General features: G+C 51.7%; 39 protein-coding genes and 3 pseudogenes. 19 read left to right on the top strand and 23 right to left on the bottom strand.

The features are described from left to right. Window positions 1–31: 31 nt before the first annotated feature. Entirely contained in the window at window positions 32–1,612 is a 1,581-nt protein-coding gene (locus DK510_RS22560) for a lipopolysaccharide biosynthesis protein (RefSeq protein WP_160116599.1), read from the bottom strand. 432 nt (window positions 1,613–2,044) lie between these two features. Between DK510_RS22560 and DK510_RS22555 the strand changes: the two genes are divergently transcribed. The 9 genes from DK510_RS22555 (at window position 2,045) to DK510_RS22515 (ending at window position 12,926) form a co-directional block, all read left to right on the top strand. Continuing rightward, on the top strand, window positions 2,045–2,959 hold the full coding sequence (locus DK510_RS22555; RefSeq protein WP_109314035.1) for a glycosyltransferase family 2 protein: 915 nt from the start codon (window positions 2,045–2,047) through the stop codon (window positions 2,957–2,959). Between the two features lie 18 nt (window positions 2,960–2,977). Further along, on the top strand, window positions 2,978–3,859 hold the full coding sequence (locus tag DK510_RS22550; RefSeq protein ID WP_160116598.1) for a glycosyltransferase family 2 protein: 882 nt from the start codon (window positions 2,978–2,980) through the stop codon (window positions 3,857–3,859). A 314-nt stretch (window positions 3,860–4,173) separates the two neighbouring features. Then, window positions 4,174–6,432: an Ig-like domain-containing protein gene (locus DK510_RS22545; protein ID WP_109314033.1), complete on the top strand. Its 2,259-nt coding sequence runs from the start codon at window positions 4,174–4,176 to the stop codon at window positions 6,430–6,432. A gap of 249 nt (window positions 6,433–6,681) precedes the next feature. After that, the gene (locus DK510_RS22540; RefSeq protein WP_109314032.1) at window positions 6,682–7,728 is read left to right on the top strand and encodes an NAD(P)-dependent oxidoreductase; all 1,047 of its coding nucleotides are present in this window, start codon (window positions 6,682–6,684) and stop codon (window positions 7,726–7,728) included. Window positions 7,729–7,731: 3 nt separating this feature from the next. Next, complete coding sequence (locus DK510_RS22535; RefSeq protein ID WP_160116597.1) at window positions 7,732–8,982, top strand: class I SAM-dependent methyltransferase; 1,251 nt, start codon at window positions 7,732–7,734, stop codon at window positions 8,980–8,982. After that, window positions 8,979–10,169 (top strand): class I SAM-dependent methyltransferase, encoded by a 1,191-nt coding sequence (locus tag DK510_RS22530; RefSeq protein WP_109314030.1) that lies wholly within the window; start codon window positions 8,979–8,981, stop codon window positions 10,167–10,169. The genes DK510_RS22535 and DK510_RS22530 overlap by 4 nt, the downstream gene beginning before the upstream one ends. Before the next feature lie 35 nt (window positions 10,170–10,204). Next, window positions 10,205–11,476 carry a class I SAM-dependent methyltransferase gene (locus tag DK510_RS22525; protein ID WP_109314029.1) on the top strand — a complete coding sequence of 424 codons (1,272 nt, stop codon included), beginning with the start codon at window positions 10,205–10,207 and terminating at the stop codon, window positions 11,474–11,476. Window positions 11,477–11,497: 21 nt separating this feature from the next. Continuing rightward, entirely contained in the window at window positions 11,498–12,277 is a 780-nt protein-coding gene (locus DK510_RS22520) for a sugar phosphate nucleotidyltransferase (RefSeq protein ID WP_109314028.1), read from the top strand. A 4-nt stretch (window positions 12,278–12,281) separates the two neighbouring features. Further along, the gene (locus DK510_RS22515) at window positions 12,282–12,926 is read left to right on the top strand and encodes a PIG-L deacetylase family protein (RefSeq protein ID WP_109314027.1); all 645 of its coding nucleotides are present in this window, start codon (window positions 12,282–12,284) and stop codon (window positions 12,924–12,926) included. Window positions 12,927–13,101: 175 nt separating this feature from the next. Here the strand turns inward: DK510_RS22515 and DK510_RS22510 are convergent, their stop codons facing one another. The 5 genes and pseudogenes from DK510_RS22510 to DK510_RS22490 all read right to left on the bottom strand — a co-directional run. Then, complete coding sequence (locus DK510_RS22510; RefSeq protein ID WP_109314026.1) at window positions 13,102–13,818, bottom strand: hypothetical protein; 717 nt, start codon at window positions 13,816–13,818, stop codon at window positions 13,102–13,104. A gap of 314 nt (window positions 13,819–14,132) precedes the next feature. Further along, on the bottom strand, window positions 14,133–16,532 hold the full coding sequence (locus DK510_RS22505; protein ID WP_109314025.1) for a LamG domain-containing protein: 2,400 nt from the start codon (window positions 16,530–16,532) through the stop codon (window positions 14,133–14,135). A 683-nt stretch (window positions 16,533–17,215) separates the two neighbouring features. Further along, window positions 17,216–18,229 (bottom strand): glycosyltransferase family 2 protein, encoded by a 1,014-nt coding sequence (locus DK510_RS22500; RefSeq protein ID WP_234999214.1) that lies wholly within the window; start codon window positions 18,227–18,229, stop codon window positions 17,216–17,218. Further along, on the bottom strand, window positions 18,226–19,602 hold the full coding sequence (locus tag DK510_RS22495; RefSeq protein WP_109314023.1) for an O-antigen ligase: 1,377 nt from the start codon (window positions 19,600–19,602) through the stop codon (window positions 18,226–18,228). Before DK510_RS22495 ends, DK510_RS22500 begins: the two co-directional genes overlap by 4 nt. A gap of 327 nt (window positions 19,603–19,929) precedes the next feature. Further along, window positions 19,930–20,355 (bottom strand): annotated as a pseudogene (locus DK510_RS22490) (IS5 family transposase); the annotation flags it as partial. A 449-nt stretch (window positions 20,356–20,804) separates the two neighbouring features. Here DK510_RS22490 and DK510_RS22485 point away from each other — a divergent pair. Next, window positions 20,805–22,049, top strand: a complete 1,245-nt coding sequence (locus tag DK510_RS22485) for a Coenzyme F420 hydrogenase/dehydrogenase, beta subunit C-terminal domain (RefSeq protein WP_109314022.1) — start codon at window positions 20,805–20,807, stop codon at window positions 22,047–22,049. A 216-nt stretch (window positions 22,050–22,265) separates the two neighbouring features. Here DK510_RS22485 and DK510_RS22480 read toward each other — a convergent pair whose 3' ends face one another. Both DK510_RS22480 and DK510_RS22475 read right to left on the bottom strand, forming a co-directional pair. Continuing rightward, window positions 22,266–23,318, bottom strand: coding sequence for a ParB N-terminal domain-containing protein (locus DK510_RS22480; protein WP_109314021.1), 1,053 nt, complete (start codon window positions 23,316–23,318; stop codon window positions 22,266–22,268). Window positions 23,319–23,363: 45 nt separating this feature from the next. After that, the gene (locus DK510_RS22475; protein ID WP_200833276.1) at window positions 23,364–24,752 is read right to left on the bottom strand and encodes an AAA family ATPase; all 1,389 of its coding nucleotides are present in this window, start codon (window positions 24,750–24,752) and stop codon (window positions 23,364–23,366) included. 419 nt (window positions 24,753–25,171) lie between these two features. On the opposite strand from DK510_RS22475, the gene DK510_RS22470 reads away from it, so the two are divergent. Further along, on the top strand, window positions 25,172–26,191 hold the full coding sequence (locus DK510_RS22470; protein WP_109314019.1) for a replication initiator protein A: 1,020 nt from the start codon (window positions 25,172–25,174) through the stop codon (window positions 26,189–26,191). A gap of 327 nt (window positions 26,192–26,518) precedes the next feature. On the opposite strand, the gene DK510_RS22465 is transcribed toward DK510_RS22470, so the two are convergent. Beyond that, window positions 26,519–27,574, bottom strand: a complete 1,056-nt coding sequence (locus tag DK510_RS22465) for a tyrosine-type recombinase/integrase (protein ID WP_109314041.1) — start codon at window positions 27,572–27,574, stop codon at window positions 26,519–26,521. A gap of 646 nt (window positions 27,575–28,220) precedes the next feature. Here DK510_RS22465 and DK510_RS22460 point away from each other — a divergent pair. The 6 genes from DK510_RS22460 (at window position 28,221) to DK510_RS22435 (ending at window position 34,706) form a co-directional block, all read left to right on the top strand. Then, entirely contained in the window at window positions 28,221–29,339 is a 1,119-nt protein-coding gene (locus DK510_RS22460; protein ID WP_160116596.1) for a glycosyltransferase family 4 protein, read from the top strand. 29 nt (window positions 29,340–29,368) lie between these two features. Next, on the top strand, window positions 29,369–30,838 hold the full coding sequence (locus tag DK510_RS22455) for a lipopolysaccharide biosynthesis protein (RefSeq protein WP_160116595.1): 1,470 nt from the start codon (window positions 29,369–29,371) through the stop codon (window positions 30,836–30,838). A 44-nt stretch (window positions 30,839–30,882) separates the two neighbouring features. Then, window positions 30,883–31,845 (top strand): phosphoribosyltransferase, encoded by a 963-nt coding sequence (locus DK510_RS22450; protein WP_160116594.1) that lies wholly within the window; start codon window positions 30,883–30,885, stop codon window positions 31,843–31,845. Between the two features lie 19 nt (window positions 31,846–31,864). Beyond that, window positions 31,865–32,479, top strand: a complete 615-nt coding sequence (locus DK510_RS22445) for a serine O-acetyltransferase (protein ID WP_109314015.1) — start codon at window positions 31,865–31,867, stop codon at window positions 32,477–32,479. 62 nt (window positions 32,480–32,541) lie between these two features. Next, a complete protein-coding gene (locus tag DK510_RS22440; protein WP_160116593.1) occupies window positions 32,542–34,467 on the top strand; it encodes an HAD family hydrolase in 1,926 nt (641 codons plus the stop codon). Next, entirely contained in the window at window positions 34,467–34,706 is a 240-nt protein-coding gene (locus tag DK510_RS22435) for an acyl carrier protein (RefSeq protein WP_109314013.1), read from the top strand. Before DK510_RS22440 ends, DK510_RS22435 begins: the two co-directional genes overlap by 1 nt. Window positions 34,707–34,850: 144 nt before the next feature. Here DK510_RS22435 and DK510_RS22430 read toward each other — a convergent pair whose 3' ends face one another. The 6 genes from DK510_RS22430 to DK510_RS22405 form a co-directional block, all read right to left on the bottom strand. Further along, the gene (locus tag DK510_RS22430) at window positions 34,851–36,188 is read right to left on the bottom strand and encodes a nucleotide sugar dehydrogenase (RefSeq protein ID WP_234999213.1); all 1,338 of its coding nucleotides are present in this window, start codon (window positions 36,186–36,188) and stop codon (window positions 34,851–34,853) included. Window positions 36,189–36,602: 414 nt separating this feature from the next. After that, window positions 36,603–38,375: an asparagine synthetase B family protein gene (locus DK510_RS22425; RefSeq protein WP_109314011.1), complete on the bottom strand. Its 1,773-nt coding sequence runs from the start codon at window positions 38,373–38,375 to the stop codon at window positions 36,603–36,605. Window positions 38,376–38,392: 17 nt separating this feature from the next. Then, the gene (locus tag DK510_RS22420; protein ID WP_109314010.1) at window positions 38,393–39,691 is read right to left on the bottom strand and encodes a polysaccharide pyruvyl transferase family protein; all 1,299 of its coding nucleotides are present in this window, start codon (window positions 39,689–39,691) and stop codon (window positions 38,393–38,395) included. A gap of 15 nt (window positions 39,692–39,706) precedes the next feature. Continuing rightward, entirely contained in the window at window positions 39,707–41,251 is a 1,545-nt protein-coding gene (locus DK510_RS22415; RefSeq protein ID WP_109314009.1) for a hypothetical protein, read from the bottom strand. Window positions 41,252–41,518: 267 nt separating this feature from the next. Further along, window positions 41,519–42,679, bottom strand: coding sequence for a glycosyltransferase (locus DK510_RS22410; RefSeq protein ID WP_109314008.1), 1,161 nt, complete (start codon window positions 42,677–42,679; stop codon window positions 41,519–41,521). Between the two features lie 1,118 nt (window positions 42,680–43,797). Next, entirely contained in the window at window positions 43,798–44,496 is a 699-nt protein-coding gene (locus tag DK510_RS22405; RefSeq protein ID WP_109314007.1) for a VPLPA-CTERM sorting domain-containing protein, read from the bottom strand. An 886-nt stretch (window positions 44,497–45,382) separates the two neighbouring features. On the opposite strand from DK510_RS22405, the gene DK510_RS22395 reads away from it, so the two are divergent. Next, window positions 45,383–46,576 (top strand): glycosyltransferase family 4 protein, encoded by a 1,194-nt coding sequence (locus tag DK510_RS22395; protein ID WP_234999211.1) that lies wholly within the window; start codon window positions 45,383–45,385, stop codon window positions 46,574–46,576. A gap of 18 nt (window positions 46,577–46,594) precedes the next feature. Here DK510_RS22395 and xrtD read toward each other — a convergent pair whose 3' ends face one another. Both xrtD and DK510_RS22385 read right to left on the bottom strand, forming a co-directional pair. Continuing rightward, entirely contained in the window at window positions 46,595–48,193 is a 1,599-nt protein-coding gene (gene xrtD / locus DK510_RS22390; RefSeq protein WP_109314004.1) for a VPLPA-CTERM-specific exosortase XrtD, read from the bottom strand. Window positions 48,194–48,305: 112 nt separating this feature from the next. After that, window positions 48,306–49,763 carry a hypothetical protein gene (locus DK510_RS22385; protein ID WP_160116592.1) on the bottom strand — a complete coding sequence of 486 codons (1,458 nt, stop codon included), beginning with the start codon at window positions 49,761–49,763 and terminating at the stop codon, window positions 48,306–48,308. A gap of 206 nt (window positions 49,764–49,969) precedes the next feature. Between DK510_RS22385 and DK510_RS22380 the strand changes: the two genes are divergently transcribed. Continuing rightward, a complete protein-coding gene (locus tag DK510_RS22380) occupies window positions 49,970–50,875 on the top strand; it encodes a glycosyltransferase family 2 protein (RefSeq protein ID WP_109314002.1) in 906 nt (301 codons plus the stop codon). 174 nt (window positions 50,876–51,049) lie between these two features. Here DK510_RS22380 and DK510_RS22375 read toward each other — a convergent pair. The 6 genes and pseudogenes from DK510_RS22375 to DK510_RS22345 all read right to left on the bottom strand — a co-directional run. Continuing rightward, window positions 51,050–51,514, bottom strand: a pseudogene (locus DK510_RS22375) (IS5 family transposase); the annotation flags it as partial. A gap of 119 nt (window positions 51,515–51,633) precedes the next feature. Beyond that, window positions 51,634–52,224 (bottom strand): polysaccharide biosynthesis/export family protein, encoded by a 591-nt coding sequence (locus tag DK510_RS22370; protein ID WP_109314001.1) that lies wholly within the window; start codon window positions 52,222–52,224, stop codon window positions 51,634–51,636. Window positions 52,225–52,341: 117 nt separating this feature from the next. Next, entirely contained in the window at window positions 52,342–54,774 is a 2,433-nt protein-coding gene (locus tag DK510_RS22365; RefSeq protein ID WP_109314000.1) for a tetratricopeptide repeat protein, read from the bottom strand. 71 nt (window positions 54,775–54,845) lie between these two features. Further along, window positions 54,846–55,520 carry a sugar transferase gene (locus tag DK510_RS22360; RefSeq protein WP_109313999.1) on the bottom strand — a complete coding sequence of 225 codons (675 nt, stop codon included), beginning with the start codon at window positions 55,518–55,520 and terminating at the stop codon, window positions 54,846–54,848. A 290-nt stretch (window positions 55,521–55,810) separates the two neighbouring features. Then, complete coding sequence (locus DK510_RS22355) at window positions 55,811–56,707, bottom strand: glycosyltransferase family 2 protein (RefSeq protein WP_200833275.1); 897 nt, start codon at window positions 56,705–56,707, stop codon at window positions 55,811–55,813. Between the two features lie 857 nt (window positions 56,708–57,564). Continuing rightward, window positions 57,565–57,671, bottom strand: a pseudogene (locus DK510_RS22345) (IS5/IS1182 family transposase); the annotation flags it as partial.

Below are 57,671 nucleotides of genomic sequence, written 5' to 3'. Positions count from 1 at the left end.
CAACAGAACAGCGAACCTTGGAATAGGTCTTTCATCCTGTAGCCCCAAAACGGGCAAATACCCTTTTTAGATCCTGCCGTTCATGGGGGGTGAGACAGAATCCGAACATCACAATGAGATAAACGAAGCCGCCTGTGAAGGAATAGATAAGTAAAACTGCCCAACTGTCTGGACGGTCATAGAATTTGAGCAGTCCCCAAATCACAGCCCCAAAGGCAGATGGTAGGCACCCAGGAAACAGAACCTCGTTAAAAAAATGCCGAAAACGCCTATTCGTCATTTTCAAGCAAAGCGGCCAATAATACCCAACCTGCATCGCCACCACCACTACAGCCAGAGATGCAGCAGCTCCAACCGCCCCCAGATCGCCGTACCACGCCAGATTCAGTATTATCAGGAACATCACCATCTTTGACAAAAACGCAGGTAAGAAAAAGGGCCGGACCTGTGCGGTTGCCATCGCGGTAGTGGACAAAAGCGTAACAGCCTTCGTGAACGGGAAAGTAGCCATGAAAAGCATGATTATGACTGCCGTCGCAGAATACTCCGCGTTACCTAGGTAGATACCTACAAAATCATCTGCATAGATGGTCAGAGGCACAGCAATCGCCAAAGTCACCCAAAGCGCATATCGTCCGCCGCGGAAAACCGTGCGAGCCATCCGAGCCCTATCGTCAAGCGCATGCATTGCTGTCAGCACCGGGGTCAAGGGCGCTGTACCCGTATTGACCGTACCATCAAGCTGCCGAAAAAAAGTTGCGCCGATATGATAGCTGGTTACGTCAACCGCGGTACCATACAGGTTCAAAAGGATCGTAGCCGCATTGGTGTAGAAGATATTCCCCAGCTTCCCAAGGGCCGTCCACATTCCAAACGAAATCAAGTCCCGAGCTTGCCGGCCGTCGAACATGCCGAGCCGGTAACGAATTTGCGGCACGATTGCCATCGACCGGGAAACTGCAACAATCATGTGAAGCGTTTCCGAGACAACAGTGGCAACTACAACCCAGATCACTTGGGGGCCAACCCCCACCAGCAGGACAACCAAAAGGATAATTCTGAAAAAATCCCGGACCACCCCGAGAAGATTCAGTTCAACAAACCGCTGACGCACCACATATCCAGCCCGAAATGGCACTGCCAGCATCTTCAACGCAAAGTTTATTACCAACAAAGCCATCATGATCCTAGCATCACTGGTCATTTCAGGTGCAATGTTCAGTATCTTGTCGATGTTGGCTGCAAAAAGAAGGCCGACTGCCAGAAAGAGTGCGGCGGTCGCTGCCATGAGCGGAAAGATCGATGAAACTATCCTGGTTACTTGCTCAAACTCGCCCTTGGCATAAGCTTCGACCATATAGCGGCCGATCCCGCCGGAGAAGAAGGAAAAAAACAGCGGTGCCACGACCATAATTGAAGTGACAATAGGTAGCACAGCGAATTCTTCAGCAGGAATACGTTTAAGAAGATATTGATATGCCCAAAGCAGAACCGTCACATTAAAAATTCTTGCAAGAATAGAACTTGCCGAATTGACGATTACAAGACGCTTTGAGACAATGACATTCTTATGCCGGCTGTTTCCGGATCCGAACCCACTAAGATCTGGCACCGAATTTCCCCTCCGTCTGTCCAGCTCGAATCAACGATATCGACCGTCCAGAAAGTGCTAGCTTGTTTCCGGTTTCAGTTGCATATGTTTCACTTATCATTGACACCGTTTCCACGACATCAGGCAACAAAAAAACCCCTTCTGAAAAAAAATGAACAACTTGGACACAATCGAAATCAACACAAAAATAGTAATAATATTGATATATTATTACCTTATCAGCGAGCACACCAAAAGATAACGCCCCTACATTATTGCAGTTTCACAACTACCTTCCATAATAACTCTTGCGGGTACAATATATACTGCGCCAAGTGGTTCTCGTGAATTGGTTGTCAATGAAATGGTGAGTTTTGTTTTTTTGATGCATGATGGATACACCGGCATGTGCTGTGTTTTTTACGAGCATAAATACCCACCAGGATAAGCGCGATGAACGTCCCGATCAGCATCGGCCTTCCGGTCTACAACGGCGCGATATATCTCGACGATGCGCTACGTTCAATCCGATCCCAAACTTTCACCGATTTTGAGGTTGTGATTTGCGATAATGCTTCAACCGATGCAACCGCCGAGATTTGTCTGAATCACGCAGCACAGGATGCGCGCATTCGCTTTTATCGCCAGCCCAAAAATATTGGCGCTGCCGGAAACTACAACGACACCTTCTACAGAGCCGGTGGAAAATACTTCAAATGGGCGGCCCATGATGACATGATTGAGCCTACCTTTCTGGAACGTTGCTTCGAACGCTTAGAAGACGATCTACATGCCGGGGTTGCCTTTGCTCGTATGCGTGAAATTACTGCAGGCGGACGGCCACTGCGTGATTACAGGCAGAAGTTGGACTGGGAGGGTGCAAACGCGGAGCAAAGGATCAAAAGCCTGCTCTGCAGCGCACCGGACCGCACCTATATCCATCGCTGTGTGCCCATTACCGGCCTTATGCGAGCAGACATGCTGCGTAAGACACGCCTGATCGGTCGCTTCAATCACTCCGACAAGGTGGCGTTGCTCGAGATGGCACTATTGGGTGATTTCGTCGAAGTGCCCGAATATCTCTTCCTGCGTCGGATGCATGAACAAACATCACTGGCTGCAAATCGCTCTCCGCAGGAACTTGCAACTTGGTTCGACCCATCCAGGCGCACGCGTTTTGTTCTACCGCGCAGCCGTCTATTCATAGAATATGGACGCGCAATCTTGCGCGCCGACATTCCTCTGCATACACGGGCAGCATGTCTTGCGCCACTTCTGCGCCTCCTACATCGTGATTGGCGTATATTCGGCGGCGAGATAAAGCGCGCGATTTTCGCGAATGCACACCCTTCTGGAACGGTTTCCTGATAGATGATTAAGCCTAAAGTGAGCATCATTATCCCAACATTTCGCGACACCGCTGGCCTTCGGAGCACCCTCGATGCTCTGAGCCAACAAAGCTATCCGAAAGAACTTACAGAAATCCTATGCATAGACAACACACCGGATTTCGAGCTGTGCGATCAAGCCGCCAGCCTATTCCCTGCACGGTTGTTGCACGAACCTCGCCCGGGATCTTATGCTGCCCGAAATCGGGGGCTGGCAGAGGCAACCGGTGAGGTTTTTGCCTTTACCGACGCTGCCTGCGTACCCGAACCTAACTGGATTACATCTGGTATTGCAGAGCTTGAACGGCACCCAACCGGGGCACTTGTTGCCGGGAAAATTCAAGTTTTCGCAGAAGACCCGAAAAAACCCACCGCCGTAGAGATACTGCAAATTCACACTGCATTCCCCCAAGAGACTTACGCGACCCGCAACCATTTTGGCGCAACTGCCAACGTTTTTGTGTCTCGGGGCGTTATCGAGAAGGCTGGCCCTTTTTTGGGCACCCTTTTATCGGGCGGCGACCATGAATTCGGAAGAAGAGTCCATGCCTCAGGCTTTCCGGTCGTCTATGGAGAAACTGTTGTCATTCGGCACCCCGCACGGCGGCACTTGAAGGCAGCTCTGTCCAAGTCGCGCCGCGTTGTCAAAGGGGTCTACGTTATGGAAAAGAGGGGCCGCTTACCGCATGGGCACTTTAGACGCGGGCTTTACAGGGATTTACGCCCCCCTGTCCTGACCTGTTGGGCCCTGTTGACCTCACCACTTCCAGGAGGCATCACCAGGCGGCTTCGCGCGGCAGGTGCAATGGTGTTTTTACGCTACTACCGTGCAGCCTATAGGCTGAAAATCATGGCAGGTTCGAAACAAAATAAGCGTTAAAAACAGACCAGCACCAGAGCGCATCTGAATATTGGCAAGCACAAAAAAATCGGCTTGTTTAAGCGAGACGTATGCAGGTGCGGGCTAATTTTTTACTTTATGGTTGAAATTGTTATCTTACTTGATCTCGCGATGATTGCACCATGCTGTCATCATCAACTCTAAAAGAAGAAGCATTGCGCGAAGAGTGAAATAGAAACTCGTTTTATGCTATACTTAAACTGAACATGCGAGTGTGATCTAATTTTGGTGACGGTCAGTTTTTAGATATGATAAATTTGATATATTAAAGTTATTTCCTGGGTGGTGGGAAGATGAGTATTTCAGACAGTTTTGCGTCTAGTGTTTTGAGCCCGGTTTGGACGGTGAGCGGTCCGGCGGGGATTTCCCATGCTCTGGGTCAGAATGCGTCGGATGCCTATCTGGAACTGGTGACGCCAGATGGGGATCACAATGTCTGGGACACCAATAAAGGTGCCCGGGCGATGCAGAACCAGGCGGATGAAGATTTCGCCCTCGAGACCCGGTTCCTGAGCACGCCGGCTGACCAGTATCAGATGCAGGGTTTGCTGGTTGAACAGGACGCGGATAACTGGTTGCGCTTTGATACCTACTCTGATGGCAACAATCTGCGGGCCTTCGCGGCGATCACGGTTGACGGCGACTCCTCTCCGGCCTTCAACGTGGTGATCCCAGGCGGCAACGCCCCTTATCTGCGGGTGACCCGGGCCGGGGATCAGTGGACATTCGAGTATTCCCCGAACGGATCCGACTGGACGGTTGCGGGCAGCTTCAGCCATGCGCTGGCGGTGACTTCGGCGGGGGTGTTTGCGGGCAATACCGGTTCTGCGACAGGCTTCACGGCACAGGTAGATTATTTTGAGACTTCGGGGGACCCGATAGCGAATGAGGATGGCGATCTCGATCCGCCGAACGTGGCCCCTGATGCGGTGGATGATGGGTTGGCCACCACGCAGGACGTGGCACTGGCGATCAATGTGGCTTCCGACCTTCTGACCAATGACAGCGATGACGACGGCGATCCGCTGAACCTGACGGGGTTCACCCAGTCGACCAATGGCACGGTGAGCGACAACGGCGACGGCACGCTGACCTATACCCCAAATGCCGGGTTCACCGGGAATGACAGCTTCACCTACACCATCACCGACGGCACCGAGGCAGACACCGCAACAGTCAGTCTTGAAGTACGCAATCAGATTGATGTCTGGTATGGGGACACGCAAACCTTTGGTGCACCAGGCGCGTCGCAGCAGTGGGTAAACATCTTGGGCAATGCCTATGCTGCAGGGCTGGTGTCGTTGAGTTATTCCCTGAATGGAGGTCCGGAACAAACACTTTCTATCGGGCCTGATACTCGTCGGCTTGAAGAAGACGGGGATTTCAACATCGACCTCGACTTTGCTGTTCTGGATGGATCTGCCGTTGATGATGTTGTGACTATAAAGGCAACTTATTCAAACGGAGACATCCATACCCGAGACGTCACAATCGACTATGAGAACGGCACAACCTGGGCCAATGATTACGTGGTAAACTGGTCGAGTGTCACAAATCTCCAGAATGTGACCCAAGTGGTCGACGGGGACTGGACAATCACCGCAGACGGTGTTCGAACCACGCAACCTGGATATGACCGGATTCTGACATTTGGTGATCAGTCCTGGGACAACTATGAGGTTAACCTATCTCTGACAATCAACGACATTAACAACGGGACGACTAGAGATGGCGCAGGTCTTGGATTTGGGATGCTCTGGGGCGGGCATACAAATGATCCCATTTCGGGCTGGCAGCCACTTACCGGATACAACCCAATTGTTTCGCCGTTCTACAACACAAAAACAGATGATTTCATTCTACACGACCATCCCGACTGGAGCTCACCGCATCTCGACACATCGCCTTTCAACTTTACCGAAGGCGCAACATACAACGTGACTGTCCGGGTGGAGCAGACCGACCTGCTCAACAGGACCTATCGCTTCAAGATCTGGGAAGAGGGCAACAGCGAGCCTGTGGAATGGCTTATGGAAGGCACCGATGTGATGTCGGAGCCCCTGAATGGTTCCTTCGCGTTGATTGCTCACCACTGGGACATCACCTACCACGATCTGACATTTGCCGAGATTGAAGGCGATGACATCATTATGGGAACCGACGGCGCGGACCTGCTGGTTGGGGTGGATCCCAGTGTGGCACTGCCGGGTCTGGGAGAACGCGATGTGCTGGTCGGCAACGAAGACGCGGATGTCTTTATCTTCGGTGATTCTAATGGCAGCTACTATGATGACGGCAACGGAAGCACCGATGGTGTCAACGATTTCGGGTATGCTTGGGACTTTGTTTCCGGAACTGATCAAATTCAACTGGCGGGAACATCAGCAGATTACGCGCTGACGGAGGACACCGTTGGCCTGCCTGAAGGGACTGCTATCTGGCTTTTGGGGTCCGATGGGGACGAGGATGAATTGATCGGTGTGATCAATGATGTATACGGGCTGTCGCTGACCAGTGACGATTTTTTCTTCCAGGGCGATTTGCTGGCTTGAGGTGCAGGCACAACGATTTGAGCGGTTTTTGTAAAAGAGTTGAATTCTGGTTGCGCCCTTGTATTCAGATTGTACGATTTTGATTAGATTTCGCCCTTGCTTCGCTTTCAGTTGCGTGCCGAAACCCACAAAAATTGCAAAGCGACAACCTTTGCTGGGGCGGGTGTTTTTTGATGAAAGCCGCTGAGTTCGACGGCACCGTGTATATGTTGTCGTCTGGATCAGAGGCTGTTTTAGGAGGTTGGCGAGTTGCGCATTCTGGTTACCGGGCATAACGGGTATATTGGCGGGGTTCTGACCCCCTTTCTGCAGGAGCGCGGGCACCATGTAACCGGGCTCGACAGCTACTATTTCGAACATTGCGACATGTCCGGGATGCCCGAGCCGGACGCCGTAATCCGCAAGGATATCCGCGATGTGGGGCCTGCTGACATGAAAGGTTTCGACGCGGTGATCCATCTTGCCGGTTTGTCGAACGATCCGATGGGCAACCTCAATCCGCAATGCACTTATGACATCAATGCGGACGCAACATTGACCCTTGGCCGCGCGGCAAAGGCGGCCGGGGTGGAACGGTTTGCATTCTCGTCGTCCTGCTCGATCTATGGGGCTGCCAGCCCCGAGGATGTGCTGGATGAAAGCGCCGAATTCAATCCGGTTACCCCTTACGGTGAATCCAAGGTCCGTAGTGAAGCGATTCTGTCCGATCTGGCGGATGACAATTTCTCGCCGGTCTTTCTGCGCAATGCCACGGCCTATGGCGGCTCACCAAAGCTGCGGGCGGATCTGATGGTCAACAGCCTGGTCGGATATGCCTTCTTGCAGGGTGAGGTTCTGATCAAAAGCGATGGCACACCCTGGCGACCATTGGTTCATATCGAAGATATCAGCCGGGCCTTCCTTGCCACGCTGGAGGCCCCGCGCGACCTGATCCACAACACTGCCTGGAATGTTGGCCGCTCCAGTGAGAACTATCAGGTGCGCGCCGTTGCAGAGCATGTGGAGCAGCTGGTCCCGGGCAGCCGCATCGCTTACGAGCCGGGCGGCGGACCCGACAAGCGCTGCTACCGGGTGGATTTCTCGAAGATCGAAACCGGGTTGCCGGGCTATGATCCGCAATGGACAGTGCCTATGGGCATTGAGGAACTACACAAGGCTTATGTGGATAACGGGCTTGAGCTGGCGGATTTCGAAGGCTCGCGCTTTATCCGCCTGAAGACCCTTCAGGATCACATGGCCAGCGGTGCGCTTGATGGGGAGCTATTCTGGACGGAACGCCGCGCTGCTGCGGGGTGATCCGTGACACCTGCAAATATCACCAGGGACGGTGAATCGTCGGCTAAAAGCGCACCGGGCACAATCTGCCCGTCCTGTGGCCAGTCCAGGAATACACTGTCGCTCTATGATCTCGCCGGCATTCCGGCACAAAGCACATTGCTTTTGCCGGACCGCGCCACCGCGCTTGGCTTTCCAACCGGAGACATGGCGCTGTGCTGGTGCCCCGAATGTGGGCTGGCCTTCAACGCCCGGTTTGATCTGGCACGGGTCGATTACGGCACCGGATATGAGGACGCGCAGGGCGGTTCACCCACGTTCAATGCATTCGTTTCCGATCTGGCACAGGACTGGATCGACCGGTTCGACCTCAAGGGTGGGCATCTGATTGAAATTGGGTGCGGCAAGGGCGATTTCCTGCGTCTGATCTGCGCCCAAGGCAGCTGCAGTGGCACCGGTTATGACCCGGCCTACGTGCCGGGCCGCAGCGCGGAACACGACGGGCTGACTTTCCATGCCAAGGATTTCACCAAGGCCCATGTACCAGTGGAGGCGGATTTCATGATCTGTCGGCACACGCTGGAACATATTGGCGACGTGGCGGATTTCCTGGCCCTGATGCGGCAAGCCGCCGGGGATGGTGCCCGTCTGCGCTTTGGCGTTGAGGTGCCGGACCTGCGACGCATCCTGATCGAAGGCGCGTTCTGGGACATCTATTATGAACATGCCAGCTATTTCACCGCCGGGTCTCTGGCGCGGGCCTTCCGGCAAGCAGGGTTCGATGTGCTCGATCTGCGCCGGGTTTATGGTGAGCAATACCTGATCATCGAAGTTGCGGTGTCGGATCAGCCCTCACCGCTACCTGAACCGGCCGACGATCTGGGCGAGACCACAAAGCTGGTCGCAGAATTCCGCGATACCGCACGGGCCCGCATCGACGGGTGGCGACAACGCTTTGCCGCCTGGCGTGACGCGGGACAGCGCGTGGCGCTTTGGGGGTCCGGCTCGAAGGCGGTGGGGTTTCTGACCACCGTCGGCGATCCCGGGATCGTCTCATGCGTCGTCGACATCAATCCTGCTCGACAGGGCCATTACATGCCCGGCTGCGCCGCGCCCATCGTGGCACCCGAAGCCCTCACCGCAGAGCGCCCGGACGTCGTGATCGTGATGAACAGTATCTATCGCGACGAAATCGCCGCCCAGATTGCCAGCATGCAACTGTCCCCAGAAATCCTGACAACTGATACCACCCCGGAAATGGAGCCAACGCAATGACCGCCACACCTTCTGTGCCTGCCTGTCCGGTTTGTGGCGGCAACCATGCTAGGCTTTTCTTTTCACTGTCCGATCAGCCGGTGCTGATCGGCGTGCTATGGCCGGATGCGGCCAGCGCCCGCGCCTGCCGCCGGGGGGATATCGATCTGGCCTTCTGCCCCAATTGCGGATTTATCTGGAATGTGTCCTTCGATCTGGACCGGATCGAATACGATCAGCAATACGACAACTCGCTGCATTTCTCGCCAACCTTTCAGAACTATTCGCAGAAACTGGTCGACCGGCTGGTGGACACCTATGGGCTGCATCAGCGCACCGTGGTCGATATCGGCTGTGGCAAAGGCGACTTTCTGGCCATGCTCTGCGAGGCCGGCGGCAATACCGGGTACGGCTTTGATCCATCCTACGAGGGCGAGCGGGTCAGCACATCGGCCGCTGACCGCATCACCTGGTCGAATGACTATTATGGCGAAGAACATGCCCGCCTGCAGGCCGATCTTCTGGCCTCGCGCTTTGTCTATGAACACATCCCGGCTCCGAATGATTTCCTGCGGATGATCCGGCGCTCGATCACCGATCCGGACCGTACAGTGATCTATTTCGAAGTGCCGGACACTGATCTGATCATCCGGCAGGGTTCGGTCTGGGATGTGATTTACGAGCATTGTTCCTATTTTAGTGTCGAATCCCTGACCCGGTCCTTTGCGGCCTGCGGCTTTGACGTGCTGCGCGTGGAAGAGACCTTTGAGAAGCAGTTTCTGACAATCGAAGCACGGGCCGCGGGAACGGATACCGGCAATCCGGGCAACGACACCGGCAATCTCGGGCAGCTGACAGCCGATGTCGCGGCATTTGGCGAAACGCAGAACACCAAGATGTCCGACTGGCGCGACCGGCTGGCGCAATGGCGCGCCGAGGGCCGCCAGGCTGTGGCCTGGGGTGCCGGTGCCAAGGCGGTTGGTTTCCTCAACATGCTGAAGGATCGCGACACGATCACCCGTGTGGTCGACATCAACCCCCATAAACAGGGCAAACATCTGGCCGGAACCGGCCAGCAGATCATTTCGCCACAGGCACTGACGGAAGATCCACCCGATGTTGTCGTGTTGATGAATCCTATCTACCGTAACGAGATAGCGGCACAATTGGCAGAGCTTGGGCTTACGCCTGAATTGATCAATTCCTGATACGAAACGCATTGAAGCAACAAGAGAGGCCCCGCATGTCAGCTCCTACCGGATCCTTCCCCTGTCGGTTTTGCGGCACATACCTCAAGCATACGCTGGTCGATCTCGGCATGTCGCCATTGTGCGAAAGCTATGTCGCCGAAGAAAACTACTCGAAGATGGAGCCGTTCTATCCGCTCCATGCCTTCGTTTGCCACGAATGCCATCTGGCACAGCTGGACGAGTTCGTCCCGGCCGAGGAGATATTCACCGAGTATGCCTATTTCTCGTCCTATGCAGACAGCTGGGTGGAACATGCGCGCCGCTATTGCCATGACATGAAAGACCGTTTCGAACTGGGCTCTGACAGTCAGGTGGTCGAGGTGGCCAGCAATGACGGCTATCTGCTGCAGCATTTCGTAGCGCTCGGCATCCCCTGCTATGGGGTGGAGCCCGCAGAAAACGTGGCCCAGGTTGCCATCGACAAGGGTGTCCCAACCGAGGTCGCGTTCTTTGGCGTCGAGACGGCCCAAAAACTGGCCGCGCAGGGGCGGCAGGCGGATCTGATCCTGGGTAAGAACGTATTGGCGCAGGTGCCCGATCTGAACGATTTCGTGGCCGGGCTGAAGATCATGATGAAGCCTGGTGCGGTAATGACGATCGAATTTCCGCATCTTCTGGCCACCATGGAAGGCAACCAGTTTGATCAGGTCTATCACGAGCATTACTGCTATTTCTCGCTGATTGCGGCAGAGCGGGTCTTTGCTCATCACGGCATCCGGCTGTTCGATATCGAAGAGGTATCCACCCATGGCGGGTCACTGCGCATCATCGGCCGCCACGAGGAAGACGACACCAAACCGGTGACGGATCGTCTGGTGGCTTTCCGCAACCGGGAACTGGCCGCAGGGCTGGACCGGATGGAGACCTATGCCTCTTTCGACGAACAGGTTCGTGAGACCAAACGCAAGGCGCTGGAATACCTGATCGCTGCGGCGCGCGCGGGGAAACAGATCGCCGCCTATGGTGCGCCCGGCAAAGGCAACACCTTCCTGAACTATTGCGGGATCAAGACCGATCTCATCAGCTATACGGTGGATCGCAATCCTTACAAACAGGGCCGTTATCTGCCCGGCTCACGGATTCCAATTCACCACCCGGATCGGATTGCCGAGACAAAACCAGATGTGATTGTAATCCTGCCCTGGAACTTCCGTGACGAAATTGCCGAGCAGCTGGCCTATACCGCCGAATGGGGTGCTGAGCTGGTGGTTTTTGTCCCCGAAGCCACGGTGCTGGCACCACAGGAAGCTCGGGCGCGGGCCTGAACAAAAGAAAAAGGATCAGCCATGAAAGTCGTTTTGTTCTGTGGGGGTCAGGGAACCCGGCTGCGGGATTATTCCGATCAGATCCCCAAACCGCTGGTGCCGGTGGGCGGGCGTCCGATCCTGTGGCACATCATGAAGTATTATGCGTCTTACGGGCACAAGGATTTCATTATCTGCCTTGGCTACAAGGGCGAGACGATCAAACAGTTCTTCCTGGACTATGACGAGCGGGTGAATAACGACTTCGTCTTCGAAAACGGCGGCGCCAAGATCGACGTGCTGCAAAGCGATATTCAGGACTGGCGCATCACTTTCGTCGATACCGGTCAGAACACCAATATCGGTGGCCGCCTCCTGCGCGTGCGCGAGCATCTGGAAGGCGAAGAGATGTTTTTGGCCAACTATGCCGATACGCTGACCGATCTTGATCTCGATGCGATGATCCAAGGCTTTTCCGCCACCGATGCGGTCGCAGGCTTCTGCTGTGTAAAGCCTCCTTATTCCTTCCACCTGGTGTCTTTCGGTGGGGACAGCCGAGTGGCGCAGATCTCGGATATCAAAGATTCTGGCATGTGGATGAACGGCGGCTATTTTGCCCTGCGGCCCGAGATTTTCGACAATCTGCACGAGGGCGAAGAACTGGTGATTGAGGGGTTCGAACGTCTGGTTCAGAAAAAGCGCCTTTACGCGCATCAGCACGAAAGCTTCTGGACCTGCATGGACACGTTCAAGGAAAAGCAGGCGCTGGATGATCGTGTAGCCGCGGGGAATACGCCCTGGCAGGTCTGGAAGGACGACTGAGACAATGCGTGAATTAGGTCTTGGGAAACTCGGCACGGTACTCTGTCTCGGCGCTCATAGCGACGATATCGAAATTGGTGCGGGCGCAACTATTTTGCGGCTTATTCGCGATAATCCGGATGCCCATATCGTCTGGGTGGTCTGTGCAGCCTCGGGTATCCGCGGCGAAGAGGCCCGGGCCAGCGCCGAACGCTTTCTGGAGGGCGCGGGATCGTCAGAGGTCGTGTTGAAGGATTTCCGCGACGGCCATTTCCCGCATCAATGGGCGGAGGTGAAGGCGTTTCTGGAAACGCTGAAAGTGCACGATCCCGACCTGATCCTGACCCAATACAAGCAGGATTTGCATCAGGATCACCGCATACTATCAGAGCTGACCTGGAACACGTTCCGCGATCATACGATCCTGGAATACGAGATTCCGAAATGGGATGGAGGGATGGGTGCGCCCAACGTTTTCGTCCCCGCCTCTAAAGCGGATACCGACGCCAAGATCGCATTGCTGATGGAATGCTTCGCATCGCAGGCGGGCAAGCACTGGTTCGATGACCTGACCTTTCGCGGCCTGATGCGGTTGCGCGGTCTGGAATGCAACGCCCCGGACGCGCTGGCCGAAGCGTTCTATGCCCGAAAGCTGCGATTGGGTTATTAGGGTCGATCAAATCCAGCCGGGATTTCTCAGCTACCCTCGGATTGTTGCCCGGCCCCTGCAACCAGCTACAATTGGTGCAGAGGTCAGACCCTTCCATTGCCAGTCCCTTAAGTCAGATCACATCGAGACTAGTTCAAATAAATGCCTTCATGGAGCTGCAAGAGGGTTGCCAAGCTCAAGTGGAGAGCCCTCTCTCGCCCTCCCGTTTGCGCGTGCTAAGGTTCCCTATATGCAGCAACATCGAGTCAATGACGATCAGGACACCGATCATCTCCAGGCCCTCTTCCAAAGCTGCCAACTTTGCATATGCAAAGTTGTCCGGGCCATGTTTCATTACATACGCGGACGAGATGATCTCGATGCCCATAGCGCCAGTCAGGAATACAATAGCTGCGATGAATAGCCTTACGCGCAGATCAATTGGCAATTTCCACCAAAAATAGCTCATTAGAATACAAAGCAGTGTTACGACGATTGCCATCACGCGAACCCAGCCGGGCACGACATGATCACCAAATTTGCCTTTCATGCCGATCAAAGCCCCGGATCTTTCATGTAGCTGAAAGAATTCATCACCGGCCATATAGAGCAATATGCAAGCAAACAGAACCCAGCCTATTGCGGCAGTACTTTGATTTCTCTCTAAAAATGCTGAATACAGCATAAGAAGACCGCAAGCCGCCAATAGCCCTGTGCTGAATATCGCACCGACTTTGCGCTCTGTATTCAAATCGAACCAAAAAGTAACGTCGGCGCTAAACCTCCCAATCTCCAGGCGTGTAATTGTTCCAGCGACGTGTTCCCGGTATTGCAGCGCAATATGGAACACGATCAAGAACATCACTGCGCCAATCAAAATGATCATTATTCGTTTGTGCAGTTCACCTCGCATATAATACACCCTAGCTTTGTTGGTGGTCACATGTTTTGACCAAGGTCCTCCATGTAGTTGAGGACTTAATTTGTTGTATTTAATAATATTTACCGTTCTTGTGCTAGTTTTGGTTTTCTGCACATCGGAGAAACCCGAGTGATGGCCATGACGCAATCAAAGCGTACGGCATTCATGCGGCTATACCTCTGCGCAAGAGCACTAGGCCACGGCCGAGGTAATCTAACTCACCCCTCCACGTGCTGGATCAACAAACCGCCAGAGATATACTCTGACGGTTTGTTGAACTTTAAAGAAGGTATGGTAATCTTGCGTCACATCAGCAAATCGAAAGTTTCAATCGGCATGGACTGATCCCAGATAGTCACATCCGACATCGTTCCGTTGAAGGCTTTTGTAACTTCGCCTCCACCATTACTGCTGGCCCACCCAAGGCCGCCAAGCTGTAGGTTTTGCTGGTTTCCGCTTAACTCGAAGTCAAAATCTTCGGTTGCCACCAGTTCACCATTCACAGCGAGACCAATCTCACCATTACCGAACCACGTCCGAACGTCGTAGTCCTTATCGGCATCAAAGTTTTGATAGGCGAGATATGCGTCCTCACCGGTTTCCGCATCCTGGAAACGAAGGATCAGCTCCGCACCTTTAAGGTAAATTGAAAGGTGATCGCCACCGTCATAGCCACTGGCATCCTTGGAAAGCAGGCCTTGTGTACTCCACAGATCGTCAGCATTAACCGTGAAAGCAATCGTGCCTTCTTCCAATTCCAAAGCCTGATCATGGTCCAGATTGGCGATACTATTCTTCTTTCCAGTGAATTCGATCTCGCCCACCTCAAAGACAGTCTTAGCACCGGTATCAGCCGGGGTTACTGCCTCTTCGAGTTCAGCTACCGGTGCTTCGGGTTCAGCTACCGGTGCTTCGGGTTCAGCTACCGGTGCTTCGGGTTCAGTTGCCGGCTCTTCAGGTTCGGTTACTGGCTCTTCCAGCCGCACCTCGGAGCCCTTCATAAGCTGCTGCATCTGAACCGGCGTCCATTTACCTTCAACGATAGCAACATTTGAAATTTCACCGTCGAACACGGTGTTGTAACCAGCTTCACCTGTTTCACTACCCCAGCCGAGGGCACCAATTTGCAGATATTCCACATTTTCTGCCAGATTCATTGAGAAATCCGCAGAATGTACCTGCTGACCATCCAACCAAACTGCAACCTCATTGTCACCGAATGCAATCTGAAGATCATAATCCTGATTAGCTTTAATCCCTTTGATCCGGGCTATCTCGTCTCCCGAACCATCCTGGAAACGCACGACCAGAGTGCCATTCTCGATATAAGCAGCCAGGTGATTGCCACCACCGGCGTAATAGCTGGCATCCTTAGAAAGCAACCCTTTCCTACCCGATACGGAATCTGCATTGAAGCTGAGTGCGATGGTGCCAGTTTCTAGCGACAGTTCGCTGTCATGGGCGACCTCTATCACGTCCGAGCTTCCGCTGATACTCTGCGTTTTCAGCATGCTGAATGCAGCGCCATCAAGCTGGTCGGCATTGGTCTGGTCTGAATCGTCTGGCTCGGTCAGTTCTGGATTGGAAGGTAGCGGCTCGGCCGGCGAATCCTCCGGAGGGATCGGCTGAGGGCTTGAAGGCTCTGTTACATCGGATGAGCCATCAAGCAATTCCGAGAGTCTTTCATTCGCCCCATATTGTTCAGAAGCACTTCCTTCGACAGGACGCAGATCCTCAAGCGTCATGCCAAGTTTGATATCACCCTTAAAAAACTGAGCGTAATCATCCGTATCAGACTGGAAGTTGGAACCAACTTCCTGCTTGTAGCTGGCAAAGAAGTTTCCGTAGCTTATATCCCCTCCCCCTACTTTCGAGGCCTTGTGAACAGTATCTGGGATGTTCACTACCGTATTATTTATGGTGGTGATATTAGTGCCGTATGTACCAACCTTAATGGCGTTCAACATACCGGTGGAGATAATGTTCTGCTCGATCAAAATATTATCGTAAGTCGTATCGGCGAGGAAAATACCCTGAACATTTGCATGGCTCTCGGCAAGAAAAACGTTCCCGCGGATGACGCCGTCCGACGATCCGCTAGCAGGCGATGAGCCTTGGAACTGCATGAAATCCAAGTGAGCACCAGGCTGAGGGTGGAAAGTACCGCCGTGCGTATTATTTTCGATCAGAAAATTGTGCACGCCGATAAACTTAAGTCCATCACTTCCGGTGTCATTAACGTAATTCTCGGAGACCGTAAGCCTGTCGGCACCATTGATCACAAAGCCAATTTTGACATCATGCACGTAGTTACCACTGAGGACCAAGTCATTGCTGTCCTTGGTATAAATTCCATAGTGCCCATCATACGTGTTATCAATCTTTCCGTGGACTTCAGAGTTCAGGAACTCCACGTGATTGCTGTCCGTGATCGAGACAAGTTTTGACGTAGAAGAGCCATTACTTGGGCTAGCCACCTTAACGTCGTCAATGCGCAGATGGCTAGTATTGTCGATTCCGACACCGGAAAATACAGCTGGGTTGTCTGAATCCGCCGATTTGATAGTAACCATACTGTCATAGCTGAGGTTATTGAATTTAACCCCGCCATAACTTCCGGGAGAAAGGAGTATGGTATCTCCACCTTTCGCAGAAGAAAGAGCGGACAAAAGTTGAGAAGTACTTGAAACAGTGATTGTTGCCATAGTGTTTCTGCCTTACTTAGGGGGGGCAACAAATCTAATTGTTGCTGTGAGTGGTTTTGGTTTGTACTAACTCTGCAACTGGTATTCCTGTCAGCCATCCCGCTGACAGGATTCACGGTATCAGCACGCCAACTACCTGACGCGATTGAAGTTTTACTCGAACATTTCTGTTGAACAGGTTGCCTCGTAAGTGTGTTTTTTCTGCGGTTCTTTTAAGACCCAATTAATTTAGTAAGGTGGCGCTCTATTCCCATCAAGTTTCAGAAACAGTATCGGCATTTTCCCACATAGCGTTTTCTAAACATTTCAAAACCCAGATGTAGTAGCGGTTCGAAATATCGCACACACTAGATTGTTAAGAAAAAAATTTCCTATTACATTCAATCGAGTGTGAAGAATGGCAAAAATATGACCCTACGTCATAGGGGTGACGGCGGAAATCCGCCATTCCCGGGTAAGAAATACTAGTTTAGAGAAGGTTGGGGTTGTTGACGCAGACAAATCGATTCGATTATGCGCCTAACTCTGCCCGAATAGACAATTCAATGGCAAATTGCCTTACTGCGTAGCCTGCAGGCAGTGAATCACTATTTTTTAAAGAAACCAATGATGCCTGCCCCACATTTTATTGGCACCTGCAATCGTTGGGGTGAAAAGAGGCTATTTCCCAGGCTGAGCGCATATCATGGACTTGGTGTTTTCGTGCTTCCGTCATCGTGACCGTCGCTGTAGCCTTGCAGCCAAGTTTTACGGGTTTGCCAAATCTGCAGCCAAGTATCAGCATTGGATCGTGCACTATCACTCTGTTTCAGCCACGCCTGCAAAGAGTAGGCAGTCAGGCGAACCAAGACTAATAGCCGAAAAATCTGACGACATAGCCAAGATCGCAGCGGGCTCCAATGTTTTTCAGCAAATGTGATCTTGGCGCGGATCAGGCGCTCCATCTTTGCCGCTCGGACTGTGTCCGACAATCCGCCATAGTGAATGATTTCGGCCTGCGGAGTAATCATCGGACGGGCACCCAGATCCCGACGAGCACGTCGACACAGATCGGCTTCTTCTCCATACATGAAGAACGCCTTGTCGAACCCACCCAATGTCTCCCAGTCCTGACGTGCTATGAGCAGGAAACACCCAGTTATGATATCTACCTGCCGCACGCTGTCGCGCTTCCAGCCGCCGTAGGCCGCCGGGTTAAAGATCGGGCTATTTGGAGCCATCCGCAATAGGCCTGTAGCCCAACAGAACTGGCTCCAAAGAGACATTTCTCGCCAGCAAGAAGTTGGATTGAGGGACCCGTCACCAAACAATGTTCGCCCCCCCCAGATACGCGCCTGGGGCTGTTGCCGGGCAAATGCCATCAGCCGGTCAATGGAACTATTTTGTAAGAGCGTATCGGGGTTAAGCAGCAAAAGGTAATTACCACTCGCTTCTTTTACCGCTAGGTTGTTAGCTGCTGCAAAGCCCAGATTGTCCTGAAGAGTCATCAATCGAATTTGCGGAAATTCGGCCCTGATCGCTTCGGCGGAACCATCCGAAGAAGCGTTGTCAACAACAATCAACTCAAATTCGGTTTCTCGAGTTTCGGTAAAAACAGAGCGCAAACAATCAAGAGTAACGTCACGGGTGTTGTAGCTGACGACAATGATCGAAAGTATAGGATGGTCATGCATAGGAAAAACAGTTATCAGATTCAATCTTGCTTGTGCCCATAACGCGTATATCGCGGGGTACTGCCAGCACGCTTGTATTTGAGCACCCCACTCGTAGTCTTATTCTCCTCCGGATGGGTCGCATCTTTTTCTTCCTGTTTGTTATCATCAAGCAACCAGGCCCCGGCACCAAGTAGAAAGATGAAAAAGACGTAGATGACCTTCCAATAGTGAACTGTCCAGCCTCCCAGGTAAAAACCAACCATACAGGCAAGATAGCCCATCCTATAATTGGAAGAACGGTCACTCAGGCCGGATTTGAATATGATTGGAATAAACAGCGCAAAAAAGGCCAACTGCAACAATAGGGCAGCGGGCAAGCCATTAAACACCGCAGGCTGCAGCCAATACATGTCCATACTGCCGCTCTTCCACTCAGGGCGATACCACGTACCGAGACCAACCCCAAAAAGTGGGTTTTGTTGGACGTTTATGACGCCAAACCGCCAGATCAATATACGGGCATAGGCTGTGTATGAGTTAAAGGCAAAAAAAGAAATAAAAATTTCTGGCGTTGATCGATTAGCGGCTATTTCAATCGCAACAACAAGTGAAAGTATGCCACTACTGAGGATGATCCAACGCTGTTTGATCCTGTGCAAAACGCAGTCCCAAGAAATCAACCCGAGCTGTGCAATTATTGCTGTCAGCGGGCCGGAAGACAGGGAGAGAAAAGCGGTTCCCGTGATCAAGGCTGTCCTGAACCAACGTTTCCACAAGGGAACCCCATATCCTAAGACGTAGTAAGTCAGAGCAACCATCCCGCCGCAGAAGATTCCGAAATGAATTGGATGCTGAAAGACCCCCTGCACCCGATCCAACCCCCATCGTGGGTCTTTCGGAACGTCATAGCCGGAAAACGTCACTCTGTTTGCAAACTCCAGCAAGATGTTCTGCTTGGTCATCGCTTCATAGAGTGCAAAGGGCAGCATCAACATTACAACCCAGAACAACATCCGAACTACTGCAAAAAAATCATCCGCGCTACGTATATAACAGCGCGCCACGAGATAGGGTCCCATAGTCTCAATGAAAAAAATTCCGGATGGTTCCAAAGCGAGGCCCGGACCATGCAAAACGGAGTAACCGAGCGCCACCCAAAAGCACATCCCGAGTAACGCCACATCGGCAACACGAATGCGCCCGGCTCGACCTTGCAACCACATAATCAGCCCTGGCACAATCCAAAGAGTGAGTACGAAACGAGACATACTCATTTGAATTACACCAATCTGAAAAAAGAAGGGAACAACCAATGAGAGAATGAGCAGACGCAGCACGAAAGGCATCCGATACGCGGCGACTTCTTTGTCCGCGTTTGTCGCTGTGGGGACAGAATTTCTTGTAGTTTCCGCCATCAAGAGAACCTCAATTGACGCATGGATAGCTTATCAATCGGACGAACGCATATTTTTATCGAACCTGCATGCGTCTTTTTGAGTGACGTTTGCAAAAAAGTCGAGAGATTACTCGAGTTTTCCTGAACAAGGAGCTTATCACGCTTGATTAAGGAAGCCGCCAATCTGTCTGCGGTTTTAGTAACATCATAGTGTTTTTCAGATGGGACTATTCATTGGATGAATACAAATCAGCTAAACTGAGATTGACACACACGACTAAAATGTAATGATTTCGTGTCCTATCTTTAATGGTTCCGGAACTGTGCGTACTAGGGTCTGGACACATAGCCAATAGATGACGGGTTGCAGTTAAGGCGATGTCTGAGAAGTAGACCTTGAAACATCTGTCATATCGCGTTGCAACACGCCGCCAAGTCTTGAGCCTTCCGAACATAATCTCAACCCGGTTGCGGCGCTTATATCGCCGCTTTTCGTATTTGACCGTTGTATTGTGCCGCTTACGGCCTAGGATACAGGCACGTATCCCTTTGTCTTTCAACGCTTCTCTGAGCCAGCCGGCGTTATAACCGTGATCCCCGAGCAACCAGTCCAATTTTGACGAACTACCTAGATGGGTACGTGCTCTGACATAGTCGCCGACCTACCCGACAGCCACGAATAGGTTCAAAAGGCGTCCTTGACTGTCGCAGACAGCGTGCAGCTTGTGTTCATACCGCCCTTGGTGCGGCCATTCAGACGTCCGCCCCCTTTTGACGCCCATATTGGTCACCGCTCGTTTTTGAGCCGTGAAACACGCGGTGCTGCGGAGATCAATGGATCCTGAACCAACAAAGCTATCACCTCCTACGTTACCCAAAATTTCGCGCGGGCCCATTGCAGTCGGGGCTCTGGGTGTCATTAGAATCGTTAGTATGAAGTATTCATATGGCCGTTCCCAGTGCACTGTATAAAGAGACATCATATCCGAGGGGGTTGAAGAGGAATTGCTGCCCTCTGTTCGGGAATCGAACTAAAGCAAGGTTCTAAGAACGCACGGACCATCCACTTTGGGAATCCAAAGTCGGTCTGCGCCAAGGCTCCACCCTAGCGCGGCCTGTAGTTCTCACTTCTTCCGATCTATGACAAACAAAGGCTTGATTGGTTGGAAAAACCCATCCTAAATACTGAGAACTTTTATGTCGTTCGGTGAATGAAATATCATGAACTCCAAAGTCGAAGTTCGGAGTATCCCAGACCCTCGGCTCTGTCTGGGCTGTGGCGTGTGTTCGTATATCGGTGCCGAGGGCGACGTCACCATGATAGATATAGACCATGTCGGCACACGCCCAAAATTTTCTGAAACCATAAGCAGTCAGAAAACCAGAGAGATGCTTGCCGTCTGTCCGACCGTATTTACTGATTTTGGTGAATTGAAACGCCGTAATGACTACAAACCTGTCGTTAACAAAACAACCGAAAACAACTGGGGTGCAATCAGCGGCATCTGGGAAGGATATGCCACCGATGAGGAAATTCGCTTCAAAGGCAGCTCCGGCGGCGCTTTGACAGCGATTGCACAGTATTGCCTTGAACAGCGCGACTTTCATGGAGTGTTGCACACCGGTGAAAATCCTGAAGACCCGATCCGCAACAAAACCAGAATGTCCTTTGACCGCAAAGAGCTTTTGGCCGTGGTAGGCTCTCGCTACTCTCCGGCGTCTGTGTGCGATGGATTGGGACAGGTCGAAGCCGCACCCAACCCATGCGTAGTTATTGGCAAGCCGGTTGAAGTGGCCGCGACCCGAAACGCTATGAAAGTCCGACCAGCCTTGGCTGAGAAAGTTGGAGTTACGCTATCCTTCTTCTGCGCAGAAACCCCGCCGACGCAAGCAACGCGTAGCCTTATGGAGCGCTTTGGCGTCGCAGAATCCAATTTGAAAAGCCTGCGTTACCGCGGCTATGGCTGGCCCGGCTACTTCACTACCCGTAACGGGGATCAGCCAGTCAGAGAACGTCTGATCTACTATGAGGCCTGGGCTTATCTACAGAAATTTCGCCCCTGGGCTACTCATTTGTGGCCCGACGGGTCAGGGGAACTCGCTGATATCTCCTGTGGTGACCCTTGGTATGAACAACCAGATGGCAAAAACCCGGGGTTCTCCCTAATCGTCGCACGCACCAAACTGGGTAAAGACATCGTCGAGGGTGCCATCACCGCAGGCTACCTCACTGCATCGGTTGCCGAACCGTGGAAAATTGGCAAATCTCAAGAAGGCCTGCTCCGTAAGAAAGGCTCCGTATGGGGTCGACGGCTCGCGCATCGCATTCTTGGGATGCCGAACACTCAGTTCAAGGAGCTCGACTTGTTTAGCCCTTGGCGGGCCTTACCGTTGAAGGTGAAACTTCAGTCAACGATCGGAACGCTACGGAGAATCTTGCAACGCGGCATGTGGCGGGCCCCCTAAAATAGTCTCAGCCTTGTTAAGGTTGGGTAAAAGCACGACATCGAAGTGCGCTTGGGCAGCTGGTCTTTTGATCTGTGAAGCTACAATCCCCGCTGGCTAAAGCTTGGCAGATGTTTTCTTCTTAGTAGCACTCGATCATACCCAGCAACTTTATTTGGACTGCTGCAGGTATCTCAAACACTCAAATGTTTCGCGCGCGAAACATTTGAGTGATCATCACATAGTCCGCAACCAATCTTGCAATGCGTCAGCCAACTGCTCCGAAACCGCATCGCCAACCAATTCTATACTCCCTTTATCGGGAGTGAAGCGCATCTCGATTTCCGATGTCACGTGGGTGACGACCCGTTCGCGAGCCGGTATTGCCAAAACAGGTCGACAAGTGATGGCGTGTTGTTTAGCACCGGCCGAAGTTTTGGGAGACGCCGGTCGTTCAGCCAATGCTGATGACAGAACTTGTAGTTCGGCCTCGGCATTATCTGGGGGGCTGTTCTGAAGTTCTAATTTTAGTGCATCGGCAAATCCCGGATCACGAGTCATTTCGCGAACTAGTGCTAAGCCAAGCTTTTCACTGATTGCCGACGGGAAACGGAGAAATGTATCAAAGGCTTCGACCAAAACGATGAATGTACCAATCTTTGATCGCTTTGACCGTGTTGCATTGCCGAACAACCCCTGCAATGCGGCTTTCTGTGTTGGGTAAACCCCTTCCCGCATCGCACGCACGGCGATGCGGGCGCGCTCATAGTGACTTAGGTTCACTCTGATCTCATTTTCCTCGACCATCGCCACATAGGCATCCTGAGCGGTATCCGGAGTTATCACCATCGCCTTCACATGTGCGAATTTGGAATCCGAGGTTTCCTGATAAAGTCTGCGAAGCGCTGTCAGACGCCGCCACCCCGAGATCAAGCCATGGGTACGAGGTCCTGTTGTATCCGGCAATGCCACAACCTCAATGGGCATCTGCTGACCTCTCGCACGCAAGCTGTCCAGCAACGCAGCCATTTCTTCTTCGTTTTGTTCCAGACGGTCACGCACCAAGTGACGTTCATCAATCGCCGCCAAGGGCAATAACTCAATCATACGCCCTTCCTTTCGGGCGCTTTGTAGAACCTGGGTAACTTCCTCTAGCGCAGCTACGGTCGATGCTTCACCGGCCACCTGTGCGATAGGTGCCGTACTGGCTCCTAATGGTGCAGGTTTTGCCTCGGGCACCGCGCCCAGATAGCTCGGCTGGGCCGGGGTCAATCGCTTACGTTTTGCCATCTCTGCTTCTCCTCGCATGCCCTATATTGTTTTGTCCCGGGATCGTTATTCTGCCGCCTGTTTTGCTGCCAGTTCATCCCGCCGCCACACGCCGATCAACAACCGCTTGAATGCAGCATAGGTTGCGTCGAATGTTTCACGGCCACGTGCATAGGTTTCACGATTAAAATCGCGATAATCGGCTTCATAAATCCCGCTTACCTGCTCGCCAGCTTGTCCGATCAAAGCGGTGAAATCCTGTCGGTGTGGAGAAAGTGTCTTGCCCAGATAAGCTTGCATTAGGGCCGAAAGCTCCCCTTGCTGCGCCCCGTCATATCTTGTGATGACCGCGCGGACTGCATCCCACTCAAAGGCCATTTCAGGTCGCCCTAAAGCGCGGGCGGCAACGTTCTCACCATCTTCAATGCTGGCAAATGTCGAATGTAGCATGTCGAAAAACCGTCCTGTGGAGTCAAACTCTAGGAAAGATGCCCCAAGCGGCACCAACAGAATATCGGCTGCCGACAGGCCGTTTATAGTCAGATAGCCTAGGGCAGGCGGGGTATCTATGAAAACAAGGTCATAGTTCTCCAGCACGCCATCTGCGGCTAACCGGTCGCTAAGAGCATCCCAAAGTTTCCATCCTCTCGCCTGCATGCGCCAGACCGGGATTTGGAATTCGGCCCAGTACAGGTTCAGCTGTGCTCCGATCAGATCGATATTGGGCCAATGCGTTTTTTGGATGACATCTTCCGCGGTCATTTCTAACGCTGCGCTCAATGTGTCGTCGAGCGGCTGCGGTGGGTCACCGCGATCCAAACGCCTTTGATTTTCTATGCGTAGATATTCACCGTAGTGACGTGCCAACAGAGGGAAGGCCGTTTGCCATTCATCTTCGACACGACCACTAAAGATCGAAGTCATTGAGCCCTGACTGTCGAGATCGACTACAAGTACCTTGTATCCATCAAGCGCAGCAGACATCGCCAGATGCGCGGCAGTGGATGTCTTACCTACGCCGCCTTTGAAGTTGGCCACGGCAACCAATTTGGCAGGTTGACCCTCAGGTCGATAAGGCAGGTAGTTCTTTGACTTTGAGCCCTGCACACCGAAGAAGGCACGCAGCCGCAACACCTCATCCAGACTGAACCACTTGGCACCACCTTCGGTTTCGGATTGCCCTTGGGGCAGGTCAGGGTTTTGCTTTAGGACGCGACGAAAATGTGCTTGGGCAACAGGAATCAAATAGCGAGTGATTTCCCAAGTGGAAAACAGGCGTAAAGATTTTTGACCTTCACTGTTCAAACCTCGACTCGCAAGATCGGCCCGACCCTGAGCGCAAGCCTGAGCAATGGCTTCAAAGTCCTCTGATCCTGTGGGTAAGTCTAAATCTGCCAGCGCGGAATCCGGATCAATATTGAAATAGGGGGGAAGGGAAGTTCCGTCCTTAGCCATGGTGATTGCCGCCCAATGTATTGCCTTTTTGCTATGATACCCAAAAACACGGCACATGGAAGGTAAATGCGCATAAATAGATTTTTTCTCAGTAAAATAAGGGAGTAGTGGTGCGAATATAACGCATCGTAGAACGTTGTGAGCTTTCTTTTAGAGTTATTTATGTGTTATTTGCTGTTACAGTTTCCTCTTTTTCAAAAATTATCATTTAAAATCAAATTACTGATTGGTTTTTTTTCTTATATACTGACTCTGAAACCCCGATATAATGACTCTGAAACCCCGATCTGGTGACTCTGAACCCCCGTTGTGCGGCTATGTGGATAACTCTAGTGTAGGCGTCACTAAAACCACGAAAAAACGAGTCGGGTGGCGGCTCGACACGAAGGCTCCGAAAGAGAGCTACAGGAAAGAGGGCTATGGGCAGGGCAGTCACAGATACGGTAGGAGGACTTCTTCCAGACCGCAGGCAGCAGGGCGATTTCTTCGTCTGCGATGTTTTCGATGCGATCCCCAAGGATGATCTCGCCAGTATGGAACACCCGCTGTTCTCGCTAGCGACCCGTCCGGATCGCCGCATTCTGGAATACCAGCACAACAGCGTGCAAATCACGGTGACGCCATCGGTCAAAGGGCTGGCGACAATCCATGACAAGGACATCCTGATTTTTTGCATCAGTCAGCTTATGGCGGCGATCAACGGGGGGCGTACGGTCAGTCGAACGCTGCAGCTGAAGGCGCATGATTTGCTGGTGGCAACCAACCGAGAGACCAGCGGTGATGCTTACCGGCGGCTGCGCGAGGCTTTCGAACGGTTGGCGGGTACCCGTATCACCACCAACATCGTTACAGGAGAGGAAGAGACCACCACCGGTTTCGGTTTGATCGAAAGCTGGGAGATTGTGCGTAAAACCCGCGGAGGCCGGATGGCCAGTGTGACGGTGACCCTGTCCGACTGGTTATATCGGGCGGTGCTGTCGAAATCGGTGCTTACGTTGTCGCGCGATTACTTTCGTTTGCGTAAACCGCTGGAACGGAGGATCTACGAGTTGGCGCGCAAACATTGCGGGCGCCAGTCTGGCTGGGCGATTTCGGTGGACACGCTTTTGAAGAAGTCAGGCAGTGCCTCGCCGCGTCGTGTTTTTCGCAAGATGCTCCGTGATATGATCGAGGCGAACCACTTGCCCGATTACGAAATGCGCGAGGATCCGGGTGACCTGATACGGTTTGCCCCGCGCGCAGGGCTGATCGAATCAGATACACCTCCGCCGTTACTGGATGCAGAGACCCTGGAGGAGGCGCGCCGTCTCATGCCCGGTGTTGATGTCTACGGGCTCGAAGCGGAATGGCGCGGGGTTTGGATCCGCTCAGGCGCGCCGCGGTTAAAGAAGCCGGATGCTGCGTTTCTGGGTTGGGTACGCAAGCGGGCAGTGGGGTGACTGTTCGCTATTCGGTCACGACTTTTCCGACAGTTTCAGAATGTCTGGCAAATGTCTGTTTGATCCTGCTGTCTGAAACACTTCGGGATCAGACTAAACAAGAGTTTTCAGAATATACGACAGCCCGTGGCACATCGCTGTACTCCCGAGCAAAAATGCTTGACTAGGGAGGCTTGCCCTCGCGGGCTAATTGGCAAACAGCAATTTGTAACACAATCGCCTTATCCTGTCATATCACCAAGTGCGAACTTGAGGTGGCAAAGGAAAACGGTGTTTCTCGAATACATCTGACTGTGAGACGACTCAGCCGGCTCGTAGGCAAAGCAACTACCCCAACAGATCTGTTGCCGGGTTCTCTGCAACGTCCACATCGTCGTAATATTTCTGCGCCTGAGCCATAGAGCGGTGCAGCGACAGGCGCATGGCGGTCTGGATGGGCGCGCCGTCTAGCGCAGCTTGGGTTAGAAAGCCCGAACGCAGCCCGTGCGGCGAGGCGAAGTCCTCCGGCAACCCGGCCAACCGGAGGCGATGTTTGACAATCTGATAAATGCCGTCCGGGGAAAGCCGGCGTTTCAGCACACGATCCGCTTTTGAGACTGGTCTGAACAGCGGCCCGTTCTTAATCTGTCCAACCTCGATCCAATGGACCAGTGCCAGGGCTGCGCGGCCTTTGAGGACCAGCGGCGGCGTCTTACCTTTGGCTGTCGTCTTGGTCTCCAGTAGTGAGATCCAGACCAAGCTTTTTTCGCCGAATTCCTTCAGCGAGACGTCTTCAAACATCAGCCCGGTGATCTCCGATCGTCGTCTACCACCAGAAGCCCAGCCCAGAATCAGGATGGCGCGATCGCGGCAATCCCGACGCGAACCTCGGCAGGTGGCCAACAGCAGTTCTAGGATGTCACGGGTGATCGGGTGCGCGGATTTCGGGGTAGGGGGTCGCGCGGCCGCGCGGCGGGCCTTGGATCGGGCCTGGTTAACCTGTGGGCTACCGAAGGGGCTCTCAAGGTTCTTCATGCGGTGAAAGGCCAACCAAGACGCAATGCGCCGGTCCAGCGTCGACGGGGCCGGACAGGCGAGAGATTTGCGCAGCCCTTGGGCTATCAGCACCTCTGCCACCTGCCGTGAGTGGTCATCGGACGGGGCGTCGCTGAGATCGCGGGCGTGATCCAGGATGAAAGCCAGTGCGGTGGCTTCGCTTTCGGGCCAGCGCAGGGCCAGATCGAACCGGGCCGTTTTCCAGGCAGTCACATAGAGTAGGTCGCGCTCATAGGCGCGCAAAGTGTTGGCGGGAGTGCCGCGCACGTAGAGGTCAGTGAGGGCCTCCTGATCCTCTACGGAAAGGGCAGGGGAAGCAGCCGGTAGATAGGGTGCATGGGTGCTCATGCGCCCCATTCTGCGCCCCTTTCCCGGTGAAATCAATTACACATGATAAGGGATACTTATCATGTGTAATTGAAGAAGGCCAAACTTGAAAATGTTGTGCGCAAAATAGCTAAAAAACGACCGCAAAACAAAATTGGCGGTGAATAATGGGCTTTCCCGAATCTGCGCCACACACCGGCGTGAGGTTCTGTTGCGAAGTTTTGGCAATTGATACTGCGCCCTTTTTCAACTGACGGATTGCTGGAGCCGTTCAGCTGAGCGTTTGTTCACAGTCTCTTTTTGTGGCGTGTAGTAACCGAGGGGTGTTTTTCTATGTTTGATAGGGCTTAATACACCACGCTGAGTTTGTGGGGTACGGGTTCGTCCGGGGCAATCAAAACAACACTTGAGACAATGTAATTTGTTTGGAATATTGTTTCTGAAAGTTACTCGATTCCGAAATAATTCTTCTACGAACCGGAGCAATAAATTAAAGGCTGAGGATACCCGCCCGATTGCGTTACAGGGGCGGCCAGTTACCCGTGTTAAGATAAAGTACAAAAGGTGGTTTGTTTTGTCCCCCTCTAAGATACGCCTCTCTGTTGTTCTGCCAGAACTTGGGGCCCCGAGCCAAACATGGGTCTATAGACAAATCGATTATATGCCAGTGTTTGACGCACAGGTTGTTCATTGGCGGCAAGGCGTGTTCGCAGAGCAGATGGCTCAGAGATATAATTGTGTGAATGTTGGCGCACATGCCAAGCCAATTATTCGCACGGACTCCGGCCGATGGCTCCAACGGTTTGTCAATTTGGTGGACGGAAACCTGTTTGCTGCAGACCAGAGATCAATAGAACATATCTCGAGCGTGATTTCATCGCACAGGTCCAACGTTATTCTGGCGCATTTCGGTCACACTGGCCTTTATATGCTGCCAGTTGCCAAACAACTCGGAATACCAATTATTTTGCACTTTCACGGCACTGATGTTTCGACAATTCTGACAAAGAACCGCTGGTATCGCCAAAGCATCCGAAACTGTCTGAAAGATTTTCACGCCTGTATTGTCGTTGGTTCACATCAGCGGGAAAGGCTGAGAAGCTTTGGAATGCCTACCCAGCACGTAAGCCTGCTTCCGTGCGGTGTGCCAACAGAGCTATTCACACCGGCAACGACGCGGCAAAGAAAACTGTTTCGCTTTGCGATCGTGGCCCGCTTGGTAAAGCAAAAAGGTGTTGATATATCGATCAAGGCCTTTGCGCGCGCCTTTGACCAAGGCGCAGATGCAGAACTGGTTATTGTCGGAGCTGGCCCCGAGCGGCCGGCCCTTGAAAGCCTTGTCGCGTCACTTTCCTTAGGGGAGAAGGTCCGCTTTCTCGGAGTGATGAGCGAAAGAAATGTTGTGGAAGTGCTGTATGACTGTGACGCTCTACTAAATCACTCCGTAAGTATAAATGGTTCGGTCGAGGGGTTTGGTGTCGCTGTTGCTGAGGCCTCAGCCTGTGGCCTTCCAGTAATCGTGTCTGCCTGCGGCGGACTGATTGATCAGGTCAACGATGGTGAAACCGGGATTATTGTGCCCATCGGTGATGTTGATACGATGGCAGTCGCAATGCGGGAACTGGCCTTGGATCGGGAGTTGGCGCGCAAATATGGCCAGGCTGGGCGACGCCGCATGAGAGAGCAGTTCGACAGCCGCCATTTGAGTAGTAAGCTTCATAGCTTGCTGCTCGAAGCCATCAGCGCGCTTGATCAGAAGGCAGCACTAAAAAGGCCTGTTGATTGAGACGTTTAAGCACAGTCCAAGACCTGTTTGTGGATGACGAGACTAAGAATCTATCGCAGCGCACGCTGCGTGGTGGTGCGATCACGCTTTCGGCTCAGCTGGTAAAGCTTCTGATTAATCTAGGTGTTTTGGCAGTTCTGGCGCGGGTGTTGACGCCTGGGGACTTCGGCTTGGTCGCAATGGCAACGGTTTTTCTTGGTTTCTCTGCTCATATCAAAGATTTTGGCCTATCCACGGCAACACTGCAAAGTCAAACAATTACACATCAACAAGTCAGTGCATTGTTCTGTCTCAACGTCATGCTCAGTGCCATTCTCGCATGTGTGTTTGCCTTGCTCGCACCAGTATTGGCAGCGTTCTACGAAACACCTGCACTGGAAAGGATCGTACCAACGCTGTCCCTTGGCATTCTTGCATCCGGATTGGGAGCACAACATATCGCTTTGTTGCGGCGGCGCATGGATTTCTTGGTTGTAAGCATCGCCGAGGTTGGCGGGCTTCTGACAGGTGGCATTATTGGAATAGCACTCGCCTTAAACGGTATGGGGGTATGGGCTCTGGTGACGATGCAAGTGACGCAACCTTTTGTCGTTGCTACAATTGCATTCTTGTTTTGTCCTTGGCTACCTGGTTGGCCCAAAATGGATGCCGGTAGCTTCAAAATGCTGCGCTTTGGTGGCAATCTTACTTTGTTTAATCTGGTGAACTACGTAACGAGAAATGCCGATGACGCGCTTGTGGGACGGTATGTAGGAGACAACGCACTCGGGGCTTACTCTCGCGCTTACGGGCTCTTGATGCTACCCTTGCGGCAACTCTCGCGCCCCATAGCAGCTGTTACGATACCCGCTCTAAGCCGACTGCAAGATGACGCAACATCATTTCGAAGCTATTTCTTGAAGTCGGTAGAGGTAATTGCACTGGCTACCATGCCTACCGTTGTTGTGATGTTAATTTTGGCGGACGAGATCATTTTGCTGGTAATGGGTCCGCAATGGAGCACTGTAGCGCTTTTGTTCAAATTATTCGCACTCCTTGCCTTCTTCCAGAGTATCCCGATTGCCAGCTCATGGACTATGATAGCTCTGGGCCGAGCTGATCGAATGCTGAAATGGGGTGTTCTGCAGATGCTGATAGCCGTTCCTGTATTTGCATTGGGCCTTGTCTGGGGCACAGCAGGCGTGGCAGCTGCTGCTTCGGTGATGGGACTGATAATGATGGGGCCGGCACTTGCCTATGCCCTGCACGGCAGCCCCGTCACCTTTGCAGATGTGTTGAACGCGATCCGCGTTCCATTGTTGTTTTCCATCTCGCTGATGGCAGTGTTGTGGGTGTTCGAGTACCTTCTGCAAGATTTGTTTTTTGTCTACCGGATCGTTGCTGTGTCCGGGATCGCATTGATGCAATTCGCGATCACCTGCATAATCGTCCCGCGTTTGAGACAGGATTTAGTTCAATTTCTTGCTATCATGGCCCGGAAACCGGAAACTAAAGGGTAATTAAGTTAAAGGGTAATTACATGTATTTCAGGACAAACGAAGATATGAACCGTGCCATTTTGCATGGCCTGCGTGAAGTTCCTGAAGATATTGACCTCATTGTAGGAATTCCCCGCAGCGGTTTACTGGCCGCCATGCTGTTCTCATTGTACCTTAATAAACCGGTTACCGACCTTCAGGGGCTACTGGGGGGGAGAATGCTGAGCACCGGCAAACGACCGCTGCGGGGGAATGGCACCGACCCGATAGGGTCAGCACGTCGCATTCTTGTTGTGGATGATTGTATCTCGCAAGGGTCTGAAATGGACAAAGCCCGAAGCAAGATCGAGCAAGCTGGGCTAGCTGACCGGGTTCTGTTTCTGTCGGTCTATAGCTTCCCGGAGAACCCGCATAAGGCGGATATCGTACTGGAAGTTGTGCCGCGTCCGATGATCTTTCAATGGTCATGCATGCATTCGCCTGGTGTCACCTCGTTTTGTGTCGACATTGATGGCATCCTCTGCGCGGACCCGACTGAAGGACAAGACGATGACGGGCAGCGCTATCGCGACTTTTTGCACAATGCCAAGCCGCTGTTTTTGCCGGTGCATGAAATCGGTTGGCTGGTCACTTGCAGGCTGGAGAAATACCGTAAGGAAACCGAAGATTGGTTAGAGCGACATGGAGTCCGCTACCAGAAGCTGGTGATGATGGATTATCCAACTCTTGAAGCTCGTGAAAAAGATCGCCGCCATGCGGCGTTCAAAGCCGAAACTTATCTTCAGAGTGGCAAACAGTTGTTTGTTGAAAGTAACTCTGGCTTGGGAAATCATATTGCAGAAATATCCGGGAAACCAGTGCTGAGCTTCACTACCAACGCATTGTCACACCCGAATGCGTCACAGAGGATTGATATCTTACAACAAAAATCACGATATCATATTCGTCGCATTCGACGTGCACCAGGTAAATTAATCAAAATCACGTCGAGCGTGATCAGTGGCATTTTACCTTCGACGAAGCAATAAAATATCCAATGAGTGCGACATGACAAACCAGCTAAAGCACATCGGCCCTGAAACTGCTGCAGCCACCCAAATTTGTGACCTCAGGGAACTGTACGATTACATTCGGGAGGATAAAAAGGTCAACGACAATTCCATCTTTCGCCCAGGTTTTCAGGCGATGGCTGTTTATCGTTTTGGTGTTTGGCGTCAGGGTATTTCTCCGCGATGGTTCAGGATACTACTTAGCTTTATGTATAGGATAATGTATGTATTTGTGCGCAATGTATACGGAATCGAATTGCCGAGCACTGCCATAATCGGGCGGCGCCTGAGGGTTGCGCACCAGAACTCGATCGTCGTCCATCCCGAAGCGGTGATTGGTGATGATTGCATGATCCGGCAAGGCGTTAGTATCGGCATTTCTCGCGTTGCCCGCTCAGGCGACAACCAGCGTGTTGCGCCAATGTTGGGAAATCGCGTGGAAGTCGGGGCCAATGCAACGATTATTGGCCCCGTGAGTATCGGTAGCGATGTCGCCATTGGGCCGAACACAGTGGTGATTGCGGATATTCCTGACAATTCAATTGTGATGGTTCCATTGCCGCGGGTTATTCCACGACCCACTGGTGTACAGGGGTCGGAGAGGCTGGGCTGAAGAGCTTTTGGTGCAATATGAGTAGCAGTATTATTAGTTTTGTAAATTGCGGAGATGAAGCAATGACGGCCAGTGACGCCGCCGCCGCGCTTGAATTTTATCAGAAGGCCGCTGCAGAATCTGAACAACCCGCTGCCCAGTTGATTGTAAAACTGGCGCGGGCTGCTATGGCTGCTGATGATGCTGCGATGGCCGCTGATTGGTGTACGCGCGTAGTTGATGGGAACGCAGGGTATTCCGAATGGGCCAGCGCAGCGGCCATCATGCAGAAATGCCCAAGCGAGGTGATCCCCGCTAAGCGCCGTGGAATCCGGGTCGCGATAGTTTCAACTTGGACCACCCGGACATTCGGGCCGCTTCTGAAATTAGCGGCCGCGCGCTGCGGTATGCAGATTGAAATCTGGGAAGCCGAGTACGGCCAGTATTTTAATGAAACGATAGAGCCCGGTTCGGGGCTTTTTCAGCAAGAGCCCGACTTTGTCATACTGCTTCCGGATGAGCGTGCGCTCGGCCTAGCCGAAAAAACCAACACCGAATTTCAGCCAATTGATGAAGAATTGGCTCGTTGGACAAACGTGTGGGAGAGCATAAGAGCACACTCTCACGCATCGATCGTTCAAGTTGGCTTTACGTTGAGGTTAGGGAGCCCCTTAGGAAATTTCGCGGCAGGCTTTGGGGGCTCCAGATTGACCCAAGCGGTACACCTGAATTCAGCGCTCGCGAATGCCGCGAATGCCGCAGATGTTGCTTTTGTTGACGCTGACCAGTTAGCCGCGCGGAATGGAAAGGCAGAATGGTTTGACGAACGATCGTGGTATCTGGCAAAAATCCCATATGCACCAACGGCGCTTTGCCAGCTTGCTCATCAAACCGCAGTTGTCATTGGTGCCCGAATGGGGATGTCACGCCGCTGCTTAGTGCTGGATCTGGACAACTTGCTCTGGGGCGGCGTGATTGGTGATGACGGATTGACGGGGATCCAACTGGGTGAAGGCGCCAAGGGTGAAGCTTTTGTAGATTTCCAGCGGGAAATCAAGAATTTGGCCAATTCGGGTATCGTTCTGGCGGTCTGCTCGAAGAACGACATTGATGTTGCGCGTGAACCTTTCGAGCGTCATCCTGAGATGGTTCTGAGCCTAAAGGATATCGCCCTATTTGTTGCCAACTGGCAACCGAAATCCGAAAATATCCGCAAAATTTCCGAAAGTCTGGATCTCGGTCTTGAGAGCCTGACATTCTTCGATGACAACCCTTACGAGCGGGAGGAAGTGCGTCGACACGTACCGCAGGTGGATGTTCCAATCTTCCCTGACGACCCGACGCTTTATCGTTCAGTGTTAGAAGCTTATCCCTATTTCGAACAAGGAAGTTTCACGGATGCAGAGGCGCAGCGCGGCATGCAATATCGCGCCAGAGCGCAGGCAAAGGAACTAAAAGCAAGTTCTGGATCTTTGGAGGATTACCAACGCAGCCTCGAAATGGTTGCTCAGATCGGAGCTGTGGATGACTTGAATATGAGGCGTGTTGTTCAGCTAATTAACAAAACGAACCAGTTCAACGTCACAACCCGGCGGCGCAACAGGGCCGGCGTCGAGAGTTTTGTGGAGAAGCCGTCGAATTGGCATTTCTGGGTAAGGCTGAAGGATCGTTTTACAGATCATGGTCTTGTGGCTCTTGCTCTGGGATCTGTCGTGGACGAGATGTTGGAGATCGACACTTTTCTGATGAGTTGCCGGGTCATCGGCAGGGGGCTTGAAGACGTCATCGCGTATGAGATTGCCCAAATCGCCGCACGGCGTGGCGTGCAACACATTCGAGGCATTTACATTCCGACTGACCGCAATGGTATGGTCGCCGATCTGTATCCTCGACTGGGCTTCACTGCAGCACGAGCTTTGGAAGAAGGATTATTTGATGCCACCCCGTCAAGTTTCACTAGTATTCAACCTATTACTGTCGAATACGCGGACCAAAAAAAGGCAACCTGATGGATATCCACCAAGAACTAACTTTTGTTTTCCGTGATATTCTTGCGAGCCCGACACTTGAGTTGAGCAACGAGACAACTGCCGAAGACATTGATCAGTGGGACTCAGCCATGCATATTGTTCTCATTTTTGCAATTGAGGATCGTTTTGGCTTTAAATTTTCAGGAGGTGAACTGGAAACACTTTACGACATACAGAGTCTAAAATCGGTGATCGAACAGCGTGCCACCCGAACATAAGCACCCTGTTCGTAGCATGGGATCATTGAGCGTTGTATCTCACTGTTTGCAGTCAAATCTTGCCACCGGTAGTTGAGTGGCGATTGACCCCAGTGAACAAATAAGACCTAGGTTGCGGGCAGATTGGTTGGGCTGAAGATTTCTTCAGGCTCTTGTCACCAATTTTGTTGGTAGTTCACGTGATGCAATTGCATTGCGGGTGTCGACGATAGGAAGTCCCAAGCGGATGAGCTTTTCATAGTCAATCGCATCGTGGTCTGTCGAAATCAGGATGATATCATAGTCAGCGGCTTCGACGTCATGAAGGTGAATAGCCTTGCGATCTAGCAGGTGCAGAAACTCGCGCATACGTGGAATGCTACCGACATGCGGATCAACGAAATCGACTTCGGCTCCATTGTCCAGCAGCATATCCATCAGAACTACCGAAGGGCTTTCCCGCATATCCGGGACATTCTTTTTGTAGCTGATACCCACCAGGAGAACCCGAGATTTCGAAAGGCCTTTTCCGAATTGACGATCCAATACTTCACGTAGTTTTGCGATGACGTAATGCGGCATGTTCACGTTAATTTCGCCCGCCAGTTCAATGAAGCGAGTGGCGTGTCCGTATTCGCGGGCTTTCCAAGTCAGGTAAAATGGGTCGATCGGGATACAGTGACCGCCAAGACCAGGACCGGGATAGAAAGGCATGAATCCGAACGGTTTAGTTGCAGCACCATTGATCACCTCCCAGACGTCGATCCCCATCGCGTCGTAGATCATTTTCAATTCGTTCACGAGCGCGATGTTGACTGCGCGGAATATGTTCTCGGTGATTTTCACAGCTTCCGCTGTACTTGTAGAAGAGACCGGTACGACCTTTTCGACGACCTTGTTGTAAAAAGCCTCTGCTAGACGCCGTGCGGACTCGGAATCCCCCCCGACAATCTTTGGAATGGAATGGGTGCGATATGTCTTGTTGCCTGGGTCTTCGCGTTCCGGACTGAAGGCAACCCAAAAGTCCTTCTCGGACCGTAGGCTACATGACTCAAGAATCGGCGTCAAAATATCCTTTGTTGTTCCCGGAAAAGTCGTGGATTCAAGGACGACGAGTGTACCCGATCGCATGTACTCGGCAATGACTTCACCCGTTGCTTCGACAAAGGTCAAATTCGGTTCGCGGTGGCGAGTCAAAGGTGTTGGCACGCAAATAACGATGACATTGCAGTCGGAAAGACGCTTGAAATCTGTTGTCCAAGAGACTTTTTTCGCTTCCGAGGCTTCAGTCAGCATTTCATCCGTTACCGCTGCGATATAGCTGCTTTTGGAATTCAATCGCGTGATTTTTTCATGGTCGATGTCGAAGCCGGTTACGGAAAAGCCGCGCAGTGCAGCTGTTACCGCCAGGGGCAGACCAACATATCCAAGCCCAACAATTCCGACTTTGGCTGTCTGGCCATTAAGGGCCGCTAATAGCCCGTCTTCAATCGTATTTTTCATGTCCATATTATATACCATCCGGAAAAATTGCCTCGGCCCTTTCACCTGAGGGCATGAGCGAAACTCTTAGGGGAATTTTCAATTTCAGTATTTTTAGTTCAATCTCTTATTTCGCTGCAATCGCCACGTTACAGACAACGATATCCGCCGTCCCAAGGTGGCTACCAAATTTGCCCCAATACATTTCCGGGACGATACCGAAGTTGATACGTACTCATCCTGTTTCATTGAAACTATTCAGAGATATATCAAGTGGGCAATACCTAGTGCAATCCAACCACTCATCCTGAAGTCACCGCAACTGCCATAAAATAATTTCACAAAGCTCCTCTTTTGATTGGAAGTTACTGAGATTAGTACTTAGACCAATATCAACAGAAGAAGATATTCTTGGTGGAATGATCAGCGTTTCTTTCAGAGCTGCTTGCGCTGTGCGAATGAAAGGGTCGGAGAAGTAGATCTATTTTGGTTCCAAAGACGCCCGGCAACAGAGATTGTTTCTTGTGCGGTAATAGCCGAGGTTATGAAACGATGAAAAAACTCCTCGGACACCACGCTGTTTTCAACGAGACTCAACATGCGATCAGTATCAATTGCATCAAGTGAGATGGAACGCATACGTTCTCGGAAAAAGGTTCTAACGTTCGGATTAGTTCTGAACCAATGCAGAATCGGATCTGGACCCATTGTTGTGATTGGTTTCCGACGCAGCCATGCTTGTAATCCGCGGGCGACTGGCCATGCGCGCAAAATGGGCATCCGCAATGCAGCGGGTATTCTCTGAAATGCTAATATACGCTCATGGGCATCAAAGTCGATTTGTAAAGGCTTGCCTACCCGTCGGATTTCACTGAGCGGTTCGGCTTCCATTTTAAAGACATGTTCCAGAGCAGCCCGCACATAAAGTCGTTGCCCAACGCGCAGATGATGCGGGACTCTAGCGAAGAAGTCCACCAGTGCATTGTCATAAAATGGGAGTATCCACGGAGCATTTAGTTCATATGCACGTAGTTCCATTAGGATTAGCCGCCGTTGGCGGTTCTCAACATTCCAGCGGTCAATTAACCCGAACATGTCCTGCTGATCATCAAAATCAGCTGTAGTCTGGGCAAGGCTGTCAAATCGGCTGCTAGGGTCAATAGTAAGGACTTTGCGCAATAGATGATCAGAAAATGGATATCTGAAATGCCTGAGGTCAAGGAATCGGATCAGCTCGGCATGGTTGCGGACCAGCCCGGTATGTGGTGGCAAATGCCCACCCGAGATGAAATCCCCAGTATGTCCCGGTACAAAGGCTTCGTCCTTAGACCCTTGAAGATGGCGGGCGCCAGTGCCGCAAGTAAAGCGGGTCGTCATACCGACTTCGCGCACAGATTGTTCAAGAAAATCTGAGTTGAAATAGTCATGATTGATCGGAGCGATCCTGAAACTGCAATGCAGGGCCTCAGCGACCTTTGAAGCGACCCGCACCTCGGAATCTGTCTCGGAACCATATGCAATAGCAGAAACTGGTGGCATTTTAGGTTCTTGAGAAAACAGCGTCACCAGAAGTCGGCTGTCCAGGCCGCCTGATAGCGTCAAAACCGGCTTCACCATTTTGCGGTTCAGTAGCAAGGCTGCGTGTCGGGTGGCGCTGGTCAATACACTGGCCAGTTCATCCGAAGCGTCCTGTTCGGTCATTGGTTCGGGGTCATACCCGTAAACCCAATAACGCCGGGTTAGGAGACTTGTGCCTTCAAGGGTGGTTATTGCCCCCGGCGCCGCAGTGGTGAGGCCAGAGATAAGTGTTCGGTTTCCGGTGACATACCCGGTGTGCAGCAGATCTACCAAAGCCACAGGATCAATTTGCGGTTCGTTTGGCAAATGCGGGATGATCCGCCATGGATCATCCGCAACCGCGTATTGGCCATATTTGTTCAGGGCCAGATAAACTGGTCGGGTTCCATAGCGATCAGTGACGATATGCGTTTTTTCTGAGTCGTTCAGAACAGCTGAAAAACATCCGTTGAGCTCTAAGGCGGCGCTGGAAAGTTGATTGCGCCTCGTCGTCAGATAGAGCCCGATCTGGTCATCAATCAGGGTGGCGCCGCCTGGCCCAATCACATTGCCAACGGCCCAATGCCAGTCCCCCCCATTTGGGCTAATCTGCCCGGGTTCACGGCCTGTCCAAATGGCGCGATTTGTCATGTCTCCGCCTCCGGACGTTACGTTGATCCGGGGTTCTGATCAGCGATATAATCAAAGATCCGGTCCATCTGATATTCAGCTTTGTTTTTAACGTCTGGCAGACGCTCTGCGAGAGTTGTAGAGGCCTCAGCCCTGCTGTTCCAGGAGGTTAAAACCCCATCGATGCATTTTTCGGGAGAAGCGTGACGCGGATCAACAACGTGACGGCCCTGGCCGCAGGTCTCGAAAACACCGAGCGTTTTTTTGCTGTATGCGATCGCGGCCGTCGGTTTCCCCGAAGATAAGCCGGCAATTGTCGAGTGCATTCGCGTTCCGCAAAAGAAATCCAGTTGTGAGATGACCCATTTCATTTCCATCGCATCGTAATGCTGATCAAGGACAAAGAGTCGCTCGTTATTGGCCAAAGCTGCTGCTGCACTTCGGCAGGCGTCTGGATCGGATTCAAAATGCCCTTTGGCAGCCAGCACATGTGGGATCAAGACAATATTAGCATCCGTTTCGGTAAGCAGCCGAGACAGAATGCGGTGAACGATATCGCGATAATCACCCTTGAACCCGAATTGTCGCGAACCCTCTACACCTTGATTATAGATCAGGCCACTAACATTAATCCCGATCAAAGGCCGCGATCTTTCGTAAGCTATCCAACTTACCAATTTCTTGGGCAAATCCGCAGGTTTTCTGCTTGGTAGGGCAAAGGCGACGTCGACGCCAGTGTCGTGTCGCGCGGGATCTAGATCGGCCCCCAACAGATCTTTCAGCGTTTCAAAGCTTCGTGCGTCCCGCGCCCATGCCATGCCGCAGCGGCGCACAATTTCGCCAGCGATACGGTGTGCTCTTGGGGTGTCGAATGGGCCATAGGTCTGTGGCAGTAGGATCAAGGGCGTGTTCTGATTTAAAACCAGCTTCTTGGTTTGGGTTATGGCGTTGAATCTTTTACTGCCATAAATATCCGCAAAGCTATCACCTCCACTAATATCTAGAACGGCATCAGCTTGTGAAATTGCGCGCAAACCGGGGTTTCCTATCCCTCCCAAAGTTGCACTCAGGCGCATGTTGAGCAAACTGTCCCGGCGATAGTAACGGCGCGATAAATTTGCGCCGCAGCGAATAAATCGAAAAGGCTTACTGTCAAAATTGATCGTGTCGGTACGCGGTCCAGAGCCATAGTCAAAAACCGTAACATGTGCATCCGGGTGTCGGGTCGCAATGGCATGCATTACAGACAGGAATAAAGCTGATACGCCAAGATTTGCAGTATCTGGAGATGAGCCAAAAAGGCAAAGCCTAGTTTTCCTGGGGAAAGTGTTGTGCATTGCGTGTCTAGCTTTTTATTTGGTTTTTGTTTGGGCTTCGCCGAATGCGTAGCGCTCTGACGTTTTTTCCAGAGAAAATATGAAGATAGCGTCGTTTAGCATGTTGAAGGGAAGAACGTGTTCGTATTTTTGATCAATCCGCGACGTGAGCAGGCAAATGGCTTTGCCGAACTTATAGGGAACGGAAAGATTAGTAGTGGACAGATGAAATCCTACTTTCCAGACAGCGGCATTGAGCTGTCGTGGCAGTTCATGAAGTTTCTCCTGAAAACTGCGTATTTTTCCAGCGCGATTAGAGATTATTGAATAGGCTTCTTGACGAATTTTTGGTGACAACGCGCGTTCCTGACTGCTGAGCAAGAAGAGGATTGCACGTTTCTTTTGACCAAACATTGACCGAGGAATTCCGGCATCTTCTACAAGACGGCGTGGAACCGGTCTGTCATATTTCCCACCAACTCGATATGCGGACATTTCCGGGCTGTGTGCTATTTTTAATAGGTCTTCATGGCGTGTTCCCGCAATAAACGGTACGGGCGCATGAATAAAATCGTTCTTCAATCTGAATTCAGTCAGGCCCGACCCACTTGCATCCCCGCGTTTTATATCATCGCTTGGTGTATGGTCGAGACTCCAGATTCTACCACCGTTGAAGCCTGTGCTTAAGACTGTACCTGGCAAGTGTTCCGAGAAACCGGCAAGAACAGAGTCTCCACCACATCCGCTCGCGACAAATTCGGCTTCGGTAAATCCATTTAGATTTGTGGGCAACGCGCGAGGCAGAACTTTGCATGAAATTCCGAGCCGTTCTGCAATCTCGGCACCGGAATCTGACTCTCCATCACGAGAGGAGCTAATGGTGATTGACGACTTGCATCCCAGCGGCGCCGCAATTGCGGCACACGCAGTTGAATCGTATCCGGAGGATATCGTTGTTAATGCGTGATACTTACGCTTGCGGTCCTGGTCTGCGGCGTTTTTAAGAATCTTGTCGTAAGTGTCTGAGAGGTATGTTTGATACTCGTGAAAGGATGAGAACTTTGAAGGTTGGTGTTTGCGATGAAATTCCAGGTTCTGGGATTTTAGATCTAAAGATGCGTTACTATATGCCAATTGCTCTAAGCGCGTTTCTTCATCCTCATAAATGACCTGATCAAAGTCGTTTATACCTTTTATCACAGACGCATGTCTGGCAGAAATTCCAGTGCCTGGCCGAAGACGCAAACCGGATCGATTGCATAGATAGGCCAATGAATTGGAAGCCATCATACTCCCTGCGTGCCGAGCGAAATAGATTCTGTCCAACGTATGCGTTGGTGTCGAGAAATGAATCTGTCTATCAGTGCAGGTAAAACCGCTTCCAAAGAAGTTTTCCGCACTAGCATAGTCGAACTGAGGGAACGGCCCGTCCCAGGCACCTTCAAATACATGTAACCTTGTATGGTATTGTTGGGCCTCAACGCTTGGGCCCAAACAGGCCGTGACAGTATCACCATCGAACCCGACAAGCCAGGCCAGCGGAGGGAGTTCTTCAAATACTTGAATTTTCGTTCGATACATAGCCGCACAAATATGATCGTTACAATAAAGATTTAGTGGTTTACCTCTCCCAAGTTGTGCACAGTCGTGCAATGGCTGACAATGTTTTTCTTTTTATTCCAACGCTGTTCCCAGCTCGCCACATTGCAATTCAAGCGTCAAAACCTATCTAAGATGCGGGTTGGGTGTCGCCGTTTTCCGCTTTTGTAAGAGGCGGGGCAACTTGGGAAATCGACTGCTGTACTCATTAGTGGCACCAAAATCCGCTCTCAGAAATATTAACTTATGCTACGCTATTTTTGCATGCTCGTTTTCGAGGATTGAGTGCAGCGCGTCTGAGTAAGATTTGCATACTTGCTCAGCTTCAAAACGCCGAAAGTAGCCTTCAGTTTGACACTTCGCCAGCTCAGCCTTCATAGGCTCTTCGTTTTCAACCATCTGTCGTAAGGCTGCCTCAAGGCTTGGAACAGATTTGGGGTCGCAGCGAACACCGATTTCCCGACCATCAAAGAACCCATCCACGCCCCGCTCCTGCGAATAGAGAATAGGCAATCCGGCTGTCAGTGCCTCTAGGTAGACCATCCCGAAAGTCTCTCTCAGAGTTGGCAATAAAAACCCGGTGTATTCATTCAATCTGGTCTGAATTTCAGTATGAGCTATGGCACCTGTTAGGCGTACTTGGTCTGCCAGATCGTGCTTCTTTATTCGCTTTTGAATGGCCTGAATGTGATGGGGTTCGCCGCCTCCAACAATATCAAGTTGCACAATTGTTCCGGTGCTTTTGAGATTAGCAACTGTTGTAAGAAGATTGGGGATTCCCTTGAGACGCCATCCACTGAGATTGAATACGGTCACCAGTCGGCCATTGCCGCGTTGTGGAGGAATAAGGTTGGTGCTCTGGCTGATAGTTGGCAGAAGCAGTTTTTCAATATTTTCTGTTTCTAGAGTTTGATCAACGTAGCGTTCGATCCATGGTGTAACCGGAAGTAGTAGTCTGGCATCTCTAACCAGCCTCCGGTAGGTTCCACGCTTGTCCAACTTGGCACGAAGGTATTTCTGGTCCGTGTTTCCACGAATTGTGCAAATGAAAGGTACCCCACCTAGTACCTTTGAGACGCGTTGTGCCACCAGCCCCTCAATCGAGAGTTTATGGGCGTGAAGTATATGGACGTTTGCATTGGTGTTGCGAAGGTCGGCCGTTATCCAATCCGCCAATTTAGAGAGGAAAGTTTCCAAGAATATGCCAAAGGGTGGCGCTCGGTAGCAAACTGTAATGACGTTGTTTCTTCGATCAACTGATTGCACGCCACCAACTCCGGATTGGCGATTAATGGAATAAATCAGATGTTGGAAGCCTTTTGTATTACGCAAAAGGTTTTGGATCGCCTGAGTTTTCTTATTAGAGTACTGATCGGGGTAGTCGGCGGTTATATGAAGGATTGTCTTCACGAGTTTCGGCCCTGATTATTGGTACTCTTGGATATAGAAGTATTACACATTTTAAATTTTTCTAAACGTCCACTTATTTGTACAGTTTCGCAGTCGCGAACGCCGTGGGCAGACAGCGCAGTCAAGGCAGGAGAATTTTGCCGCCAAAAACCATTTGTTTGCAAACAGAAAATATGATGTGCAGCTTGACTTTGAATTTACACTCTGATTTTGGTCAAAAACTAACCCGGTATAGATCTATTGCGTAAGCCTTGTTGACAATTGGCGCAAACATAGGTGGATATATATGTTCTCGGTGAGGCCGGGGAATTTTTCTAAAACCCTGTCATATTGCGTGGCAGTTATTCAAGCACATTGGGTTTATTGAATGAAGTGCGGGTCGATCAAGTTGCGCAGGTGGACTAGAAATCGGTCGATGGCGGTTCGTATCTTGAGTGATTTGCGCATGAGAATAACCGGCAGCCCAACCTGATTAGGTGGCTTGCCACTGAAAATCGTTCGAAACCTAGCAGATCAGTTGATTTCCCGACACTATCTTGGGTAAATTAGGCAATCCGGTCGAATTGTCGAGTAGATGGATATTGGTCGTAAGCCACTCCTGAGTGGGCAACCGCGTGTCGCAGACCCCATTTCAGCGCCTGCTGCCAGATTGTGAGGTTTGCTTCAGCGCGCTTGTGGGGGCGATCCCTCAAAGCCACCATGAACAGGGGGTAGGGGATTTACGCCCATTTTGCCGGGCTTCTTGCTCATAAGGTATCGCTTGCGTAATGCACACAACCCCAGAAACGGAAGGGCAATAAACAGAATACTAGACAATCCGGCTAAGACATACATTGCCAGAGCAGTTACTATGCCGTACCCGGAAATCAGAGTTGCCACAGCTACTATACTACCCGTTAAAACGGCTAGTATGAGAATCCCCATAACAACATCCTCTCTATCTGTTCAGACTTTAATTCCACAGCCCAGGGTAGAGCAATTTTGGAAGACGTCTAATGAAAAATAGTTACATTGATGTGTTGAGCGGAATCCTGAGCAGTGGTGATGCGCAGGGTTGAGGCCGTAATATCAAAAGGGCCGCCAAAGGCGACCCTTCGAAAAGCGAACTTTACTTTAACTCATGCCATCTGGCGGCGCCGGCGCAGAAGGGTCAACCCTCCCAATGCCCCCAGTAGCATTAAGCCCGCCGCAGGAATTGGAACCGGAGATGCCGTAACCAAATTCTGACGGTGGTGGTAGTTCTTATTTTCCAAGAAGCTCAGATCCCATTTTTTGTCTCCGGCATAAGCACTTGCAGCCGCTAGATACTGGTTTGCCAGTTCAACCACGTTTGAATTCCCCCAAGCTGTGAAGGAGCCGGCATCAACAGTGTTGTCATCGTCATAAATGATATTCCAAAGCGCGACCTGAATTGCGGCCGATGTTTTCGTATCGTCAGTCGCGAGCTGGGAAGTGTATACGGCGTCGAACAGGGATTGGACGCGGTGTATCGCACCGTTTGCAATCAGGTTTAGATTTTCAAACGGAGTATTGGTCACGCTGTAGTGATTGTATCGTCCGTAAGGAGCGTAAGATGCCAAATCCAAGCAAAACGCAACAAAATTTCCAAACACATTGTTCGGAGCGGGTGTTCTGTCTTTGAGAGCAAACGCGCCTGCAGCAACGCTACTGTAGGAAACGAGTCCATCTGCTTCGACCCCCAAGTATTCATAGGCGCCCGCAGCCGGTCCTCTCATCTTTACAGTCAGAGCAGATGCCGCACCACTTAAGGCCAACGTGGCAACAGCTGCAGTTGCTATAAGCTTTCTGAGTCTCATTTCAAACGTCCCACCACACCACAAAAATTGTTAACGGCCACAATACGACCACATAGGATTAGAATTCGCGCAGTGTAAGATACCTTTTTTTTTATTATTTTGGAAGGTTTTCTGAGATTTCGACAAATTTTCGACAAAATTCTTTTGTTTCAGCAGATATATACGCTCGAACTAGCCCCTTTACGCGTATATATTTTCCGAAATCAACAAAAAATAAAGCTTTAACGCCTTTGAAAAGCCCAGGGGTCTTTGCGATTCTTTTCTGCAAGGGTTGCAACTTTGGCGATTGATTGCCCCAGATTTGGAGGCAATCAATCGCCATCATACAATATCTGCATCCCACACAGCTCCTCATATTGGCGTGAATCGTTGAAGCCGGCTCATGTTGTGGCGCGCTAATTTCTTTATTTGAGCTCACGTGGAGACATTGGCTCCAATAATTGGACAAAAGAGAATTTTGGGGGCTTTGTGCTGAGTTTGGAAACGCACTATTTCCATTTCTCCTGATACAGGTTCTCCCAGCAAACAACTCCCTATTCGAAGTTGCTACATTTACACTCATAAGAGCCGTGATTTTGAAAAGGGGCTTTATTGGAAGCAGTGGGCATGCCAGTCTGGTAATAATTTTGGTAAATCTGTCAACATTGAATGAGGCGTTTAGGTAGTGATTTCCGTGCGTTGAGCCAAGGGTCCTCATCCGCTGTTATTTTGTGTACGACCTACATCTCTTCCAAACAGAAATTAACCCGCGACCCCTTTTGAATTGAACCGCGCAGCTGCGGGCAAACTGGCCGTTGTCAGAAGCGCGGGTGAGGAGAGCTGGACAGGAAATATGAAAGATACGAGAATGAATAAACCCGAGCATGCAGCAGTACTGTCTCGCAAAGTGCTGATCGTGGTCGAGAATCTTCCTGTTCCTTTGGATCGGCGAGTCTGGCTGGAAGCAACGACTTTGGTAGCCCATGGCTATCAGGTCAGTATCATTTGCCCATCAGGCCGCGGTTGGGATAAGGAATATGAAGAACTTGAGGGTGTTCACATATACCGATACCCCGAGCCGCCCGAAGCACATATAGGAGCCGTCGCATACGCGCGTGAATGGGGTGGTGCGCTATGGCATATGTTCCGCCTGGCCAAGAAAGTCTGGCACGAACGAGGGTTCGATGTAATCCAAGGATGCAATCCACCAGACCTGATTTTTCTTTTAGCGTGGCGATATCGGCGACGCGGAGTCCGCTATCTTTTCGACCACCATGATGTTTGTCCGGAACTGTTTGAAGCAAAGTTCAACAAGAGAGGCCCCTTATATCAGGCGATGCTGTTTCTTGAACGTCAGACTTTCCGCGCAGCGGACGTATCCATCGCAACCAACGAGAGTTTCCGGGAAATCGCTATACGACGAGGGGGTATGGATCCCGAAAACGTGTTCGTGGTTCGGTCTGCTCCAAAGATTGAAAAATTTCGGCTTGGCCTGGGAGATTCCAAAGTACGCACTAAGGCCAAGACATTGATGGGCTATGTTGGCGTGATTGGACAGCAGGAGGGCATGGATCTTCTGGTGGCCGCAGCTGATCATCTGATACGTAATTTAGGCTATCAGGATGTTCATTTTATGATCGTCGGCTTTGGCCCCCATTTACCCGAAGTGCAGCGGGATGTAGCTGAGCGTGGGTTGGATAAGTATTTCACATTTACCGGCGCGCTTTATGGCAATGATCTGCTGCGGGTGCTCAACAGCACTGACATTGGCGTCAGCCCGGACCCAAAGAATGCAATGAATGATATCTCGACTATGAATAAGGTAATGGAATACATGACACTTGAAAAACCGCTGGTTCAGTTCGACTTGAAAGAGGGGCTGGCGTCAGCTGGTGAAGCGTCACGCTATGCCAGAGCCAATGACCCCAATGATTTTGCGACCCAGATTGCTTGGTTGATAGACCATCCCGATGATGGGAAAGAGATGGGTCGGAAAGGCCGCCAGAGGGTGCTGAATGAACTCAGTTGGAACCATTCCGTACCACATCTTCTGGCATCCTATGACCGCGTGTTTCGGCTGATCAAGGGTGGACCTGCATAGAACATCTAGGACAGTGCATTACATTGGCACAAAACGCGGCAACCAACTCATGCTGCTGTTCATGAATTCGAGCAAACGGGCATCTGCATCGGCTTCGGTTTCATCCGATGCGATAGGTGTGGCGTAGCGAACCAACGCGCCGTCGGTGCGGCCTATTGTGATGCTATCTATGACAACACCCATCTTGGCCTGAAAGTCATTGGTCTGACGCTTGCCGCGCTGCTCAAACCAATAATAGACCAATTGCTGGTGCAATCCTTTCTGAATGACTGCGCGGTTAACCTCAAAACTGCCGTACTCCTCCACGCTTGGTGACACTTCATAGGTATCCAAGCTGAAAATTTCCCAACCACCCACAGGTAGGCACACTTCTGGGGAATGAATACCCGAACCTTCAGTTTGTTTATCATAGAAAGCTACGAACATATTGATATAGCTGGGCTCGCCAGGGCGGGCATAAGTGGCGTTGAGATAGTCGCTGGCCCCCAGCACGCGCTCCACTTTGGTCTCCAGCTGCGCGGTTGACCCGGACCATTCGCCAAGCTGACGTGGGAACAGAGAGAACGGGTCACGCTCTATCGGCCGGACGTCAGGTTCCGGCTGTAAGGCCCAGACCGCCGATATGGCCAATGTCAGCAAGGCTGCCGATGCTAGAGCAGGGGAGGGGCGGATCGCTAGAATCTGCACCGCAATCCGACCAAATCCATGTGTATCAAGATCGATCGCTTCGGAAAGTGGCTTCGGGTCCGGTTCCAACCACTGCAGCGCTACTGCCATGGCGAACAGGATTGCGATACAGATCAAAAAGACTACCCAACCTTCGAAGAAGTGCAGAAACCCTTCGGCGGCTTCGATTCCATAGCTATCCACAAGGATTCCGATAATTCCGATCCTGATCGAATTCATCAATATAGTCAGTGGTACGGCTGCCAACAGCAGCACCAGTTTGTGCCAGATTGGCCCGCGATAGAGCAGGGCGAATAGATAGGAGAAGCTGAGGATCGGGAACAGGTAGCGCAGCCCGGAACAGGCCTCAGCGACCTGCAGTTTATAGACGCCCAGATCGATCACATTGCCTTCGAGAAACACGGTCACGCCCGCCAGATCGACCAGCCAGACGCCGATTGCCGAAGACACCCATTGTAGGAATATCGTCAGTTTCCAGTACAGGAATTGCGGCAGCGGTAGCATGAATACCAGATGTATCACCGGCAGCTGATGGTGCCGCCCGCGCTTCCAGCCGAAGATGGTCAGAACTACGCCGCCCACCCAGATGATCATGGCATATGTCACGATGTCTGGAATGCGGGTTAGATTGCCGAAGATCGCCAGCAACAGGGCCAAAAAAATGACGACGATCCCGGGCCAGCGGTCGGTCACGTGTAAGGCAGGGGGCGGCATCCGGCGCATTTCACGCAAGAAAAGATACAACGAAATGACCGGGATCAGCGGGCCATGGCTGTACTCCGGTGTCGTCCATGCCTGCCCCAGTGATACAAGACCTATCCAGAAGATCGGAACAGATCCGGCCAGTAGCAGCAAAAACCACGCTAGCCCTGCCGGGTTAATGGTGGGCAAGTCGCGAAAGATCGCGTGAAAAGCGCGTGTATCAGCCATAAAAACTTGCCACTCTCAAACCAATAAAAGGATACCGGGAAACAGGTACGCTGCGGATTTACAGGAGCCTATCACAAAGTTGCTCAGACAAAAATTCAGAGATGACGTGTGATCAACGCGTCGTGAAGTTTCGCGAAAGCGTGAAGAATACCTCGTTGGAATGTGTCCGCGGAGTACTTTCGGATTCGTAGTTTATGTACTCGTAACCGACCGAGAAGTCCCAATCGGCCGTCAGACTGCGTACATATGTAGTGCGGAACGTCCCTATCTTATTGTTTTCTGAGCTGTTGTTGCCAATCGAGGACACACTAGCATAGTCGAGATTAAAGGCTACGCTTGACAGTGAATTGATCGTGACGTCATAGCCTAGGAATGCGCGGGAACGGCGGGTTTCTTCGCTGCGGCTGTTGGTTCGGTAACTGCGATCAAACCCGACTGCCAGTCTGGTACGTGACCGTTCGTGAGTATATAGAAAGTTGCCGATCGGATTGGTCTCGCCCAGCGGTCCGCGAGTAAGCCCCAAACCAGCCTGAAGCCCGCCTAGCGGCAATTCAAGGGCGCGCTCGAAAAGAGCCGTGTTACGGCGCCCGTTGGTGGTCAAATCTGAACTCAGTTCGACCCCGGCACTTCCATTGGGCACTTCGCGAAACAGACCCAGACCTCCAACCACTCCGCGCTCCCGAGTATCGAGTCCGAACTCCTGAGTTTCATCGATATCCGTATAGCCGATCGTAGCTTCAAGCAGGGTCGCCGGATCAATGTCATACGTTAGTGAGAAGTTCGTAAATTTGCTGGTACGATTTGTGCCTTCCTCATCCTCCGCTTCATAGTCTTCGTGCGCAAAGCTCAACCGACCTTCTAGTACAGGCGAAAATCTGAAGCGCCCAAATGCCTCATTAAAGATTGTCTTACGGCCAAAAAGAGAAGGATCAGTAGTATCGTCGTAATCAACACGTAGATAATCTGAAGACAGGCCGATGCCGAATGGATCGTTCACCCCGGTTTCAAATTCAAACCCCGCTCTGGCCGTTTTGCGGGTCCCGTCGTCCAGAATGAGTTCATCATCAGGACCCTCAAAATCTTCGTCGATGCGGCGCAGCGGGTCTGCAAAATTCAAATCGATTTCACTATAGCCCAGATTTAGATCAAGCAAACTGTTGGTTCCAAAGCGACCGTAATTCAACCTTGCAGAAGGCGAATCAAACTCGAACTCGTTGGATTGCTGGGGCACATCAGAAAACCGAAAAATACCGCTTAGCCCCAGCGACAGCCGGTCCCGAGGAGTTTCTTTCAACAAGTCGTAGGTCAGCGTATTGTCCCATAGCGTAGTGGTTCCCGGCGATGGCTCATCCAACCCAAAATTGTCATTCATCCGCAATGATGAGGAAATACCAAAGCTTTGTACTAAAGCCTCAGCCACGGCGTCCTGTGAAGTGGCCGGGCGAGTGACTGCGGCACTGGCACAGACTGCCATAACGACGCCAACTGTTCTGCAACTACTCATCCTCATTAGATTAACCGCCTGTATTATTTGATCCCAATCTTTAACGCTGTTCTTGATGAAAATCATGCATGAAGCGCGTTGTACTCACACCCGTTTAGCCGGGCGTAACACCAAAACCACAAAAGCCGGAAGAATTCTGCGGTTCAGATAGGCCGCGATAGGTTATCGTTCCTACTTAAAACGCGCAGGGTTAGACAATTTCCGTTAACTTTGACCACAATAATTTGTAATCCCTAGAGTTTAGAAATGCTTTTTTTTGCAGGAAGAACGTTATGAGTGTCTCTGTTTCGGTTATTCTCCCTTCCTATGGCCGCCCTGACAGCCTCAAAGTGGCGTGCGAAAGCGTGCTGTCACAAAGTTATCGGGATCTAGAGCTGATCGTTGTCGATGATGCATCGGAAATTGATCTGCGACCGATTGTCGACGCCCTTAATGACGACCGGGTTCGCTACGTTCGGCACGAGGTCAACGGAGGGGCTTCCAAAGCACGCAATACCGGGCTGAAAATGGTGCGAGGCCAGTTTATTGCTTTTCAAGACAGTGATGACATGTGGCTGCCCGGGAAATTGGAGCGGCAGATCGCGATGTTTGATACTTTGCCTGAGGGCGTTGGGGTCGTAACGGGCTCCAAGATCCTTTACGGACGCGATCAATTTCATAACTACGGCCCCGGAAAAGTCACTTGCGCACCACCGCCGGGACGACAGATCAAATTAGACGAGGATCAGGTGCGAGGTTTCTTTATCAGAAACCGGATAAGCTTGCAGAATACGGTTTTCCGTCGCGATTGTTTCCCAGACTCCGAATGGTTCGATCCCTGCGCAAAAGCAAACGCTGATTGGGAATTTACTGTTCGCTTGGTGCAGCATACGAAAGTTTACGAGGATCTTGCGCCCGTCGTACTCAGTTTTATTTCTAAAGACAGTATTTCGCTTAGTACGCGCAAGAAGGCCCTTGGGATTCTCCGCATCCTTAAAAAAAACCAGAAAGTGCTCACCTTATATCCAGATGTTCATGCCGGTATACTGCTTTTGCTCGCTCAAGGGCTGATACCATTAGGTAGGAAACGGACCGCTTTGGGATTGGTCCGCAAAGCTCTTTACGTTGATCCCGGAAAAACGCTAAGGACCGTTGTAAAGAAAGTTCCCAGGTTTCTGCGGCAACGGCTGCCGTTTTAAACTGAGTGACCCGGGTCAATTATTCCACAAGAGTTGACCGGACAGCGTTTTTGAAGCAAACGATTGAGGCGATCGAACGCTTTCTGGGCTAAAGTGCTGGAATGCCGGATATCTTCAATTGTGCCTCCGATGTCTCTTTGTCGAAGGTAACCGGGGCAGGCTCATGCCGGATTGCTAAGGCTGTGTTAGGAGCGGTACTAGGGTCTGGACACATAGCCAATAGATGACGGGTTGCAGTTAAGGCGATGTCTGAGAAGTAGACCTTGAAACATCTGTCATATCGCGTTGCAACACGCCGCCAAGTCTTGAGCCTTCCGAACATAATCTCAACCCGGTTGCGGCGCTTATATCGCCGCTTTTCGTATTTGACCGTTGTATTGTGCCGCTTACGGCCTAGGATACAGGCACGTATCCCTTTGTCTTTCAACGCTTCTCTGAGCCAGCCGGCGTTATAACCGTGATCCCCGAGCAACCAGTCCAATTTTGACGAACTACCTAGATGGGTACGTGCTCTGACATAGTCGCCGACCTACCCGACAGCCACGAATAGGTTCAAAAGGCGTCCTTGACTGTCGCAGACAGCGTGCAGCTTGTGTTCATACCGCCCTTGGTGCGGCCATTCAGACGTCCGCCCCCTTTTGACGCCCATATTGGTCACCGCTCGTTTTTGAGCCGTGAAACACGCGGTGCTGCGGAGATCAATGGATCCTGAACCTAGGATTGAAAATGCTCCTTCGAACAGTTTGTTTATCCAACCTTTATTCGAACAGGCGTCGTTGCGGGACGACGACGACGTCGCCGGGGATCAGAACAGTGCTGCCTCCGACGCTGGGCTTCTTGCCTGTGCGAAAATAGTCATAGTATAGGACTTGATTACGGCGCCGCAGTTCGATGCGTTTTCCAGCGGCAAATGGGGTCAGGCCACCAGACTGAGCCAAGGCCTGTAATAGCGTTGTTCCTGGTCTTGCCGCGATCAGTCCTGGCGCGTTGACCTCGCCCATGACATAGATGTCATCCGTGACAGGTGCAATTTCCGGGCCCGGAAACTCAGGCAGCGCAGTGGCCGCCACAGCAACATATACATTTGGCCTAGCCGCGAATTGTGGGGCTAGCCCCGATGTCAGAGCATCCCGGACCGAACTGACAGACCGGCCTCCGGCCTGAACTGTTCCTACAAATGGAAAGCTCAAAGACCCATCGGGCAGAACCAGAACTGTACGGTTGAGGCTGGGGTCCTCCAAAACCTCAACCTGAAGTGTGTCGCCAGGCGAAATCCGATAGCCGCCCTGAGCTTGAACAACACTCGCCGAGAGGATCAAACCTAGAAGGCCTATTAATGTTCGTAGCATCTGTTAAGTCCTCTAAAAATTGAACTTCTTGTTGAGCTTAGCGTGGAAGATGAGGTCATGTAAGCCACCTGTGGAGCGAAGGGGCAGTGCTGTGGTGAAATTGTGCCGCATTCAGAATCAGTTATCGCCTTCGACTTGTGTGAGTAGATCTGCAATTGTTTCCTTTACTTTTTGCGCCAAATCTTCGGGTATTTCCAGATCAGCAACCTTTTCCAATGTTGCGCGTGCCTCTATGTTGCGGTTGAGCACGGCATAGGTGGCACCGAGGTGGTACAGCACCGTGGGTTCCTTGGGCAGTTGCCGAGCTGCAAATTCCAAGTGTTTCACTGCCACCTCATATTCCCCTCGCCGATAGGCAATCCAGCCATAAGTGTCGCTGAAATGCGGCACCGGACTGTTCCGCAGGCGGCGGGCAATGCGATAGGCCTGGTCAAGGCTTTCTGCATCATCCCGACCCGTGACCAGCAGGCTGGCAAGGTTGTTAGCAACAAGCGTCGAACTACTATTGGCCTTATATAGAGCTTGGTAAACATCGATTGCGCCCTCAATATCGCCCTGCGCCTCAAGCGCACTGGCCTGAAACCAATTTAGGTCCGCACTATCTGGGAAAACGGAAAGTGCTTGATCCAAGACCCTGTTTGCCTGCTCTGTATCGGTTCCGGCAAGCAAGACATAAAGCGCCATCCACGTCCGTTCGCTCTGAGGATTTTCATCGAGAAGCTCCTGATAAGCAGCAACGGCCTGATTCTTCTTTCCCATACCGGCAAGGATCGAAGCCTGAAGGAAACGCAACAGAAAATCAGTTGGCGAAAGCTCCAACGCTTGCTCGAGATACGCCAGCGCTGCGTTCAGTTCACCGTTGCGCACATGGGTTCGCACGGTTCCGATTTCGGCCATATAGTCGGGCCCGCTGTTTCCGGCGGTCATGTCTTCAAGATAGACCAGCAAGTCATCTTCTCGGCCCTGAGCGGCAATCAGATTGGCGGTGAGAACCCGGGCCTGTTGTTGAGCTGTCTCATTTAGAGCCTGCAACCTGTCGATAGCGACTTGGGCCTGTCTCCAGTTCTTCTGATGAATCTGAGCTTGTCCAAGAAGCATTAGCAGTTGAGTATTGTTCGGCTGGCGGTCAAGCGCCTCGATCAGCACACTTGCTGCGTGATTGTATTGACCCTCATCTGCCAGAAACTCTGCATAATTCAATGCTTCCGCTGGCGCACTCCCCGATGCTTCAACAGCCAGTAACAGCATGTCGGCCATCAGGCCCCGGTTCCCGTCACGTTCATGCGCGCGGGCCAGCAAGGTCAACAACCCGGGGTCTCGGGGATTGTCACGGAGCGTTCCGCGTAACAGGACAATAGCCTCTCCCGTGTGATCTTCTTCGATCAACCAGGCTGCCTTGGCCTTGGCCGCGCCCGCGTGGCTGGAATCTCCGGCCAAAACCTCTTCAATATATATGCGGGCGTCAGCTTGGTTTCCCGTTTCGATCAACATATGCACAAGCACCATTTTGGCATCGTTCAAATCTGCAGATGGTTCGGAACTGCTGACAACAGATCGCAGATCGGAAATAGCGGTCTCACGATCACCGGCTTGAAACAACTGACCAGCGCGCAACGCCTGATAAAGTGGCCGACGGGCTAAATCTTCAGTAAGCATTTTATCTACTTCGGAAATGGTCGCCTCAGGGCCCTCGATCGTAGCCAGAAAGCGCAGCAATGCCATCCTGTTTTGCGGATCCTCCTCAGCGGGGTCGATACGCTGGCGTAGAAATTCCTCTGTGGCATCCAGATCGTTTCGAGAAATGTACCAATCAATTAAACTTTCTTGAATTGTTTCGTCTTTTGGGAATCGCCGCACCATCTCCTCAAGCGCTGCGCCAATATAGTTAGTTTTGTCGAGCTTGTTCAGAACGCCAAGCCGCAGGTTGTAAAACCCACGCGTTTCCGGAGAGACAGAGATGGCTGCATTCAGCGCCTCAAGCGCCGCAGGCCACTTTTCCTGCCGAATCCACTCATTCACCACGACAAAATGTGGAATCACCAATTCAGGTGCTTCGGTTGTCAGCACTGCTCCCTGTTCTGCTGCCGCTTGGATGGCGGTTTCTTCATCTGCGGCGATGGCATCGCGATAGGCGATACTTGTCAGAACTGCCCGTACGATCGGATCCTGCGGAGCCTGTTCGGCAGCCGCTTTTATATGGCGTTCGACCTCTGCCCAATCTCCGGTCAATGTCGCCATCTGCGCCAGAGCACGGCGACCTTCAAAATTGTCGGGGTATTGCTCAACCAGCCTCAGATACTGACTATAGGCTTCCGAAACATCACCGGCGTCATGGCGCATTTTCGCATAGGCAAGCCGTGCCTCCTTATGCATGCCGTTCAGCTTGAATACGTTGCGAAATTCGACCGCTGCGCGGGCGACATCGCCATTTTCCAGGTGCTCAAGAGCGGTCTGATAGTGCTGCTCTGCCCGTTCTTCTGCGGAATCGCATGCAGCCAGAAGAAAAAGGGCAAACCCAAAGGAAACGCCCCTGACAATCTGTTTTGTCATCGTTGATTTCCAAACATCCTGCGAAAGATGACGTGGTTCCTTTGCACTCTGTTCAAGAAAGTTCTGCGTCCTTAATACCCCGTGCACCGCAAAACAACCGATGTGGTGCGCATTAGAATGGATAGGTCTTTGCCCGGCGACAATTCCGCAAGGTAGCGAGTGTCGTATTCCGCACGGGCGGCAAAACTGATCATGTTACGATCAGAAACTTGCCAGGGGCCCGTAATACCAGGGCGCAGCTTGAAATAGGCCTGACCCGGGTAAATCGCCTTCTGTTCTGTCATCATCGGACGTGGCCCAACAATAGACATATCTCCTCGCAGTACATTCCAGAGTTGAGGAAGTTCGTCCATTGACGTGCGGCGCAACAGTTTGCCAATACGTGTTATGCGCGGATCATTCTTGAGCTTCTGATCGCGTTCCCATTCGATACGGGCCTTTGGATTTTCAGCGAGATAAGCCGCCAATCGCTTATCGGCATTCAGCACCATGGTGCGAATTTTGAACATGCGGAAAGTCTTGCCATCCCGTCCAACTCGCTCCTGGATAAAAAACGGGTTTCCTCCGTCGCGCATGACAAGTAGGGCCATTATAGCAATGAAGAATAGCGAGATTGGCGCGGATACAGCAACAAAAAGTATGTCGACTAACCGTTTCCCCCCCAGAGAGTAATAGGTTTCTTGTTTACACTGGCCCTCAAGCGAAACCACATCAGCTTCACTGGCCCCCTTAACGTAACTCGTCATAATCAATCGTACTCCGGCATTAACATCACCGCACAAATTGCGGCCTGCCCACTCTCACCTCAAAGGCCACACAACTTTGGCCTCAAACACTGCTGCCCAAATTATAGGGCTTTCTAGTTAAACTATGCCATTTTTTTATCCGATTCCCGCCACAATTCAAAGAGAATATCAGGCGCAACTATTATGAGAACGTCGGTAAGTGAGTGCGCGCCCATACATTTGGCACTGCCTCTCCTCTCTTGGCGGTTGATTGGACAATTAGCCATCACGCTCTTTCATAGGCGCAAGCCTTATCGACTCCAATCTCCCTCTGCGCGTAAAGATCCGGGGGTGAGTATCACCTGTAGCATTCTGCGCGAGCGATAGAGGCGAATTCTCGTCATGCACAGAAAGGCCAGACCTCTTTCCTGAGCGCCTTGCACACGATCCGAAAACAGTACCGTGCCCAATTCACCCAATGGAGACCCGGCAACCGCGACAGCTCGAAATAACCAACGCAGCTTTCCGAAAGATTTTCCGGTGTAGTCAGAATAGTCATGGACAATATGCCGATCCCATTTCCTTGTCAGCTCCGCAAAGGACTTCCGGGCAGGGTGATAGACGACCATGTCTTCAACATAAATCGTGGCGTAACCTCGCGCATTTGCGCGCAATCCCCATTCCCGGTCTTCAGCGACTCCCAGTCCCGCGAAAGGGCCGACCGTGTCGAATACTTGCCTGCGCATGGCAAGATTGCCGGTGCCGGAATAACCTTGGGCAATATATTTACGGTTACGGTAGGCGTAGATACGTTCGTATGGCTCCAGAAAAGTAGGGTTCCCGGGTGTAGCGTACTGTACTTGTGCATCACCGCCGGCAATCTGCGTTTCGGGATTTTGAAACACTGTTTCGATCACGGAAAGCCAATTGCTCTGGGCATGGCAATCAGCATCGATGAAGGCCAGAATGTCCCCACGTGCCTGCGCCACACCGAGGTTACGAGCGGGGCCTGGACCGGGCGTTTTCTGCTGGAGAAGCCGCACACCGGGAAAGTTGCTGCTGACATCCTGTGGCGCCCGTTCAGAGCCGTTGTCCACAACCAGAATTTCCACATCCGATTGCAAGTTTTGCTGCTGGCGCAGGCTGTCCAGACAAAGGCCCAGATATTCCGAGTGATTGTAATGTGGAATGATAACGGAAATCAGCATCGTGTCTTCTCAAAGAGATATCCCACCGCGAATAGAGGTCGGGGAGGGAGCGAAGAATCCGTCCGAAGCCACGAATGTAATTGCACCTGTATTTTCGTAGCTAATTTCCCTATCATCAGGGGCATCCATCCATCCCACAACACCAATCATACTTTGTTTCTCTATTAGTCGCGAAAATCAAAAATCTCTGTCGGCATCCACAAGTGAAATAGGTTCACTGGCAAGAGTCTAGCCGAGAAATCTATAAATGGTTTCTCAGTTTCCACTGTCCCCATTTTGTTAATAGTTTTAAAATTCTCGGCATATTGTTTTTGGTCGTGGGCTGTGTGAATGCTCAACCCCAGAACAAAGAAACAACGTGTGCCGATTCGCCGGGAGTTTCGGGCGTGACTTTGCCGCCGTCTGCGCCGGCGGTCGTGCGGCCGGTTGCATTGCTTCTCCATTGGAACCGTGTAAGCGGTTCATCTTGCTGAACCTTAGTCATATCATTGTGGTCTAATCCATTTCCAGATGCGAATGGCTTCATCTCCCGGGTGACGATTGCCCTGATCACTGGTAAACCGGTTTGGGCAAGACTACCCTCCAGCATCAGTTGCTGAAACAGGTGAGGCAAAACCTAGCAATAAGGCCGATTTCAAGCCGCTGGAGTGTTCACGACTATGATGCTCAAGACGCGCTGAATGACAAAGGGATATACACTTGCATCCACGGCTGAAGGCAATGCGAAACGACAAACATCAATACAAGCGGCGTAGCCACCTTAAGGTCATGCTTGGCAGGCATAAGGATTGGAGGTGCGTGTCGGCCCGCTATGACCACTGCTCAAAAGTTTCCTATTAGGCTCCAGACTCATTGATTTACAGCCAGAATAGGACGGTAGCCGCGAGAGCGATGGCCGACAGGAAGACCTTTGGGGATCTATCATAGCGGGTAGCGACACGCCGCCAGTCCTTGAGGCGTCCGA

Source organism: Ruegeria sp. AU67 (assembly GCF_900312795.1).
GTDB classification, from domain to species: domain Bacteria; phylum Pseudomonadota; class Alphaproteobacteria; order Rhodobacterales; family Rhodobacteraceae; genus Ruegeria; species Ruegeria atlantica.
The sequence above is the reverse complement of the archived record's forward strand: the minus strand, read 5'-3'. Positions and strand labels throughout refer to the sequence as shown.

Excerpts from the sequence above, each read along its gene's own strand:
- DK510_RS22430 (WP_234999213.1), bottom strand. The coding sequence starts at position 36,188 with ATGAAAAATACGATTGAAGACGGGCTATTAGCGGCCCTTAATGGCCAG.
- DK510_RS22515 (WP_109314027.1), top strand. The coding sequence starts at position 12,282 with ATGCGTGAATTAGGTCTTGGGAAACTCGGCACGGTACTCTGTCTCGGC.
- DK510_RS22485 (WP_109314022.1), top strand. The coding sequence starts at position 20,805 with ATGAACTCCAAAGTCGAAGTTCGGAGTATCCCAGACCCTCGGCTCTGT.
- DK510_RS22415 (WP_109314009.1), bottom strand. The coding sequence starts at position 41,251 with ATGTATCGAACGAAAATTCAAGTATTTGAAGAACTCCCTCCGCTGGCC.
- DK510_RS22385 (WP_160116592.1), bottom strand. The coding sequence starts at position 49,763 with ATGATTTTCATCAAGAACAGCGTTAAAGATTGGGATCAAATAATACAG.
- DK510_RS22450 (WP_160116594.1), top strand. The coding sequence starts at position 30,883 with ATGAACCGTGCCATTTTGCATGGCCTGCGTGAAGTTCCTGAAGATATT.
- DK510_RS22470 (WP_109314019.1), top strand. The coding sequence starts at position 25,172 with ATGGGCAGGGCAGTCACAGATACGGTAGGAGGACTTCTTCCAGACCGC.
- DK510_RS22495 (WP_109314023.1), bottom strand. The coding sequence starts at position 19,602 with ATGGCGGAAACTACAAGAAATTCTGTCCCCACAGCGACAAACGCGGAC.
- DK510_RS22525 (WP_109314029.1), top strand. The coding sequence starts at position 10,205 with ATGTCAGCTCCTACCGGATCCTTCCCCTGTCGGTTTTGCGGCACATAC.
- DK510_RS22435 (WP_109314013.1), top strand. The coding sequence starts at position 34,467 with ATGGATATCCACCAAGAACTAACTTTTGTTTTCCGTGATATTCTTGCG.
- DK510_RS22355 (WP_200833275.1), bottom strand. The coding sequence starts at position 56,707 with ATGCTGATTTCCGTTATCATTCCACATTACAATCACTCGGAATATCTG.
- DK510_RS22465 (WP_109314041.1), bottom strand. The coding sequence starts at position 27,574 with ATGAGCACCCATGCACCCTATCTACCGGCTGCTTCCCCTGCCCTTTCC.
- DK510_RS22520 (WP_109314028.1), top strand. The coding sequence starts at position 11,498 with ATGAAAGTCGTTTTGTTCTGTGGGGGTCAGGGAACCCGGCTGCGGGAT.
- DK510_RS22440 (WP_160116593.1), top strand. The coding sequence starts at position 32,542 with ATGACGGCCAGTGACGCCGCCGCCGCGCTTGAATTTTATCAGAAGGCC.
- DK510_RS22530 (WP_109314030.1), top strand. The coding sequence starts at position 8,979 with ATGACCGCCACACCTTCTGTGCCTGCCTGTCCGGTTTGTGGCGGCAAC.
- DK510_RS22365 (WP_109314000.1), bottom strand. The coding sequence starts at position 54,774 with ATGACAAAACAGATTGTCAGGGGCGTTTCCTTTGGGTTTGCCCTTTTT.
- DK510_RS22370 (WP_109314001.1), bottom strand. The coding sequence starts at position 52,224 with ATGCTACGAACATTAATAGGCCTTCTAGGTTTGATCCTCTCGGCGAGT.
- DK510_RS22475 (WP_200833276.1), bottom strand. The coding sequence starts at position 24,752 with ATGGCTAAGGACGGAACTTCCCTTCCCCCCTATTTCAATATTGATCCG.
- DK510_RS22545 (WP_109314033.1), top strand. The coding sequence starts at position 4,174 with ATGAGTATTTCAGACAGTTTTGCGTCTAGTGTTTTGAGCCCGGTTTGG.
- DK510_RS22480 (WP_109314021.1), bottom strand. The coding sequence starts at position 23,318 with ATGGCAAAACGTAAGCGATTGACCCCGGCCCAGCCGAGCTATCTGGGC.
- DK510_RS22420 (WP_109314010.1), bottom strand. The coding sequence starts at position 39,691 with ATGCACAACACTTTCCCCAGGAAAACTAGGCTTTGCCTTTTTGGCTCA.
- DK510_RS22405 (WP_109314007.1), bottom strand. The coding sequence starts at position 44,496 with ATGAGACTCAGAAAGCTTATAGCAACTGCAGCTGTTGCCACGTTGGCC.
- DK510_RS22555 (WP_109314035.1), top strand. The coding sequence starts at position 2,045 with ATGAACGTCCCGATCAGCATCGGCCTTCCGGTCTACAACGGCGCGATA.
- DK510_RS22425 (WP_109314011.1), bottom strand. The coding sequence starts at position 38,375 with ATGACAAATCGCGCCATTTGGACAGGCCGTGAACCCGGGCAGATTAGC.
- DK510_RS22510 (WP_109314026.1), bottom strand. The coding sequence starts at position 13,818 with ATGCGAGGTGAACTGCACAAACGAATAATGATCATTTTGATTGGCGCA.
- DK510_RS22445 (WP_109314015.1), top strand. The coding sequence starts at position 31,865 with ATGACAAACCAGCTAAAGCACATCGGCCCTGAAACTGCTGCAGCCACC.
- DK510_RS22505 (WP_109314025.1), bottom strand. The coding sequence starts at position 16,532 with ATGGCAACAATCACTGTTTCAAGTACTTCTCAACTTTTGTCCGCTCTT.
- DK510_RS22380 (WP_109314002.1), top strand. The coding sequence starts at position 49,970 with ATGAGTGTCTCTGTTTCGGTTATTCTCCCTTCCTATGGCCGCCCTGAC.
- xrtD (WP_109314004.1), bottom strand. The coding sequence starts at position 48,193 with ATGGCTGATACACGCGCTTTTCACGCGATCTTTCGCGACTTGCCCACC.
- DK510_RS22360 (WP_109313999.1), bottom strand. The coding sequence starts at position 55,520 with ATGACGAGTTACGTTAAGGGGGCCAGTGAAGCTGATGTGGTTTCGCTT.